This window comes from Paenibacillus agaridevorans, assembly GCF_018604145.1.
In the GTDB taxonomy this organism is placed as follows: Bacteria; Bacillota; Bacilli; order Paenibacillales; family Paenibacillaceae; genus Pristimantibacillus; species Pristimantibacillus agaridevorans.
The window spans coordinates 5578158-5635828 of sequence record NZ_CP075889.1; the positions used below are offsets into that span (position 1 = coordinate 5578158).

Genomic DNA, 57671 nt, shown 5'->3' on the forward strand with positions numbered 1-57671 from the left:
GTAATGCACGCCCCGGAACAGCTGCGTATCGACGCGCACCTGCAGCTTGCCGTTATCCTGAGAAGTGATCTCCAGATCCTCAGGGCGAATGACGATATCGACGGCTTCGCCGTCGTTCAAGCCCTGGTCGACGCATTCGAACGACCGACCCGCGAATTCCACCTCGAAGTCGCGCAGCATGCGGCCCTTCACAATGTTCGACTCCCCGATGAAGTCGGCCACGAACCGATTGATCGGCTCATCGTAAATGTCCGTCGGCGTGCCGGACTGCTGGATCGTGCCTTCATTCAAGACGAAGATCTCGTCCGACATCGCGAGCGCTTCCTCCTGATCATGCGTGACGAAAATAAACGTAATCCCCAGCCTGCGCTGCAGCTCGCGAAGCTCGTATTGCATTTCGGTACGAAGCTTCAGGTCGAGCGCCGACAGGGGTTCATCCAGCAGCAGAATTTGCGGCTCGTTTACGATTGCCCTTGCGATGGCGACGCGTTGGCGCTGACCGCCCGACATTTCGGTAATTTCGCGGTTCTCGTAACCTGTGAGGCCGACGAACTTCAGCGCCTCCTTCACCTTCGATGTGACGGCATCGCCTTTCATCCGCTTGACGCGAAGCCCGAACGCTACGTTCTCGAACACGTTAAGATGCGGGAACAGCGCGTAATCCTGGAACACCGTGTTCACCTGCCGTTCGTTGGCGGGAACGCGGTTAATGATCTTGCCATCAAACGTAATATTGCCGCTCGTAGGCTCCGTAAAACCCGCGATGAGGCGGAGAATTGTCGTTTTGCCGCAGCCCGACGGGCCCAGAAGCGTATAGAATTTGCCCCGCTCGATCTCGAAGCTGACTTCCTTGAGCACCGCGGGGTCGGATCCGCTATATTGTTTCGTTACTGAGTCGAACCGGATAATCGGCATGCTGGTCATGCGACACCCTCCTTTGGAATGATGGAATCGTACATGATTGAGAGATTGCCTATGTAATCAAAAATATAGAGCCAATGTGATTATACAGCTTCGCGGCAAAAGGGCAATAAAAATATGAGAAAACTCTTTATCGAAGCCTTTCGAGGATGAGCGACCGCGTTTAGGAGTAGGTTTTATCGCCAATAGGAATGATCTTCTTTAAGCTTCATCGCTTTAAAGAGCTCAAACTTTTTTATGTGGTAAAAACTCGACTTGGCTGGCTATAACCTATCCATAGGAAGCGCCATCGATAAACTTACTATTTCACGCCAAAGGTCTCGCTATCCCTTAGAGAAAATTAGTCTCGTCGAAAGTACGCCTGAAGGAAGAATCACTCCTGGATCCCGGACCAACGAATTACCGGGATACCCATGCCACCCGGGATTGCTAGAATATTATAACTTTAGACTAAGCGGAGGTGTCAACTATGCATAAAAAGATTAAAAAAATGAAGTGCCCCCCAAAAAAAAGCAAAAAAAGAGCGGTGCTATTAAGAGGGAAATGCGGCTGTCGGGGACCGGCAGGCCCCACCGGACCTACTGGCGCTACGGGCGCTACCGGGGCGACGGGACCACAAGGGGGTCGCGGCAAGAAAGGCAAAAAGGGTGATCCCGGCTCGACAGGAGCTACCGGTGCTGCCGGTCCAACTGGCCCGACGGGGGTGACGGGATCTGCCGGAGCGGACGGCGTGACGGGATCTACTGGTGCGGACGGCGCTACAGGACCAACGGGACCTACTGGCGCAGATGGCGCGACGGGGCCGACTGGATCCACGGGCGCAGACGGCGCTACAGGATCAACGGGACCTTCCGGTGCGGACGGAGCAACAGGGCCGACTGGATCCACGGGCGCAGACGGCGCTGCAGGACCAACGGGACCTACTGGCGCAGATGGCGCGACGGGGCCGACAGGATCTACTGGCGCGGATGTCGCGATAGGGCCGACTGGATCCACGGGCGCAGACGGCGCTACAGGACCAACGGGACCTACTGGCGTAGATGGCGCGACGGGGGCGACGGGACCCACTGGCGCAGACGGCGCGACAGGACCAACGGGACCTACCGGTGCGGACGGTGGGACTGGGGCGACGGGATCTACTGGCGCAGACGGCGCCACAGGACCAACGGGACCTACCGGTGCAGACGGCGCGACGGGGGCTACGGGAACCACTGGCGCAGATGGCGCTACAGGACCAACGGGACCTACTGGCGTAGATGGCGCGACGGGGGCGACGGGACCCACTGGCGCAGACGGCGCTACAGGACCAACGGGATCAACCGGTGCGGACGGCGCGACGGGGGCGACGGGAACCACTGGCGCAGATGGCGCGACGGGGACGAGTGGATCTACTGGCGCGGACGGCGCGACGGGGGCGACGGGAACCACTGGCGCAGATGGCGCGACGGGGGCGACGGGATCTACTGGCGCAGATGGCGCGACGGGGACGACTGGATCCACTGGTGCAGACGGCGCGACAGGACCAACAGGCCCTACCGGTGCGGACGGCGCGACGGGGACGACTGGAGCGGACGGTACGACAGGGCCGACTGGACCCACTGGCGCAGATGGCGCGACAGGGGCGACGGGACCTACTGGCGTGGATGGCGCGACGGGGACGACTGGATCCACTGGTGCAGACGGCGCGACAGGACCAACAGGCCCTACCGGTGCGGACGGCGAGACGGGGACGACTGGACCTACTGGCGCAGATGGCGCAACAGGACCAACGGGACCTACCGGTGCGGACGGCGCAACAGGACCAACGGGACCTACCGGTGCGGACGGCGCGACGGGGCCCGCGGGAGCCACGGGCGCAGATGGCGCGACAGGGCCTACGGGAGCCACGGGCGCAGATGGCGCGACGGGGACGACTGGACCCACTGGCGTGGACGGCGCGACGGGGCCCGCGGGAGCCACGGGCCCAGACGGCGCGACGGGGCCGACAGGACCGACGGGACTCACTGGCGTAGACGGTGCGACGGGGCCTACGGGACCCACTGGCGTGGACGGCGCGACGGGGCTCGCGGGAGCCACAGGCGCAGACGGCGCGACAGGGCCTACGGGACCCACTGGCGTGAACGGCACGACGGGGCCCGCGGGAGCCACGGGCGCAGACGGCGCGACGGGGCCTACGGGACCCACTGGCGCAGACGGCGCGACGGGGTCCGCGGGAGCTACTGGCGCAGATGGCCCGACTGGACCTACGGGAGCCACGGGCGCAGACGGCGCGACGGGGCCTACGGGAACCACTGGCGTGGACGGCGCGACGGGGCCTACGGGAGCCACGGGCGCAGATGGCCCGACTGGACCTACGGGAGCCACGGGCGCAGACGGCGCGACGGGGCTCGCGGGAGCCACGGGCGCAGACGGCGCGACAGGGCCGACAGGGCCGACGGGACCCACTGGCGTGAATGGCACGACGGGGCCCGCGGGAGCCACGGGCGCAGACGGCGCGACGGGGCCTACGGGGCCTACGGGAACCACTGGCGCAGACGGCGCGACGGGGTCCGCGGGAGCTACTGGCGCAGATGGACCGACTGGACCTACGGGAGTCACGGGAGCAGTCGGCGAGACGGGGCCTACGGGACCCACTGGCGCAGACGGCGCGACAGGGCCTACGGGAACCACTGGCGTGGACGGCGCGACGGGGCCCGCGGGAGCCACGGGCGCAGACGGCGCGACGGGGCCTACGGGACCCACTGGCGCAGACGGCGCGACGGGGCCTACGGGAGCCACGGGCGCAGATGGCCCGACTGGACCTACGGGAGCCACGGGCGCAGACGGCGCGACGGGACCTACGGGAGCCATGGGCCCAGACGGCGCGACGGGGCTCGCGGGAGCCACGGGCGCAGATGGCCCGACTGGACCTACGGGAGCCACGGGCGCAGACGGCGCGACGGGACCTACGGGAGCCATGGGCCCAGACGGCGCGACGGGGCCTACGGGAACCACTGGCGTAGACGGTGCGACGGGAGCTACTGGACCAACGGGTCCCACGGGACCGACTGGACCGCCCGACGGACCGACCGGGCCAACGGGAGCGGACGGCGCAACCGGACCGACTGGACCCACCGGCGCGGATGGTGCGACCGGACCGACTGGGCCAACAGGTTCGGACGGCGCAACCGGACCGACTGGACCCACGGGGGAGGTAGAGCCGAATCCATTCGATGTCTATGTTCAGACAGGCGCTGTTGGCGGCAACGGTACGCAAGCCGCCCCGTTCGGAACGATCCAGCAAGGATTGACCGCCGTTTCTCCAACGGGAACCGTCCATGTGCTTGGAGGCACTTACGTAGTTACCGCAACGATCACCATTAATAAGACAGGAGTAATTCTCCAAGGGTATCCAAACACGATCATTTCTCTGCAAAACAGCGTCATCGCGTTTCTCGTTACGGGCAATGCCGTAACAATAGACGGCATGACGATTACGAGCAACAATCCGTACGCGGTAGAGTTTATTCAACTCGCCGGAACGAATCACCGATTGACGAACAATGTGATTTTTGGTCCTCCCCAAGCAGGACCTTCAACCGGCTGGGTGGTCAATCGAGGTTTCCTCACGCAGGGCAACGTCACGAATTTGATTGTGCGGAACAACATATTTTATTCGCTTCGACAGCCCGCTTATTTGAATCCGAACTCGACCGGGCATATCGTTTCCAATGTTGTCTACAATACGCGCGGTTTCGTAGTAGATGCGGCCTTGTTCGTTTTTTCTGGAAACTCGTGGGGGCTACCAGAGAATGCGGTGGATATCGCGCTTCTGGTCGGAACGACAGCCGGCGCTCCTTACGATCCATTAACCGATCTATCTGCAAGCAACAGCGAAGCCTCGATAAGCGACCAGAGATAAGCAGAAACCAAAAAAAAGGGCTGTTTCCAATGAACAGCCCCTTTACTGCCTTTTCAAGCCCCTTAGTCGCTACAAACGATTATGGAATGTTTTGCTGCATTTCCGAGATTTCCGGTTCCACTTATCTAACACGCCGCGCTTAGACAGATGCCGTTTTCCCTTGTGACACGCGAGATTCGGGCACACTTCCGTTTTCCCCAACACGACGAAGGATCGTGAAAAACGAGAACGACAACGCCGCAAATGTTGCCGCGAAGATCGCCAGCACGCCGGCGTCGGTCCACATGCGACTGACGTAGCCGCTGGAAATGACATCGCGGAAACCCGCGACGGAATACGTCATCGGCAGCCAAGGAGCGACCGCCTGCAGCCAGCCCGGAATCAGCTCCACGGGATATGTGCCGGATGAAGTCGTGAGCTGCAAGATCAAAATGATGATCGCGATAAATCGGCCTGGATTGCCCATCGTCGCTACCAGAAATTGAATGATCATCATATACGTGATGCTCGTCACTATAGAGAATAGAATAAAGTCCGTTACGTTCTGCACTTCAAGCTTCAGCACGAACAGCAACACGGAATCGACGATTAGCGCCTGCGCCGCGCCGATGACCATCAGCGTCAGCGCCTTGCTCCAGAACCAGCTCCATCCGTTTTGCGGCTTGATGGCCGGCTCGCGAACGGAATACACGATCGTGATAAGCAGCGCGCCTACATACAGTCCAAGAGACAGGAAGTATGGAGCAAGTCCCGTTCCGTAGTTCGGCACGTCGGTCAGCCGTTCCACGTCGAGCTGGATCGGTTCGGCGAACATGCTCGCCTTTTCATCGGACAAGGATAAGTCCGATGTCTGGGAGGAAGCGTCGTTCAGCTTCGTCGACAGCTCCTGCGAGCCGTCTTCCAACTCCAGCAACCCAGATGCCATCTTTGATGCACCGTCCTGCAGCTGCTTCGTGCCGGAAGACAACTCCTGAACGGAGCTGTTTAGCTCAGTCAAACCAGCAGCCAGCTCGCCGGCTCCGCCTTCGAGAGCAGTAGCGCCCGTCGACAACCCTTTCGCCCCGTCCTCAGCCTCTGCCAACTTCTTATGCAGCGTGTCCGCGCCCGCAACGAGGCTATCCAGCCCTTGCTTTAACCCGCTTGCGCCCGCAGCCAGTTCCTTCTGTCCCGCAGCGGATTGCTCCGTTCCGGCCGCAAGCACCCGGCTGGCGGCGAGCAGCGCTTGGTAATTCTCATCCTTCATCAGCTCCGGATGAGCTTCCGCCCAGCCCGCCAGTCCATCAGCCAGCCCCGCCGCTCCGGCGCTCAGCTTATCCGCTCCGGCAGATGCGTCAGTTAGTCCTTTCGCAAGCTGTCCCGCGCCAGCGTGCGCTTCGTCCGCTCCTGCTGCAAGCTGTCCGCCGGCATCAGCAATCTGGCCGAGCCCGCCTGCCAACCCGCTCGCCCCGGCAGCCAGTTCCTTGCTGCCGTTAAGCAGCTTCCCACCGGCAGCATCAAGCTTTGCCGCCCCATCTTGCAGTTGCGTTGTACCTCCGGCCAGCTTGGACAGATTATCGGCGAGCAGCTCCGAACCCGATCTTGCATCGCTTGTGCCGTCGGCAAGTTTGCCTGCGCCTTCGCTTGCCGCCGCGATCCCGTCCGCCGCTTCCTCAAGCTGCTCGAACACGGTCCGCGTATACGCCTCCGTCACTTCCTTGTTAAGCGTGCTTTTCATAGTCTCGACCGCCGAATTGCCGATCTGGCCGGCCAAAAAATTCGTACTGTCGTTGCGCAAATAGATCAGCTTCGCGGGATCGGGATGCTCGGAGGTCAGCGTTGTCGTCCGTTCCGAGAAATCTTCCGGAATTTCGATTGCCATGTAATACACTTTGTCCTTCATCCCTTGAAGCGCTTCTTCCTTGCTCACGAACGCCCAGTCAAACTTGCCGTTCTCCTTTAGTTCTTCCGTGAAATCCTGCCCGATATGCATCTCTTCTCCTTCGAAAACGATACCTTTGTCGGAATTAACGACTGCAACCGGCAACTCCTCCAGTTTGCCGTACGGGTCCCAGAATGCACCGAGAAACATCGCCGTATACATAAGGGGAATTGTCAACACGCCCGCTACTGGTATTAATATCTTGGGATTTCGCGCGATGGCGCCAATTTCCGCTCCGAATTGTTTGAAGCCTGCCCATTTAAATTTCATCTTCTTTTCACTCCTCATTCATAATACGAAATGACCATTTTCGATATTCAGTCAATTTTACTCACAAAAAAAGGCAACTCACCTTAACGCCAGCGAGGACTGCCCCTATATGAACAAGCTGTATATGCAAAGCGTCTCAGTTGCGGGTTAACCCTTCCTCCAAATAGAATCGAAGCTGCTTTGCCACCTCATCCTTGCCAAGCGGATCGTGCGTCTTCTTCCAGTCCACTGCGAGCGCCATGTAGAGCTTGAGCATGACAAATGCGGTCATCTCCGGCTCGCATGGCCGGATATCGTCCTTCTCTACCGCCGTGCGCACTCGCTCGGCTATATATCCGACAACAGCCCGCTCGATCACGTTAAGCGCATCGACAGCCATCGGCGTACCGATCTCCCGCACCTCTTGCGATAGCTTGAGAGCAAGCTCGTGCTCCTCCCGGAAGTCCAGCAGACGCTCCAAGGCGTTATACAGATTGTCGAAGAACGGGAGCTGTTCGTCAATCGCCTCTTCCGCGACCGTCTTCATCTCCTCGATCATCCGGTTCATGATATGGCCGAATAATTCCTCCTTGTTCGAGAAGAACGTATAGATCGTTCCCTTGCCTACGTTCGCGATCTTCGCCACGCCATCCATCGTCGTCGCCTTATAGCCAAACAAGGAGAAGGATTTGGCCGCCGCATCAACGATCCATTGCTTCCGATCCATCACCGTCCCCCACCTCCGTTCGCAATTTGACGAAATGACCATAATTCATTTTTGGTCAATCGTTCAATGGATTCATATTAACACGGATGAATTGTTTTCGCAACAGCGGTATAATAATGGCAGGCCCCAGGCCGACATCACTCATTCTTCATGAGATATAAGGAGCGAATCCACGATGACATACCGGGAAATTACTTCGCAAGAACAATGGTCGGAGGCTCTCCAGCAATCGGACAACCGTCCGCTGGTCGTCTTCAAGCACAGCACGACATGCCCTGTTAGCGCCAATGCTCACGAGGAATTCAGCCAATATTTAAATGGAACGCCGCGCGAGGATATCGATTACGTACTCGTAAAAGTGATTGAGTCCCGTCCCGTATCGAACAAGATCGCCGAGGATACGGGCGTGAAACATGAATCGCCGCAAATCATCTATATCGACAAAGGCGCCAAAGTATGGACGGCCTCCCATTGGTCCGTGACCAGAGCGCATATTAGCGCCGTATTGGATTAAAAAGGCGAATCGGCTGTCGCCGCCTCTGGCGGCGCGGAGGATTTCATTCTGAGAAGTATAGATCCGGTATGGAGAGGTTTATACTTATCCGTATGTAAACAAGAAGCTTCCATACCATAGCTCTGTGGATGGAAGCTTCTTTAATATATACTTTTTTAAGATGCAGCTTTCTTCAAATGAGTTACCCATTGCCCATGCAGTTCCGACTCTGAGCATCCTAAAGCCTCGTTGAATTGCTCCGCATCGCGAACCAGACGATTTAATGCATCCATCCCATAACGATCCACAATGAATTGCACGATCAAATAGGTGAACTGAAAGCCCTTCATCTCCTCGAAGCGGAACGAATCCTCATTGAGTTCGCGAAACGTGGGCACAATCCCCCGGACAATGGTATCCTTGACGCTATCGATAATAAAATCTGGCGACATCTGCTTGGATTCGTAACCACCGACGCCTTGGCAGATCCACTTGGGAGCCGACGCGTTGATATCCTTTACAAGCCACATGGCGTATAAGTGGACCGTCGATTGAAGAATCGAATGGTAAGAATGCGCCGGTCCAGGATTGAGCGGCGAAACGATCTTAAGAGTGTTGCCTTCAAAGGTTCCCATGAACCAATCCGGCGCGCCCGGCTCGCCCGTGGCCTGATGGAAGGCCGGAAGATCGGGATAAATTTCGATCACGACCTTCTCCGACGGCCGATGCTTAAACTTCTTTACAAGTTCTTCCACGCTGCCCTTCAGCTTGCCGAACAAATCCCGATATACGTGCTCCATCTCCTCGGAGTTAGCCGCATTGCCGTTCGCGTCTACAATGTCCACCATATCTTGAATCGTCCTCACGGCGATGTCCCCCCATTCTTTTAATTCTTTCCTGAGCTTCTGCAGCCCGCGATACAGCCTGTTCTTAACCGAGCTTTCGCGCATGCCCGATATGACGGCGATCTCCGCCAACGTGCATCCGACAAAGAAACGTAAAGAGATCATATGCCGATCCCGCTCATCCAGCTTCTCCAGCGCAGAGCCGATATCGATACGGATATCGACATGCCTGGCGTAATCGAGTCCGATCGAATGACCGGCGCAGGTTTCCATGTCTACAGACTGCTCCTTGTTGCGGGACGAGCTGCGATATTCGTTTTTAATTACGTTCTGGGCGATCTTGAAAATCCACGTAAACAAACTCGAGTTCCCTTTGAACGTATGCCGCCTCTCCATCGCTCTCAGGAAGATGTATTGCAGCAAGTCGTCTACCTTCATGGGATGCACCTTCATCGCCAAGTATGCGAATTGCCGGCCGATATTGCCGATAGGCTTCTTCGAATGATTCGTTTGTGGCCTGTTCACCCGGATAAACAGGGCCGTTGTCTTGAGCTCTCGACATCGGAAGCTTCACCTCCTGACCTTACAACTCATTAGACACCGCCGCACGGCAAAAAGCCACAAGTCCAAAAAACTTTTTATGCGTCCCTTCCATTTAGAATGCCTTTTCGCCTACATAACGAGAACCAGATAAGCATGATGAACTACCTTCGATCAGGGCCAATCGATGCACCCCCTGCCCTATTACCGCCATTTGCCACATGCCAAAAGACTTTGCCGCCCGCGCTAGAACGATCCCCAAGGTTGCATCAAACTGCCCATTCTAAATAACGAATGGATATGGTTAGCTATTTATTGTCGGATAATATCGAAATAGGGGGATTAATCTCTATGAAACGAGTTCTACATTTATGGGTCGGCCTTATACTTCTAGCCGCCGCCGCTCTCCCGCAATCCGCTTATGCAAGCGCGGCAGCGACCACCGCCGCCTTCAACGATATCGGGAACCACTGGGCCAAAGATACGATTCAAGCCATGGTTTCGAGAGGCGTGCTGGACGGTTACCCTGACGGTTCTTTCCGGCCGGAGGAGCCCGTGCAGGTCGACCAATTCGTAAAAATGCTCATTCTGTCCTACTCGGAGCTCCATCAGAACGGGTCGCGCAGCTGGAAGACCAACTTCCTGAACACGCTGAGTCCGGAGAATCAGGCGATCATAAAACAGGACTATCGGTACTTCAGCTTCAAACCAAACACGGTCGGCTACTGGGCCAAGGATTTTATCGATATCGCAAGCGACCTGCATTTTCTGAACAAAAGCCGTTATACCGACTTCCAGGGTGATATGACCCGGGAGAACGTGGCCGAAGTTCTTTATTACACGCTTCAAGAAACGGAGTTTCTGGAGGACGGCTTGTTCGGGCAAAAGATGGCTCAATCCTACGGCGATATCACTAGCGCAACGGAGAGAGAGCAGCGCTTTATCGCGGAAGCATTGGTTAAGGGCATTATGGAGGGGTATCCTAATGGATTTTTTGGCGTCGGGAACAAGGTGACGCGCGCGCAAGCGCTGGTTATTCTGAACCGCTTGACGGATAAGGAGAGCCGCATTAAAATCGCCGTCTCGCCGGACAAGCTGGAGCGTCTCGTACCTACTCAGGCTGGCGGCGACAAAATCGTCATCTTCCCGGATAAACGGATGTGGGATATGTACGATGCGCTTGCCGCGATCGGTCAGTTGCGCGGAGCGAATTACGATCTGTTCGACACGACGCTGAGACTTTACAAGGATCAATCGGAGAAGGAGCAAGTGCAGAATCGTCCCTCCGGGTCGGCCGCTTTTCAGGAGGAAGCCGCGATCTGGCTTGATCCCGCCTACAATACATTCGGCATTACGATTCGGCTTAGAGACGGCTCTCTGGCCCGTAATCAGGAGGTTGTGGAGCAGTTCGCGAACGGATTGTTCGGCTATAACGCATATGCCTTCAAGGAGTTGTTCGCCTCCGTCTGCGACAAATTAAGCCGTGGCGAGGCCGTGACTAGCACGTACAGCCAGATTGGCGGAGACGCCGTCAACGTATTGGTCGATAACTCTGCAAAGACGGTTATTTTTACGGTCGCGGCCAAAAAGTGATTAAAACTCCTGAAACGCCTCCTCCCCCGCATACTGCGGAAGGGAAGAGGCGTTTTGTGTTTTCAGATGATGACTAGAGCACCGTCCTGGCTTTGTTGCAATTTAGCCTATAGGTCACGCCGTATTGCCTGCCATAATGAATAATGCGTCGAATCATCGTCTGGTCCTGCAGAATGGCGAAAGGACAATGATCCGGCGTCGTGTTCACCTCCAGAATCCACGGCCGAAGCTGACTGTCGATCGCGATGTCCAGCCCGATCTCGACCAGCCCCGGATAACGCCTCCGCAGCTGCCTGATCGTTTGAATGCCGATACGCTCCAAATGGGCGATCATCGCATCCTTCTGCCCCGAACCGACATGGGGCTGGAGCACCTGTTCAGCGGGCAGGATAGTTCCGCCTTGGCTCCCGTTTGTAACGATTTTGCCGGGATAGGAGACTCGCGCCACCGTTCCCGTCGCTTCGAAGCCCCCGCTTGGCGACTTCTGCACGACGACGCGCAGATCGAAGGCTCTGCCCTCGTATTTTAATAGATGGATGCCTCGCTGCACGAGATACGACTTGCCGGCAATATCCCTCTTTATGGCGAGATAGCAGGCATCGAAGCTGCCGAAGCTGCGCCGATTGCTGCCCAATTGGTAGGCATACCCGCCTCCCGCCTCCCGTTCGACTCTCATAACGCCTCTCCCAAGCGAGCCGCGAACCGGCTTTACATAGACCATGCCGTAAGCTTCCAGCATAGATCGCAGCGTGTATTGGCTGAACCGCCGGGTTTGCGGAATATAGAGGCGCAGGCCCTTGTCCCCTAGCAGCACATTCGTTTTCGCCCATTTGTCGGAGATGCGGTGTCTTCTCTTTTTGCCCGATTTCACACTAGTAAGGCCTCCTTTATCGTACTTAAGAGTTCAAAAGTGCGCTTTTCAGTATCGACTTCATGCGGTTGTCTCTGGGAATCTTTCTTTTATTAGTATACGCAGCAGTTGCGGACGTGCCTTAGGCCGCTGTCGTCATACCCGAACATTCCGCCGCGGGACACATATGCTTTAAGAGGATGACTCGCACTTTAAGGGGAGCCCTTAGTCCATCACGAGGAGTGTGCGCGGCATGTCCTTGCATCCAAGCGCGCTGACGGCGCATGTCCATCTTATTGCACGATTGCACCCATGGTATGGGAAGCTTCTGGAGGAAAAGCGCAGTTCGGAACGCGGTCACCTTGACTACGCCGATAACAGGGAGAAGACGCTTCTTTCGCTGAACGAGCTGCCCCTTCTGAACGCCGATCTATTGGCAAGGCATTATTATGCGGAACCGCCGCGATCCGAAGCCGGCTTATCTGTCTACCGCACCTCCGGCACTTCGAGCGGCATACGCAAGTCGATCTATTATTCACCCGAAGATGATCTTCATTATATAGCCGCGAAACAAACGAGCTTCGAAGCATGGTTGAACGCGAAAGAGAAGCCGATGACCGCTGACGGAGAATCGATAGAGACCGCTTCGCATTCAATAGTTCCTAAGTACGGTCCGATCCGGCGGGCCCTGGCCGATCTGGGCACAGGTCATGCGGCAAGCACGGCGCTGAGCATCTTCTCGAGTATGGGTATGGAGGGCGAGGCCATCTCCTTCTCTGCCCCCATAGAAGAACATGTAGCGAAGCTAAGAACCTATCGACCGGAGCTGCTGTATACGATGCCCTCCCTTCTGGAGAGCATAGCCGATGCCTGGCCGAAAGATGAACCGTTTCCCGTGCGGAAGATCATCCTTGTCGGCGAGATCGCCTCCCGGGAATGGCAGGCCAATATGGCGGCCCGATTATGCCTGACCCCTCCCGATCTGCTCGATACGTACGGCTCCATCGAGGTCGGAGCCATTGCCGCCTATTCGCATGAGCGAAACAGGTATGTTCTCTCGGAAGGCATGTGGGGCGAGGGGCTGACTGTACAGGAACTGGGAGAGAGCTTCGAGCCGTTGGCGGACAACGAGCGGGTGCTGGTCCTCACATCGCCGAGCAGGCTGATGTTCCCGGTCGTTCGATTCGTTACTTACGACGTCGTACGCGACTTCGAGGTCACCCTGATCGACGGCGTTCCGCGGGGCACCTTCACCGGCATATCGAAGCGCATCGGCTCCGAGCTGAAGCACGGGGAGAAGATCAGCCTGTACGACATCGAGGCGGCCGTCCACCTTGTATTAACGGACGCGGCCGTGCGCGTAGCCGTAAACGGCAATCGTCTCATGCTCCATATTCGAAGCGACCAATTGGCGGAACACCCGGAGAAGCTCCGGCATGTGCGGAACGAGGTCGAGCAACGCATACCGGATATCGGCATGATGATTCGCGGCGGCTTGCTGAAAGGCATCGACGTCATACCGGTCGACGCTTTCCGCCAGCTTCCGGGTCACGGTTCGGTGAAAGGAAAAAAGATCTACCCCTCATGAACCCGGAATTCGACTGTTTAGAAGAAAGCGGCGGTGAGATAGGCATGGAGGATGGTTGGTTGAACGGAATTGGCGGCACGCCTCTAGTCCGCTTATCCCGATTGTTTCCCGAGCTGCGGGGCATACGGGTATTCGCCAAGCTGGAGCTGATGAATCCGACGGGCAGCGCCAAGGATCGCCCTGCTCTTCGCATTCTGAAAAATGCTCTGCGGGAAGGGCTCATCGGTCCGAATACGGTTATTGTGGAATCCAGCTCCGGCAATATGGCGATCAGCATGGCGGCCATATGCAGGCGGCTCGGACTTCGTTTCGTCTGCGTCATTGACCCCCGCACCTCAAAAACGAACAGGACTATTATGCAAGCTTACGGAGCGGAGGTGTCCTACGTGGAAGAGCCCGATCCCGCCACGGGGGAGTATCTCCCCGCCCGCCTTGCCCGCGTGCAGGAGATGCTGGCCGCCCATCCCGACAGCTTCTGGCCTAATCAGTATGGGAACCCCAATAACTATTTGGCCCACAGCGAAGGCACGATGCCCGAGATCATTCGCGAGCTCGGCAAGGTCGATTATGTGATCGGCGGCGTCAGCACTTGCGGCACGATGCTGGGCTGCGCCGACTACATTCGCCGAAATGGGCTGGCCGCGAAGATCGTCGCCGTCGATGCCGCGGGCAGCGTCATTCTTGGCGGGGAGAAGGGACCGCGCCTCTTCCCCGGACTTGGCGCGGGCATCGTTCCCCCGTTTGCGGCGAACTCCTTTACGGACCTGGCCGTATACGTAACCGATAAGGAAATGGCTCTGGCATGCCGGCAGCTTGCCGCAACGGAGGCCATCCTTGCCGGCCCCTCCTCCGGAGCGGTGCTTGCTGCCCTGCGCTCGATATGGGATGAGTTGCCTGACGGCAGCACTTGTGCCGTTATTATGCACGATCGCGGAGAGCGTTACATGGATACGGTGTTTAACGACGAGTGGATGGCTGCCGCTTTTGGCGAGCCGGGTTGAGAGAAGAACGGAACGAACAGGGAGGAAGTTTTTGCGCCATGATTTATTACGGAGATGAGCAGCTCAGAGATATCGGCGAGCCGTGGCGGGAGCTGGTCGACCGGATTCAAGAGACGGTACGCATTATGGACAGAGGCGGCGGCGTTCAGCCGCTCAAGCCATACCTGCGCTACGGCAACCCGGATAATCGCATTATCGCGATGCCCGCCTATGTTGGCGGGACGGTCGCCGCGGCGGGTCTGAAATGGATCGCCAGCTTCCCCGGCAACATTAATGCCGGATTGCCTCGAGCGCATAGCGTCACCATACTAAACGAAGCTTCTACGGGAGAGCCGCGCGCAATCGTCAATTCCTCGCGAGTGAGCGCCGTCAGAACCGCGGCCGTCAGCGGACTGATGCTAAGAGAGTGGCTTCGTCATCGCTTGCTCGACAATCGCCGTGATGAAGCCGAAGAAGGGCTCCGCATCGGCATTATCGGACTGGGACCTATCGGGCGAATGCATCTGGCCATGATGTTAGCCTTATTTGGCGAGCATATCGATCAAGTTATGTTGTACGACGTTCGTGGCATTAGTCCTGAGGAAGTCATTCCGCACAGCTTTGGCAAACGCGCAGGCGCCGGACCAACGCTGACATTCGGAGATCCGACCGAACAATCGAAGCCTCTCCGCATCAGGCAGCTCCGTAAGGACATACCGATTCGGTTCGCCGGAAACTGGCAGGAGTTATATCGCTCTTGCAACGTCATTCTGACATGCACGGTTAGCCCCGTGCGTTATATCGACATCCCCCCGGCGCCCGGCAGTCTGCTGCTCGACATCTCGCTCAGGGATTACGGATTGGACGCTATACGCGGCATTCGTTCCATCGTGGTCGACGATTGGGCGGAGGTATGTCGTGAAAACACCGATATCGAGCTGCTTCACCGGGAGACCGGACTGACAGCAGAAGATGTCATATCCCTTGGAGATATTGTATGCCGGGACGCGATCTCCTCTCTCCGTTCGGAGGAACCCGTGCTGTTTTGCCCCATGGGCATGGCCGCTTTTGACGTGGCGATCGCCGACTGGTATGTCCGCAAGGGAGAAGAATTAGGGATAGGCGTCAAGCTTTAAGCGCCTCACCTTCACCGGCCTCTCCCCTCCTCGAACTTGACACCTCCAGGCTGCAACACTATATTAAATTTAATGCAATTTAATTGAAAATTTTATCGAAGTTGCCGTCTTGGAGGAGAAACGATGCATCCCATTGAACATATGAAGCTGGATAATCAGATCTGCTTCGCGATCTATGCGAGCTCCCGAGAAATTACAAAGCTGTATCGCCCGCTGCTGCAAAACCTTGGACTCACCTATACGCAATACGTGACGATGCTCGCGCTATGGGAAAAGGACAATGCCACCGTCAGCGAGCTCGGAACCAAGCTGTACCTGGACTCCGGCACGCTCACTCCGCTGCTAAAGAAGCTGGAGGCCGCGGGCCTCGTCAAGCGTACGCGCGACAAGAAAGACGAACGAAGCGTCCTCGTTACGTTGACACCGGATGGCGAAGCGCTTAGGGAGAAGGCCATCGATATTCCCGAACAGCTGGCCTGCAAGCTGGACGCAACGCCGGAGGAAGGCGCCATGCTGCTGGGGCAGATGCAGGAGCTGCTGGACCGCGTGAAACGTTATTCCGCTCAGCCAGGCGAGGGGTAGGAGCGCGGGTGCAGTACAGGTGCAGCGTACCTGATTCGCCTTTTACGATTCGGCGGACAAGCTCTCCGCCATCATTCGCAATCCTGGATTCCGCTGTGTTAATATGGAAGCTGGACACATGCATAAGAGGTTATAAGGAGGGTAATAAACGTCAATGAAAGCAATGAAACGGCATTATCGGCACCCGCTTCTGCTCGCGGTTCTTGCCGTATTCTTGATCGTGGCAGCCGGCTGCGGCGTCGATCAAGGCAAGCAGAACAACAGCCAAGGCTCCGGCGGCGGACAAGCTACGGCATCACCGTCCCCGTCGCCATCCCCTTCTCCTACGGAAGCCCCGGCAGAAGAAGAGGGGCCCGAGCTCCTCGGCCCGGAGAAACATCCCGAGGTCACGATTGAGCTCAGCAACGACAAGCTGATCAAGATCGAGCTTTATCCGGAGGTCGCTCCGAATTCGGTCAACAACTTTATCTCGCTCGTGCAGTCGGGATACTATGACGGCCTGATCTTCCATCGCGTCATTCCCGGCTTCATGATTCAGGGCGGCGATCCGGATGGCAACGGCATGGGCGGTCCCGGCTATTCCATCCCCGGCGAATTCAGCGAAAACGGCTTCGAGAACAAGCTGAAGCATACGCGCGGCGTTCTCTCCATGGCACGTACTAATGCGCCGGATTCCGCAGGCTCCCAATTCTTTATCATGGTCGAGGACGCTCCGTCGCTGGACAACCTGTATGCCTCGTTCGGCAAGGTGATCGAAGGCATCGAGGCGGCAGACGAGATCGTGGCGCAGGATCGGGACGACAACGACAAACCCCTAGAACCTATCTCCATGAAGAAAGTAACCGTCGATCTTAAAGGCATGACCTTTGATCCGCCTGTTAAGACGGAATAAGCGCAAGATCCCATTAAGCTCGGGTACAAAGAGGGCATCGCTGCTCAGCCGCTGGCTGTTGCGATGCCCTCTTTGCTTATGGTCGGAAATCTCTTGTAATCCACCAGCCGCTACAAAGCAGCAGCTTCTTCTTCCCGATAGACAAGCTGCCTCACGAACTCGAAGTCCGGCGTAATAATAAGATTGTCCAGATAAGCAGACGTCATGCTGCCCGGCATTCTGGCGCGGTTAAGCTTCTCGATAATTTCACCTGCGGAACCGATTCCGATCCCGTGGCCGAAAAACAGGTTATCGTCGAGCTTGATGGCGTTCTCGCCCTGCCACTCCGGCGTAGAACGGTCGTAATCGGGATTTTTGAAATACATCGTATCTCCGTGGTACGTCTCGTTCAAATTGTAAGTGGCGTTTAGCCTGAGATCGTGGTCCGTCTCCCAACTGATCAGATACAGGTTGCGGAAGTGCCGATTGAACGCGGCTTCGCCGATCGCATCCAGCACTGCCTTATACAGAATGATAATAATGGCGCCTGCGCACTCGAAGGCATATAGATGCCCATTTTCAAAAATATCGTTCACCGCGTCGGATGGCAGAACGTTGGGCCGCAGCAAGAAACCGCCCTGGGGCGTACGAATCCAATACTGCTCATTGCTGCGGGAATTGCTAAATGACGCGAAGCTTACCCCGCTTGCATACATCGCTTTGGCCGCTTCCACGATGTGAGACCTCATCTTAAGCTCGAAGATCAGAGAATCCAGACTTGGATAGCTGTACAACATCGGACTTGCCATCTTCCTCGTCAAAGTTTTCCTCTCCAGCATCGTCAGCAGCCGCGGCGGTATTGCGCCCGGGTTGCTTCCGTCCGTAATTACGATCACGTTATACCCCCCAAACCAGTAATATGGATTAGGTTATAGTACGTGAGCCCGCCCGGATTGGTGAACTTTTTGACTTATAGAACGGCAGATAGCTGCCCAACTTAAATAAATGATTAAACTGGATACGAAAGGACCAAAAAAGCCATCAACATCTCTCATGTCTGTGGTCTTCGCTCGCTCTTCTCTCAAATAAGAGGAAAAACGCCCTCTAATGTCCCGGTCTCCTCCCTCGCTTGCACTTTAGAGGGAAATCCTCCCTCTAATCCCGAACGAATCGTTGTCTTTGGGCATAATCGCCCCGATTAGAGGGAGCTTTTCCCTCTATGCCAAACCGATCGCCTGATTTGTTCAGATTAAGAGGAGCTTTTCCCTCTGTTTTCCGATTCGGTGTACGATTTCCGTGCGATATACGATTTTTCCGATGCGGTAGACGATTGTCCTCTCCTCGCGGCGTCCTTTCTATTGGACGCCATCGTTTCATCGGAACTTGTGGAGCGAGTATGGAGCTAATAGGAGCAAATGAGGAACAGTGCGTACAAGCTGTCGGCCATGCCGACAAACTCGCCCGATTTGGCTGCTTTTGACTACGGATCCATTGATCTACCTTACCGAAAATTTATTTTATTGGAACGGCAACGCCCTCGGAACGCAGCAATCCCGCCTCGATCAAGCCGTTGCGAATGCCATGCTCGTCCACATGCGACGTCACGAAATTCGCGTAAGGCAGCAATTCCGGATGGGAATTGCCCATCGCGACGCCGAAGCCGACATACTCCAGCATTTCCTTATCGTTAAGCCCGTCTCCGAATGCGACGGCATCGGCCGCCGTCAGTCCCAGCTTCTCCAGAAGAGCCGCTACGCCTTGCGCCTTGGAGCCGCCAGCCGGCAGTACATCCATCGCGGCGCGATGCCAGCGGATCAACGTAAAATCATCCTTCAACGCTTCATACAGATGTTCTTCGTGGCTCTCGCAATGCAGGAACACCTGGAAGATGTCGTCCGTATGCCAGAAGGCCGGGTTAAACGACGGCAAGTCCACCTTAAGCGATAGAACCGCTTCCTCAATAAACGGATGGTTCTCGCGATCGCTGCAGAAAGCCGTCTCTCCCTCGAATACCAGTCCATGATCATGCGCGGCGGCAAGCTCCACCAGGCGGCCCAGCTCCCGCTTGCCGATCTCTCGGCGATATAGAGGCTGCCCCTTGTAGACGACGTAACCTCCGTTTAGGGTGACAAAGGATTCGATGCCCAGCTTCTCCGCCAGCGGTTTGATGAAGTAAGGCGCGCGGCCCGTCGCGATAACCGGCTCCACGCCCTGTTCCTTAAGCTCGCGGATCGCCAGCACCGTATCCTCCGGTATTTCCTTTTGCTCGTTCACCAGCGTGCCGTCGATGTCAAAAAATACGATTTTGTAGCTCATGGTCCCATTCTCCTATCCGTTATCTCTATCGTTTTTATAGCTAACTCTAGTATAAGGAATGGGAGAAGGTTCGGCTACCCTTACCTACCAGCCAAAGTTTAACGTCTTGCCCGTCTCGGCATAACTCTTAAGGTTGCTGACCACGACGGCCCAATTGTCCTCGGAGCGCTCGAAGCTGGGATGGTTTTCGGTGAATTGATCATTGACCAGCGTGAGCTTCGTCGTCTCCCCTACCGCCTCCAGCGTATAGGTAATGCGCGAGGTCAACTCGGCATGGTTCTCGTAGTAGGACGGTCCCGGATGTTCGATAACGGACATCATCCGGCCTGGATCGATATCGATGATTTCGCCGTATACGTGAACGGTCTCCTCCCCGTCATTGCCTGGGCCAACATAAGCGAACTTGCTTCCCGGCGTCAGCTCGGACTGGAATAGGCAATCGAAGAAGATGGCGCGGGTTCCCTCCGGGCCGATCAGCGTATCCCAAACCTTTTCCGGCGTTGCTCCAATATAAGAGATAAATTTATGCTGCATGTACATACACTCTCCTTTTTTGATCATGGATTGTAACCTCTCCCTGCCAGTATAATAGAGACATCTCATCCCGTATTGTAAAAAAGCGTCAGCCGTGTAAAGGAGAGATTTCGCATGTCGTCTTCCCCGTCCCAGACCGCGAGCATGGGCATTTTGCAAGCGCCGGAAGCGTTCAACAAATTCCGTCTGCGCCGTTTCGCTCCATCCGAGGCTCTTGCGCCGTTCGTGATGCATCATTGGATCGTCGAATGGGATCTGCCGGAGGACGAAGTATTCCTCCAGGACAATATCCCGAATCCTTGCGTTAATCTAGTCGCAGAATTTGCAGGCAGCGCGGTCTACGGCGTCTCCAGCCGCAAATATACGAAACGGTTGTCCGGCAAAGAGCGCGCGTACGGCGTTAAGTTCCGGCCGGGCGGCTTCTACCCCTTCGCAGGCAAACCGCTCTCCGAATTGACCGATGGCTCCATGACCTTCGCCGAAGCATTTGGCATGGACAACGACAGTATGAATGCGAAATTGACGGAAGCACTCCGATCGGATCAGCCGGCGGAGACGCTTATTGCCCTCACGGAAACGATGTTAATGAGCTGCCTGCCCCATCCCGATGAGACGGTTGATCGGCTAGTCGACATCATTCGTTTCATTCAGAGCGACCGTACCGTCTCCAGCGTCGAGCAGTTGACCCGGACCTTCGATATCGGGGTGCGCACGCTGCAGAGACTGTTCAGCAAATATGTCGGAGTCAGCCCCAAGTGGGTCATCCAGCTCTACCGGCTGCAAAATGCCGCGGAGACGCTCGACGCCGGATACAAAGGGAGCTGGGCGTCGCTCGGCGCCGAGCTGGGCTTCTACGATCAGTCCCACTTCATCCGATCGTTCAAGGCGATGATCGGCAAAACGCCGGAGGAATACGCTGCCGGCCACTTACTGTAAAGGCCGTATACTAGAGCGTGCGTTCGCCTTCGGTATTGACCGCTCTCGCCTCATAAGGTATAATCGGGACAAATACGGATCGGACAAGCGGGAAGCACCCGCAAGACAGACGAACAGCGTCTGCCTTGCGGGTGCTTTTTTTGTTGTTTTTGATTACTGCCCGACTGCTCCGACCGATTCTCAGGAGGTATGATTATGCGTATGCGTATCCGTAATCGAAGAATGAGCATGGGCATGACGATTGGCATGGCTGGGTTGGCGTTTCTGTTGTCACTGAACCTCTCCATGACGGCGTTCGCGGCGCCGTTCGAATTTACGCCCACCGCGAAGAAGGCCTTCGACAAGATGGTCTCGGCTGCATCCTCTTCCGTCTCCGCCTCGCTTAAGAAGCAATACGCCGAGCTGCAGACGCTGCAGCGCCAGGATCTGGACTGGGACTCGAAAATCAATGCGCTGCATTACAGGAACGAAGAGAACGATGGAAAGCTCCGAAAAGCCATTCGCGAGATCGACTCAGCCAAGATCAAAGCGTTGGAAAACGCGGCCGCTTCGCTCAAGAAGCAGCATGAGCCGTTGTTCAAGCTGTATGAAACCCAGAAGACGCAGCTTAGCCTCGCCCGCTCGTTCAAGAACAAAAATCTGACCTCCGCCCTGAGCGTCCAGGTCGAGATGACGAAGGCGGCCGTTCAAGCCGCGAAGAAGATGCAAAGCGACAAAAATGCAGAGCTCAAGAAGGCGAAGTCCGACGCCAATGCCAAGATGAAGCAGCTTCGCCGGATGTTGGACGAGAACGACGCGACAGAGTCGAAGATCAAAGCGGCCAAGGCCGCTGCCAGCACCTACAAGAAGATGTTCACGACGGAGGGCAAGGTGCTTGGGGGCGCCGTTCGCGGCGGCGATACAAACGGGACTGCTGCCTCCTTCACGCGTATGATCGCCCATCAGCGGCAAATCCTCGTCCAGAAGTACCTCATCCATTCATATGAGGAACGAATTGCCGCCGCCATCGCGAAGACCGAGACGAAGATGCGGAGCCTGTAGTCCGATTTGTATGAGACAAGAGTACCGTCACAAAATGAGGTTGGCAGCTGCTCTTTCTTTAAACGCCAGCAAAAACACCCCATAGGCGATACTAACGCCTATAGCTCCAAAAAGCAGGCGAACGAGCTGCTGTAGGCGTTAAAAACGCCGATGGACCGGAAAATTACTCTGATCAGCGTCCATAGGCGGTACTAACGCCTATAGCTCCAAAAAGCAGGCGAACGAGCTACTGTAGGCGTTATTAACGCCGATGGACCGGAAAGTTACTCTGATTAGCGTCCATAGGCGATACTAACGCCTATGGCTCCAAAAAGCAGGCGAACGAGCTACTGTAGGCGTTAAAAACGCCGATGGATCGGAAAGTTACTCTGATTAGCGTCCATAGGCGATACTAACGCCTATAGCTCCAAAAAGCAGGCGAACGAGCTGCTGTAGGCGTTATTAACGCCGATGGACCGGAAAGTTACTCTGATTAGCTTCCATAGGCGGTACTAACGCCTATAGGTCCAAAAAGCAGGCGAACGAGCTGCTGTAGGCGTTAAAATCGCCGATGGAGCTTCAAACGGCAGCAAAAAACACCCCATAGTCGCTATTAACGTCTATGGGGTGTTTTGCTGACTTTCCCCTATCTTACTACGTATGCGTGCTGCCGAACTTTCTCGACGCCCAGGCGATGAGCTCCACTAGAATGCCCAGTACGAAACCGGCGGCCGACAAAAACATGAAAGTGATAAATCCGACAAGATCGCCCCAGCCTGATGTATCCTGGCTCTTCACCGCCATAAATACAATGCCCGAGACAAATCCGATCGTAGAAAGCAGCCAAATCCATTTCGCGCCGAACCACCCCGCGGCCGCGACGACAAGCGATACGACAACGGCAAGCAGGACCAGCATAAAAGCGTTGCCCAAGTTCCATTCCTGACCAATAATGCCGAATCTGACCGCCAGCAGCGCTGCTCCCAGCAGTGCTGCAGACACACCTGCGATTCTCCACCATGTTGCATGACCGCTTTCGGGAAGCCAACGCATGGACGCACTCTCCTTATCTTCTCGTTCTGTTGTCTCGGTAACAATTATTCGTACTTACACCATTAGACGATACCCGAATCGCAAAGGTTTCGTGTCGCGATCTTCCCCGCGCCTGATAAATTAATGGAAGAATAAGAATCATCCCTCTTTTCTGTATGCGCCTTCAAGTCTATAATGATAACAAAGAGAGGATGAGCCTTATGGAACAGAAGCGTATGTGTGTCCGATTCGAGAAGGCGGTCGAGCTGCTGAGCAAACGCTGGGTTGCGCTTATCGTGTACAGTCTGCTGCCTGGTCCCAAAAGATTCTCCGACATCGAGCAGCATCTCCCCAATCTGAGCGGCAAGGTGTTGTCAGACCGGCTGAGAGAGCTTGAGCTCGAAGGCCTGATTCGCCGCGACGTTTATCCCGAGATGCCCGTGCGAATCGAATATTCGTTGACGGAGAAGGGCCATGCCTTATCTCCCTTGTTCAGCAGTATTACAGATTGGGCGCATCAGTGGGTTCACTTGGAGGATGAGGAGATTCAGGAGCCTCAATAAACGGTTATAAATGTTTAGTCGGTTGCTTCATGTTTCGTCCTTGTGCTACACTGTTCTCATTCCAAAGGAACGGAGGGTTTCGTGTGATAGATTACATCCGAGTCAGGTCTTTGCGCGGCTAATTGCAAAGTATATACCGCTCTGCCCATACGGCGGAGGACTCAGGACAGGTCTGTCTACATGAAGCTTTACTTCAACTGCAGCAGCCGAGACGCGGGAGCATGACCCCCGTCGGATTGGCCGTCTATTGCCGCACGGCTTGCTTTGGTGCAATCGCTTAAGGATTGGACCATCATCAAGTTCCGCGAGCGGCGGCGATCCCATGCTGTAGCGACGCCTTCCTATCTCCTCAGGTCGTATACCGTCAACACGGGCAGGCATGCCTGTGTTTTTTTGTACAAATATTAGGAAAGTATATGATTTCCGGAGGATGATGAATAATGACAGAACCAAACGAAACGAAACAAAAAGCGATTATCGTCGGCGTCCAGCTGAAGAACGGCGCCGACTTCGAATATGCCATGACGGAGCTCCGCAACCTGGCCGATGCCTGTTATATCGAAGTGGTGGATGAGCTCAGCCAGAAGGCCGACCGCATCAATCCAACCCATTACATCGGCACGGGCAAGATCCAGGAGCTGCGCGCTCTGATGGAAGCCCGCGAGTGCGAGCTGGTCGTCTTTAACGACGAGCTGTCCCCTTCCCAGATCCGCAATCTGGAAGCCGAGCTCGCTTGCACGGTCATCGACCGCACGATTCTGATTCTGGACATTTTCGCCGAACGCGCTAAAACCCGTGAGGCGCAGCTCCAGGTCGAAGTCGCGCGGCTGCAGTATTCTCTCCCGCGCCTCGTGGGCCTTCGCGCTTCTCTTGGCCGCCAGGGCGGCGGCTCCGGCCTGAAAAACAGAGGCGCAGGGGAGACAAAGCTCGAGCTCGACCGCAGGCGCATCGAGGAGCGGATCACCGCGCTGCAAGCCGAGCTGGAGAAGCTCGTGGCGACGCGCCAAAATCAGCGAAAAAAACGGAAGAAAAACGAAATGCCTGTCGTCTGTTTGGTCGGATATACGAATACCGGCAAATCCAGCCTTATGAACGCTCTTCTGGAGGCGTACGACCCCGACACGACGAAGCAGGTATTCGCCAAGGATATGCTCTTCGCTACGCTGGAGACATCGGTACGCAGCATCGAGCTGCCGGACAACAAGTCGTTCCTGCTTACGGATACCGTCGGCTTCGTCAGCCAGTTGCCCCATCACCTCATCAAAGCGTTCCGTTCCACGCTGGAGGAGGTAACGGAAGCCGATCTGCTCGTGCACGTCGTAGACTACGCGCACGAGGATTACGAGCAGCTCGTAACCGTCACTAACGAGACGTTGGGTGAGCTGGGCGCTGACGGCATCCCGACTGTCTACGCCTACAACAAATGCGATCTGACGGAGCATCCTTATCCCATGAGGTCCGGCAATTCGGTCTATATGTCGGTGAAGGAAGGCCAAGGGATCCAGGAGCTGATCGAAGTCGTTCGCTCCCATATTTTCGCCAATTACGTCAAGAAGGATATTCTTATCCCCTTTAATCAGGGAAAGCTCGTGTCTTACTTCAACGAGCATGCCCATGTCATGTCGACCAGTTACGAAGCCGAGGGCACGCGTATGCTGATCGAATGCAGCACAGCCGACTATGAACGTTTTAAGAACGACTTTGTCGAGGTGGACGCCGAGAGCTAAGCAAGATACGAATACCAAAAATCCGGAGAGGGCTTTTGCCCTTCCGGATTTTTTCGTTAAATTGATATATTTTGAAATTGCAGCACAAACGTCGTTCCTTTGCCGGGTTCGCTATCGATATGTATCATCCCGCCCATCTTCTTAACGATATTAAAGGATACCATCGTGCCAAGCCCCGTTCCCTTATCCTTGGTAGAATAATATGGCGTACCTAACCGTTTAACCTGGTCGGCGCTCATGCCGATACCCGTATCCGCAATCCGAATTACCGCCGTGCCGGCCTGCTTGCTAAGCTCGAGAGAAAGATCCCCGCCATTTGGCATCGCCTCAATGGCATTTTTGCCGATGTTAAGCAGCACCTGTCTAAACTTGTGCCTGTCACCCATGACGGCTAGCTTGCTCTCCTCATAATAGGAAACATGTAATCTGATATTGTTGAAGTTAGCGTAATTAAGAAGCAGATTGAACGTATAACCCAGCTCCGCATTAAGGTCAATCTCCTCGATCACCTCCAGATCATTGCGGGCGAGCGACAAATAATCGGAAATAATGCCTTCCGCCCGGTCAAGCTCCGCAAAGCAGATGGCCTTGTATTGCTCCTTCTTCTCGGGAGAAAGCTCCTTCGTGCCAAGCAATTGAATAAAACCCCGAACCGAGGTGAGTGGGTTGCGTATTTCATGCGCCACGGACGCGGCAATTTCGCTGACAATCTTCATCCGCTCCGTATTGACGACCTCGTCTTGAATGCGGCTGTATCGCCTCATAAATTCGATGATCAAGACTCCCATTACCAGAATAAAACTTTGGAACACATAGGTGGCAATAGTCTCCATCGAGTTGTTAGTCAACAGATAAAGTTGACCCTTCGTAAACAAATAGGTGGTGAATGTCACTAATTTAATGAGCGCGCATGCAAGCACGGCGATAACCGCCTTCATGCGAAGAGACGCAGCGTCGTACCTCTTCATCGCCAGCCACGCGATACAATAGGTGGGCAGCAGCGAAATTATGTACATCAGAATATCGGATATTCCCAACACGTACCTCGTGGCGATAATGACCCCGTACAGAAGCAGGGATACAACGGGACCTCCGTACAAGGTGCCGATTACGAGCGGTACGGAACGAAAGTCGTAAGAGATTCCGTTCATCATGACTGGGAAACACATCGTCGCCAGGATGGCTATGCAGCAAAGCAGGAACAAATAGGCGCGGTATGCGTTGACCCTGTCTCTGATTCTGTGCAAATAAGGGTATAATACGAAAGGAGATGAAATAATAAAAACGTTAAATAAAAACTCCTTTAGAAAGAGCAGCACGACGAAGTCTCCTTCACGAATCTCCGAATCTATATCCTGCCCTTAATATAGCATATTTGTCCAATTTGTTTTGAGATAATTTATATTCCATATTTGCCCATATTCAATTCGACTCGCAACAAAAAAAGAAGAAATCAGCATGCATATTGTGCACAGACTGAATTTCTTCCCCTATCAGACGTTTCCATGAAGACTTGTCATGCAGTGACGCTGCTGCGGGCAAACGTCAGCTGGTTTTTCCCTTTGCTCTTGGAGACGTAGAGCGCTTCGTCGGCATCCCGCAGCAGGCTTAACGGATCGCGATCGTCCTGCGGCCACATCGCGAGTCCGATGCTGCAGCTTACCCCCATTATCTTGCCATCAATCTCATACGGCTGCCGCACGGCCTCCAACACACTCGTCGCTACCGCCTCCGCCTCTTGTTCGGCATTCGCTCGGGACACGGACAGGATGAGGACGAATTCGTCTCCGCCCATACGGAACAAGTAATCGCCGCTCCGCGCATTTTTCCAAAGCCTGGCGGCAACCTCCTTTAGAAGCTCATCCCCGGCCGCATGGCCATGCGTATCGTTAATGCTCTTAAAGCCGTCGAGATCCATATAAACGAATGATAGCGAGCTGCCCTGCTCCTCCGCTTGCCTGACGGCACGCTGAACGATGACATCCATCGCGGACCGGTTAAGCAATCCCGTCAGCTTATCGTGATGAGCCTTGTCCTCCATTCGAACAAGCTGAGTCTCCGTCTCCGTCAGATCCGCGATCAGCGATCGTAGAGAACCTGACAGCAACTCGATGTCCTTAATCCCCTTCGAATAAGGAATTTCGGCATTCTCTCCTCTGCGGAGCTTGTTCGCCGCTTCGGCTATAAGCGACAGCGGCTTCGATACTTTGCGAGCGAGCAGCCAGCCTATAAGCGCGCATGCCACGGCCAGCGCGAGACCAAGCAAGGTCATGAACGCAATAAGCTCCTGCACGGGAGCGAAAGCCAGGTCCGCCGGCTGACGAACGACAATCCTCCAGCCTAGCCCGGGGTAATTGCCGTAACCCGAACTTTGAGCGAAGCCGGTCAAATATTTTTTCCCGTCCGGCCAACGTCGCACATCCCATTTGTTGTCCGTACTCAATGTTTCCAGATCAGTCAAATGAAGCAATTGTCCGATCATATCCTCGGGACCCGACAATACCGTATTATCCTTCTCCCTTAAGACAAACACCTCAAGCTCCTGCTTTCGGTCTCTATGATATGGAGCAAGCAGCGATTTCTGCAGCTCCTGCGACCATTCCCAGCTTAGTTGCGCCGCGAGTATGCCCGCAAACATTCCTTTGTTGTCGTATAAAGGCGTGCTGATATCGACGACCTTGAGCGGATCGCCTGACGGACTCGTCAACTGCTCGGCTAGCAGCACAGCTTCATGCACATCACCGATAAACGGCTTTTGGAGCGCCTCGAGAAAAACGGGACGTTTCTCGAAATTCACTCCGATCATAAGGTCTTTGGTCGCCGCCCTCACGTTGCCTTGCGCATCGAGCAGAGCTACCCAAGAGAACGCCGGAATGTTGTCCTGTAATTCGTTCAGCAGGCGGCCGACCTCCTTCAGATCCTCCTGCTCCTTCAGCGTGTTCAGCGTACTCAACAGCATGATCTCGTTATAACGCGACCACATGTAACGGTCCAGCTTATCGGTCATACCGTATGCCAGGGCTGCGACCTGTCCCCCAATTTCCTTCTCTAACACGGTTTTTGTCCGCTGTCCATATAACGTGGATACTGATGCAATAACAAGTAAAATAATAAGTGCAAACGATAATGCAAAATAAGTTCTCAGTTTCAAAGCCTGTCCTTCCCAATCTTGCGAAAAGATTGTCCATATTTGTCGAACAAGCAGTATTATAGACGAATTAATCAATGAATGGAAGGTTATTGCTACATATACGCTGGAGTTACAGCATGTAAATGCTTGTCCTGTAATACTATGTAAGTACGTTCTAAGTTTCGGTTATCTGGATTTCGAATGGCTCCGAAACAATTCGAAACGATTGCTTTCGGTCTCCATTCAGCTTCACATCAAATGTTGCCGTGGCCACCAGCGTGTACGTTCCCGGCTGTTCGATCTGAATGATTCGTTTGCCCGACTCGTAGATCTCCTTATCGGGATTGTACGTTTCATTGGGCTTCGCTATGCCGTTAATACCAATAGAATCGGTAACAAGCATCTCAATCTGGGGTTGATCGCGCTCATCGTAAATTTGCACATGGATAAGCGGGGAGGCGTGATAAACAGCCGCCGATCGATTCGTCAAATTGATCACCCCTGTCGTAATTTCGATATCTTCATTGGTTTTCCACGTCCTTGCATCCACCGTTTCAACCGTGGCGGCAAAGTCCGATTCCTCGAACATTTTGTCTTCCGGCTTCGTGCATGCGGTTGCCGTTATTATAAGCATCAGAATAACCACACCACTGATCAAACTTCTTTTCCCTTTGTACGAACCCCTCATTGCATGACCACCCTTCGTTCTTCTTACTATATTAGACCTCATGCATGATCCAAAAGTTGCTAAACTTTCAGCATCCCGTTTATGTCGCCATTCGTTCGTTATCTACGATAAGCAATCGAGCCTGCTTGCCCACACGACAAAAAAAAAACGCCTCCGGAGAGGCGCTTGACGCTCACACATTCAACCGATACTCCGAAGGACTGAAGCCCACTTCCCTGCGGAACGTTTTGGAGAAATAGTTGGCGTCGTCGAAGCCCGTGGCCGCAGCGACCTCCTTTACGCTTCGGGACGTCGTCTTGAGCAGCAGCTTGGCATGATCCATGCGCTTGCGGCTGACGTACTTGAGCGGCGGGATACCGAAGTGGCGCTTAAAATATTTGCTGAAATAGTTGGGATGCAGATGCAGCACCTCCGCCAGTTCCTCCAGCGTCATCTCTTGATCGAGATGCTCGTCCACATATCGCTGAATGAGCGTCAGCCTTTCCATCTCATGGCTCTGGCTCTGACGGATGCGAACGGGCTGCGCCTCCATTAACAGTGACAGGATGTGAAGCAGAATCGCCTTCTCCTTAAGCCTGGCTGCGATGGACGAATCCTGGTGCGCGGACACAAGCTCACAGAACAGCTCTTCCACTACGGCTCGGTCCAGTCCCGCGAAGCTGCATGGCAGATCCAGCCAATGAAAGACATCCGTCTGCCCCGTTATAGCAGTGAAGTGGCACCAATATTTGCGGAAGGGGCGATCGCTGATCGCCGAAAACGATTGCTGCTTGTGCGCAGGCATCAACACGACTTGCCCCGGCTCCGGATACAGCTCCCGGTCTTCGATTTTGATCCAGCCTTCCCCGTCCAAAATAAAGTACAGTTTATTAAAAGCCGGACGATAATCCAGCTCGCGCCAGCCCGTCCAGCATTGCGTCAACTTCGCTTCAAGCACCTCAACCTGCATACCCAATACCATGTCGCGCGCGGCTCCGCCGATGACGCTTCCGTCCATGCGTACCTCCCCGTTCTGTCGCTTGAACAGGAACTTGTCCAAGCCTGGTTATCCGCTATTTTTTTACCCGCGATAGTTAGTTTCCTTCTCTGTCCATTCTATCACAACCTTGGTAAACTGATGCTGAACATTACGAGACAGGAGGTTTCTCGCATGAGTACTGGACAGCAATTAATCAAGGAACGAACGGAGCGGACCGAATGGTTCCTGAGCGACCGGTTCGGCATGTTTATCCACTGGGGGCTGTACGCCATCCCGGCTCGCGGCGAATGGGTCCGCAGCTTCGAGCAATTGACCGTGGAAGATTATCAGCCTTACTTCGAACAATTCGATCCCGTGGACTACGATCCCCGCGCATGGGCGAAGGCGGCCAAGCAGGCCGGGATGAAATATGCGGTGCTGACCGCCAAGCACCATGACGGCTTCTGTCTGTTCGACAGCAAGCTGACGGATTTCAAGGCGACGAACACGAAAGCCGGTCGCGATCTCGTGGCGGAATTCCTCGAAGCATTCCGTGCGGAAGGGCTTAAGGTGGGGCTCTACTACTCCCTCATCGACTGGCATCACGAGGATTATCCCGCTTATGGCGACCAGATCCATCCCATGAAAAATAACGAGCAATTCAAGCGCGATCTCGCAAACTTCCATCGCTACCTGGCCTACATGCACGGGCAGGTCCGCGAGTTGTTGACGAACTACGGCAAACTCGACATCATGTGGTTCGACTTCTCTTACGGCGAGATGAGCCAGGAAACGTGGAAAGCGACGGAGCTGATCGGGATGATGCGCTCCCTGCAGCCGCATATTATTATCGACAACCGGCTGGAAGGAAGCGGAGAGCACGGCGGCAGCATCTATTCCGACGAGCCTACGGTGTACGCGGGCGACTTCGCATCGCCGGAGCAGATCATCCCGCCGCGCGGCATCACCGGCGCGGACGGCAACCCCGTCCCTTGGGAGGCCTGCATCACGCTGAACAACAACTGGGGGTATGCCGCCGCCGACCGTCAGTACAAAAGTCCGGCCACCGTCATCCGCAAGCTCGTGGAATGCGTGAGCAAAAACGGCAATCTGCTCCTCAACGTCGGACCCGACGCCAGAGGCGTCATTCCGAGGGAGTCGCTCGATATTCTCGCCGAGGTCGGCGACTGGATCGCGCGCAACGGCGACAGCATCTACGGCTGCGGCGCGTCGGAGCTGCCGAAGCCCGATTGGGGACGGTACACGAGCAACGGCGGCAAACTGTACGCCCATGTATTCGAAGAGAGCATCGGTCCCATCGTCCTTGCCGGCTTGGCCAGCCGAGTCAAGTCGGCGCGCCTGCTCGCGGACGGCTCCGAGCTCATCGTAAACACACCCTGGAGCGCCAAGGAATTCAAGGAGGACGCATTCGTAAACTTCGCCCGTCCCGAGCATTACACCTATCCGTTGCCGGACAAACGCGACACCGTTATCGAGTTGACGCTGAACGACTAGAGTAGTCTCAACGAAGGCACGGGTACTAAAGACCCAGTAAAAATCTGTCTTGCGATTTTCAATGCCTGATAAAATCCCAACAAAAGAGGGGCTTCCTTCGGCTTTTAAGCCGGAGAAAGCCCCTTTTCCCATTCCTTCCAAAAAACCGCAGCCTTCTTCGGCTGCGGATTTTTTGTTTGTTTATCGGTTATTTGATATAAACGCTGCCGAAAGGGAGCACTTCGCGAAGCAGCCGCTTGAACCAGCCTTCGTCGCTGAGCCGGCTCTCCAGTCCGCTGTCCCGCGAACCCGTCTGAATAAGCACCGGCCCCTTCCCTCTGAGCTCCCACTGCACGTTCATATGCTGGCTCGCGAGGGAATTGCCGTAGACGGACAGTTGGATGGAGGCGTTGTCGGGATAAGCGACAAGCGCTCCCTTATCCACGAACAACGGCGTCTCCTGATCCAGCTGAATGACCGCCAGATCGCCTACCGACAGTACGCCCAGCGTACCCGGACCGCTGAACTGGATGCGGATCAGTTCCCGCGTAATCCATGCCGTCTTGAGTCGCATCACCTTGCTCTTGAAGGTCATATCGTCGGAGAGAAACATAATATGGCGGAAGTCGAACAACAGGCTGCCTCCCTCCGGCACCTCAATGGGCACAAGCGAATAGCCTGCCGGAAGCCCCATGACGAACGAGGCCGGCCCCTGAAGCCTGGAACGGATCCACTTCTTCTTGCGGAAGGCGCCCCCGATGTTCATGAACTTGTCCTCGCGATTTCTGGGAGCTCCGCTGAACGCGATAATCGATCGCGGATGCAGCACCTGAAGAGCTTCTTCTTGATCAAGCTCGACGCGCACATGCCCTAGCGGAGAAGGCGCCGCGATGTTCATGGCAGCGTCACTCCGCGGCTGTCGTCATGCGCTCTGCCGCCGCGCCCTTGGCGGCGCCATGTCAAGAAGCGCCATACCCGTACGGACAACGCATAGACGGCAATGAGCGCCACAAGAGCTCCTGCGGCGATTGCCGCTTTGCGGTACAGCGACTGACGGTTCTGCTCCAGCTCTTCCATCTGGCCCACCAGCCTTGCATTCTCCCGTGCCAGCTCCTCATTGCGTGCCTGCATCTGCTCGTTCTGCTCCCGAATAGCTTCGTTGCTGGACTCCAGCTCCTGCTGGCGTTGGAGCAACTGCTCGGCTTGGCGGCGCGAATCCTCCAGCTGTCCTTCCACGGCCTTGATGCTGGCGTCGTAAGCCTCCTGTAGCTCGTCCAGCTTGTCGGGCGCCTGGTAAATATCCTTGATCCGGTCGAACATGCCGGCACTCGCCGTCTCTATCGGCACGGCAACATATAATAGAGATAGAATCATAACGGTATACAATAGTTTCGCTACTTTCATCGCATTCACCCGCCTTCTGCGATTTATCCACGAAAGATGCGGGTTCCGCGCTTCCGCGTCGCCTTGCATCCTTCGCCTACATCCATACTAATTGTCTCTTATTCTAGCATAAATTAGTCGGGACATGTCGAAATACGCAGAAGTTGCCATAGCGTTCCAACTTAGAGGATTTGCGATCGTTTAGCGGTAATTTGATATTACATGCAACGAACTAACAACATACTAGCAACACTACTAACATGGGAGCATACTAGCAACACACTAGCAACTAGCAACATAGCAACACACTAGCAACTAGCAACACACTAGCAATAAGCGGAAAATCGCCACTTAATTTCAATAGAACTAAGCTTTTTGAACCATTAGAGGGAAATTCACCCTGTAATTAAAGCCTTTTCGAAATATTGGCGAAAAAGCTGCGTCATTAGTAGGAGTTTTTCCCTTTAAGTGGAGCAAACGACCGGAATTGTTGAGATTAGAGGGAGCTTTTCCCATTAAAGTGGAGGCAGCGGACGGACTTGGCAAGTGTGAAGCTGACAGCCCATTCGAACCAGGCAACCTTGGAGAGAAAGCTTTCCCTTAATGCGAGCCGACGGCCGAACCGGGCAAGTTTGGAGGGAGCTTCGGCGTTCTACCACAGTTGCCGATTAAGGCTGCGCCGGCGTGACCGCCTCGCGAATAAGCGTATCCAGCTCCGCGGCATAACGTTCGCCCTGCTCCGCGCTCCAGCCAAGCTCCTGCTCCATGGCCCGAATAACGGGCTCCTTCCATGCGCGGACCGTGTCCATGCGGAAGAAAAGATCCCCCGTGCGGCGGACGAAGAAGTCGGCCGGCGTAACCGCCATTTCGTGAAGCATCGAATACCGCAGCATCGCGGCCAAATCCGACGGCAACCCGTAGACACCGGCCAAGCGGCCGGATTGTTCGGCGTCGTCAAAGATTCTGCTAACGTTCGAGCCGTAGCGCCTTGCCAGGAAGTCCGCATCGAGTCTGCTGAAACCCGCCCTCTCTCCATCCGCAACAGCCGAACGGACATAAGCTTCGAATCGCGCAGAGCCGCCCACGTCACCGCCCGATATCGGCAAGTCGCGCGTCATACTGCTGCCGTACGACCCGCCGTTGCCGTTGCTCTTCATGAGCGAGACAACCTTGTCGACAACGTTCTCCGCCATCTTGCGATAACCCGTCAGCTTGCCGCCCGCGATCGACAGCAAGCCGGATTCCGATACGAACAGCTCATCCCGGCGGGATACCTCCGACGGGGACTTTCCTTCTTGTTGGATAAGCGGCCGAAGTCCCGCCCAGCTCGATTCCACATCCACGGACGTCAGCCGAAGCCGAGGGAACATACCGTTCGCTGCTGCCAGCAGATAGTCGCGGTCAGCGGCCGTCATGGCCGGATGGGCCGTATCGCCCGCATAGTTCGTATCCGTCGTGCCGAAGTACGTCTTGCCGTCACGCGGAATCGCAAACACCATGCGGCCGTCCGGCGTATCGAAGTATACCGCCTGCCGCAGCGGAAATCTGCCTCCGTCGAATACCAGATGCACGCCTTTGGTCAAGCGAAGCGTCTTGCCCCGCTTGGAGCCGTCCAGCTCGCGCACGTCGTCGACCCATGGTCCCGCCGCATTGATGACGTAAGTAGCCGATAACCTATGCGTTGTACCGCCGATGATATCGTGCACTTCCGCCCCGCATACGGTCCCTTTCCCGTCATACAGCAGCTTCTCTGCGCGGGCATAGTTGACCGCCATGGCTCCGGAATCGATCGCCTTTTTGAGCACCTCGATCGTCAGTCTCGCATCGTCCGTCCGATATTCGACATAATAGCCGCCGCCCTTTATGCCGTCCTCCTTCAGCAGAGGCTCCTTCGCCAGCGTCTCGGCCTTGCCAAGCATCTTCCTGCGCTCGCTCCGTTTGACGCCCGCCAGGAAGTCATACACTCTCAGGCCGATCGACGTGGTGAACTTGCCGAATGTTCCGCCCTTGTAAAACGGCAGCAGCATCCACTCCGGAGTCGTCACATGCGGTCCGTTCTCGTATACGATGGCGCGTTCCTTGCCCACCTCGGCGACGACGCCGATCTCGAGTTGCTTCAAGTACCGCAGACCCCCGTGCACCAGCTTCGTCGAACGGCTCGACGTGCCCGCCGCGAAGTCCTGCATTTCCACCAGACCGACTCTCATCCCCCGAGACGCCGCGTCCAGGGCGATACCGGCCCCCGTAATGCCTCCCCCGATGATCAATACATCCAACTGACTGGCCGCCATCGCGCGTAGACTGCCGCTACGACTGCTCGCTCCGAAGGCCGTCTCGCTGAACTGCCCGACTCCTCCTCCGAATTCGCCTGCTTCGTTCCCTGTTCCTACCCGTTCTTGTTCCATATCCGATTCCTCCGTTCGCTCTCCTGTAGACACGTTATGTTTATCATTACCCATTTTCCAGTATTATGCTCATCCGCACGCTCTCCAAATTGAAACCTGAAACACGATAGAAATCGAAAAAAACCGCCCAGACCATCCTCCTCCCTCGCGGAAGGCTGATGGCCTAAACGGTTTCTCCGAATCTCCGACCTTTATTAACTTAACCCCACTATAGCATGTGCCAAAGCCGATCGCAAGCCTAGACTGTTCAGTTGCTAAATGCCATCGCCGCCGCGACCGCCCGCTTCCAGCCGCCATATAGCTCTTGTCTGCGGGCATCGTCCATGGCAGGTTCGAATAGACGATCCACCTGGCGCAGCGCCTCGATCTCGGTCTTATCCTTCCAGAAACCTACGGCGAGACCGGCCAAATAAGCCGCTCCAAGAGCCGTGGATTCCAGCGATAGCGGTCGCTCGACCGGCACGCCGAGCAGATCGCTCTGGAACTGCATCAGAAGACCATTCGACACTGCGCCTCCATCCACCGCCAGCGATTCCAGATGGACGCCGGCTTCCTCCTCCATCACCTTGAGCACATCCTTCGTCTGATACGCCAGCGATTCCAGCACTGCGCGCACGAAGTGCGCCTTGGTCGTGCCCCGCGTCAGACCGAATACGGAGCCTCGTACATCGCTGTTCCAATACGGCGTGCCAAGACCCACGAAAGCGGGCACGACATAAACGCCGTCCGTTCCTCCCGCTTCGGCCGCCAGCGCCTCCGTCTCGGAAGCCGATTCGATCAACTCCAGCCCATCGCGCAGCCACTGAATGGCAGCACCGGCCACGAATACGCTGCCCTCCAGCGCGTATTCCAGCTTTCCGTCCAGCTCCCAGGCGATCGTAGTGAGCAGTCCCTTCTGCGACATGATCGCTTGCTCGCCGGTATTCATGAGCATAAAGCAGCCCGTGCCGTACGTATTTTTCGTCGCTCCCTTGCGGAAGGCGTTCTGTCCGAACAGCGCGGCTTGCTGATCTCCGGCGGCGCCGGAGATCGGAAGGGCAAGCCCCAGCAGCGATTCCTCCGCGTATCCGTAAATTTCGGAGCTGGACTTCACTTCCGGCAGCATCGCGCGAGGGATGCGTAGCAAGCTCAACAGCTCATCATCCCACCCGCGATCATGAATGTTGAACAACAGCGTGCGCGACGCATTCGATACATCCGTCACATGCACCTTCCCGCCTGTCAACTTCCAGATGAGCCACGTCTCGACCGTGCCGAATAGCAGCTCCCCGCGCTCGGAGCGTTCCCGGGCGCCGTCCACATGCTCCAGCAGCCAAGCGATTTTGGTCCCGGAGAAATAAGCGTCGATCAACAGCCCCGTGCGAGCATGAATATTGTCCCCGTGACCATCGGCCTTAAGTCTGTTGCAAATATCGGCCGACTGGCGAGACTGCCAGACAATCGCTGCATGAATGGGCTCTCCTGTCGCTTTGTCCCAGACGATCGTCGTCTCTCTCTGATTCGTAATGCCGATGCCCGCAATCTGCTCCGGCCGCGCGCCCGTTTCCTTCAACACGCCGCGCATGACACGTTTCGTTGATTCCCAGATATCCAATGCATCCGCTTCCACGGCGCCAGGCGATGGGTAATCAAGTTTAAGCTCCTCTCGCGCGATGCCAGCGATCCGCCCCATGCGGTCTACAAGCAGCGCTCTCGTGCTGGTCGTCCCCTGATCCAGCGATAACATATAGGTTTCCACAACGCTTCCTCCTCATACCAGATGGTTCAACAACTATCGATCAATCCATAATCCGATAATGATTACAAAACATAAACCGAATCCATACTGCGCCTGCGGTCCTATTCCCTCCAAAGCTCGCTCCGCGACGTCGTTATCGCAGCGGCCCCCGCCGCCAGCGCCTGCCGCACATGCTCCTTGGTGCGGATCAGTCCGCCCGCGATGACGGGGATGCCGGTCCGCTCCTTCACCTCCGCGATAATCTCGGGCATGAGTCCCGGCAGCACCTCGACGTAATCGGGCTGCGTCTTCTCCAGCAGCTTGCAGCTCTTCTCCAGCGCATCCGAATCCAGCAGGAACAGCCTCTGTACGGCGATAAGCCCTGCTTGCTTCGTCCGGGCGATTACGCCCGCGCGCGTCGAGATAAGCCCTGCCGGGCGAATCGTCTGGCATAGATACTCCGCCGCGTATTCGTCGTTCTTAAGGCCGTCGATGAGATCGGCGTGCAGAAGCACTTTTTTGCCGCCGGCTCTGGCCAGATCGACAAGCCCTTGAACATGTCCCAGATGCCCGCCCAGCAGCACCATGTACGTATAGGGCGACGCGATAATCGCCTCTACTTCCTTCGCCTTGCGAGCCGCCGGAAGCAAGCTCTGCTCCTTCGTCAACAGCGGCATACCCGCCACCTCCCGATCAGTCATCCTACACACTAAGGTAATACGAAGTGCGGTCCAAGCGCAAATAGCAAATTTACTCCAGCTGTTCTCCGCATGGTGAAATAGGGACTGTCATATGCTACAATACGGTGATCTCAAACGCATTCAGGACTAGGAGGGTGAAGCTTCGCCCATGTTAATGATCGGTATCGCAGGAGGCACCGGCTCCGGCAAAACAACCGTCGCGCGTTCCGTCATCGACCGGATCGGCGCAGACAAAGTCACATTCATCTCGCAGGACAATTATTATAAAAATTTCCCAGAGCTTATCTTCGAAGAACGCGAGCGCCTCAATTACGATCACCCGCTGGCCTTCGACAACGAATTGCTTATTCGCGATCTCAAGCTTCTGCGCGAAGGACGCCGGGCCGTCGCGCCGGTCTACGACTTCTCCCGTCACGCCCGCTCCGAGACCGAAACGCTGGAGCTCAAGCCGAATCGGATCGTTGTGCTGGAAGGGCTGCTCGTGCTGGCCGACCAACATGTGCGGGATCTGCTCGATATCAAAGTGTTCGTCGATACCGACCCGGACGTCCGCATTTTACGCAGGGTGCTGCGGGATATCCAGGAACGCGGCCGCAGCATACAGTCCATTTACGACCAATATCTGGAGACGGTAAAACCGATGCATGAAGCCTTTATCGAGCCGTCCAAAAAATACGCCGACCTCATCATCCCCGAAGGCGGGCATAATCAGGTTGGCATCCAGCTTCTCTCCGCGCTTATGGAGAACGTGCTCAACGAAGCTTAAATGAACGACCTTGCAGACAAGGCCGCGGGTCATGCGACTCGCCCGCCGCTTTCGTACGTTTTTTCGGGACGCTGCCGGCATCATGAATTGACAGGATGATATTAGTACCGTATAGTACCATTATGACACCTACAAAACGAACGAACTCCAATCGCGACGTCGCTCTGGAAGCCGCGTCGCATCTCTTCCTCACGCGGGGCGTAACGGTCACCAGCATGGATGACATCGTCGCCTACAGCCATGTCTCCAAGACGAATATTTATTATTATTTCAAGAGCAAGGAGGAGCTTCTGCTCACGATCGTGGACGGTTTAACGTCACACTACGAGCGAAGGCTGGCCGCTATTCTGTCGGAAGAGGGGGCGTCCGTCTACGACAAGCTTGAGAGGGTCATCTGCGCCTTATCCTTGGAGAACGAAAATAACAACTATCTCGGCGGATGTCCCTTCCTGACGCTGTACGTCCAGACGGCTGGCGAATACCCCGCGGCTAAAGAGAAATTCCGGCGTTTTTTCTTCATGCAGCTGGAAAGTCTGGAAGCCCTGCTGACGGACGGAATAAGTCGGGGCGAATTGCGCAAGGATCTGCCTGCGCAAGCAACCGCCGCGATGATCGTCTCGACGATCGAAGGTGGGTTGTTTGTCGCCCAGAGCACCGGCATGAACGGAATGCTGAAGGATGTATTGCCTGCTTTAGCGCTTTTGCTAAAGTAATTTTTTTAATCAAATTAGTACCTATTAGTACTATAAATTCAAATCGATGGGACGGATGACACATGAACGTATTTTTGACCGGCGGAACGGGATTTATCGGCAAACCTCTCCTGAAGAGACTGGCTGCGGAGGGCCATCGCGTCTATGCGCTTGTGCGCTCCCTATCGAAGTTCGAGACTGTGCTGGAAGAGCTGCGGATGACGGATAGAGATCAGACCGTCTTGCCAATGGTCGGCGACTTAACCTTGCCGAAGCTGGGCCTCTCCACGGAGAACATCGGGCAATTGCTGGCTTGCGACACGTTCATTCATGCAGGCGGTCCGATGAATATCGGGCTGGATCTGGCCGAGGCCGAGATCGTGTTCCGCGGCGCGGCCCGGGAAGCGGCCGGACTTGCGGAGAGCCTTGTCAGGGAAGGCAAGCTGCGCCACTTCGTTCACGTCGTCGGATTCATGAGTCCATACGACGAGAGCAACGCGCTGACGGATCTGTCCGGCGCCGTCAGCCACGCACCGCCTTACGAGATCATGAAGTTCCAGGCCGATTCCTACATTCGTAAGGCTCTGCGACCGCTTGAAATAACCTTGTCCACCGTCAATCCCAGCGTCGTCGTCGGCCATTCGGTCACAGGCGAGATTGAGCAGACGGGCGGACTCGGCATTCTCGTCGATGCCGTTCGCAAAGGAGCGATGCCCCTGTCTCCTGGAGGGACGGATCATTGGCTGCCCATGGTCCATGTCGATCATACGGCGGCGTTCATCGCAAGTCTCGTCGCAAAGAGACCTGCCGTCAGCGATACCTTTTACTTGTTGGATGATAAGAGAGATAGCCTTTCCATGCCGGAGCTGACGGGGCTTATCGCCCGGGAGCTTAGGGTGAAACCTCCGCTCGCCGCGGCTCCTCCCGTCTTGATAAAGCGGCTGTTGTCATGGGGCGGGAACCGACTGCTCGGCATCCCCTCCGAGTCGATGAACTTCATCGTGCGGAAAGAATTTTCGACGACATCCAAGGAACGCGTGCTGCGAGGTCTTGCCGTCAACCAAGAGGCGCTCCGCCGCGTCGTCGCCGATCTCGACTATCGGCTTAGCCATCCGGGCCGCAAGCTTTCCGGTGATGCGACGCTTCATGTCCACGAGGGGATGACGCTGCTGGCCTTGCAGGATGGGATTCATCCGGCTGCGGGCATTACGGCTGAGGTTATTTCGGGAGAGGGGAACCTCCCTTCCGCTAATCAGCCTTCGCGGCTACCGACGACCGGTCAACCCATGCCGCTCGTATTCGTTCACGGCATCTACAGCTCGGCGGAGCAACTGCTGCCGCTTGCCAGAGCCGTCAAGCATGACGGGCCTAAGCAGATCATTGAGCTTCCCGGCCTTGGGCGCGCGCCTTACCATCGTCATCCTTCGGTCATGGAAGGGTATGTCGAAGGTCTTGCGCGCCTGCTGCGAAGCTTCGACGAACCTGTCGTGCTGATCGGCCATTCCTTTGGCGGTTTGATTGCGGCGAAAGCGACGGAGAGCGTGCCCGGCGCCGTTCGCAAGCTGCTTCTGCTCCAGCCTGCGCTTCATCCCGTACGCAAGGCCGCGTATCGTTTCCCGAAGCTGAGCGCCCGCTTGTTCAGGCGCGGCTCGTTTCGCCTGATCTCCAAACAGCTCAAAAAATCCGGCACCTTCGCCATGAGCGAGAATGTGCCGGAGGACTATGTTCGTTACGTCCGGGAGGAGCTGGCTTCTCCCAGAGTGTTGTCGACGACGGCGGAAATTGCCAGGCAACTGACGCGCGCGGACGTTTACTTGCCGATGCTGTCGGCTTCATTACGGAACAAAGCGGCCATTCTGTGGGGTGAAGCGGATGCCGTATGGCGGATACCGCACGCCTTGCAGGGATGCCGTGTGGATACGTTGCCTTTCGGTCATCAATTTCCCATCTCCCGTCCGTTAGAGACGGCGGCTTGGATCGAAGACCAATTGGCGGATCGGGGAAATTCCATCAACCCCGTGCTTCTCTCCGATACTCCGTGAAGTAGAAAGCACCAGTCGTATGCGCCGAATCGATAATGCGGTTTATCACTTTGCATACATGCTGCATAGAGTCGATGTCCTTGAGTGTAGAGGCCATTTGATGCAACGTATTGAGACTCCCGAGCGCATGCTCCTTGCCAACGACCCCGTTCTTTAAATTGGCAACAACCCGATCGATTTCTATGTGGATGAACCAGGCCGTCCTCTTTCTAAGCGATTTATTGTCCAAATAGCGCCCCTCCGTCATCTTGATTAATAATCTCTATGACTAGTATAGCGAGCTTGATCGCAGAGGGGTGTCGAAGCGCGTAGTCGAAACGCAATTCTTTCTGACAAGATTCTAACTACAATTCCGACAAAATACGATGGTATACTTTGGAATTTAAATCTAGCAATTGGATTATATTTCAATTCGGTGAACCTGGGAAGTTACACCGGATTGCTGCAGGTAAGGAACGTTAGACCGATCGATGTCAGCTATATCAGCGTGCGCAGCGTCTCCATCCTTGCGTACGTGCTTCATGGCATTCCGGCGCTGCTGGAACTATTCCTGATTGGAAGCCGCTGATGCAGGATCGCAACATTGTATGAACTTAATACCGTGTGTGGCTTGAACACCAGGTATGAGCTGAACACGCTGTATGGTCTGAACACTGTATGTGACCTTAATGCTGTGTGTGACCCGAACACCGGGTATGACCTGAACTCCGGGTACCCTCACCATTAATTGTGCATTTTTACTCAATTTCTCTGATCATTACCGCCCCCGGGTCGCAATTTGTACGAATATACACGAATCCTCGATCTACATCGTTTCTTTGAAGTCATTAAGACCGAAATTTATGTATTTTCTCCTAGGCCCCCTAATTAAACTGGAGTCCTCCCACCCAATAATTTAATATTGAGATAAGGGAGTGATTCGGTGTGGGGAAAAGAATGAACAGGGACGCACAGATTAAAGTAGTTAAAGAAGCGATGGCTGGTGTTAAGGTCGGGGTTTTAGCGCGTATGTACGACCTACATCCTGAAACGATACGAAACTGGATACGGGATCTTCGGGATACCATACCCGTCGAGGAGATTCCCGTTGCCGATGAACATTTGCAAGAATTACAGAGATTGCAGGATGTTGAACAGCAGTTTGAGAAAGCCGTCAAAATGATTGGCGAAAAAGAGCTCGAAATCGAAATGCTGCGTGAGTTGCTAAAAAAGAGAGACCCCGCTTATCTGAAAAAATTGAAGTAGCAGAGCCATTTATTAAGCGGGGAGTGCCAGTGGCCACAGTTCTGCGTATTCTGGGCATTTCAGAATCTACTTATTACGACCGAAAGAGAAGAGTAACCACTCCATCTACGAGCCCCGCGGCAGGCCGACCAGGCCGTCCTGTACCTGGTTACTCCTATACGTTTGACGGCGAGTCTGTAAGCGACGAGCAAATCAAGGAATGGCTCCTCGAACTCATTGAGGGCGAAGAGACTGTCTATGGCTACAAGCTTTTAGCACAATGCATCCGTGATCAGCACAACGTGAGACTGGACAAGAAGAAGTCATACCGCCTGTGTACCGAGCTAGGTATCCTTCAAAAGCCGCGCCAGCGTGTACATACGCATCCACGGAGGCTACCCAAAAACCGCGTCGTGACGGGCGTTAACCAGCTGTGGCAAATGGATATTAAGTATGGTTACGTTACAAAGCTAAACCGTTTCTTTTTCATTCTCAGCATCATCGATGTGTTTGATCGTGTCGTCGTCAAACAATACCGAGGACCCGTGTGCGAGTCCAAGCATGCCGTTCAGACCCTTTGTTATGCCTTACAGGATCGTGTAAGACTAGGAGAGGCCATGCCTGTTATTCGTACCGACAATGGTCCGCAATTCGTCAGCCAGCTATTCGGGGACATGTGTGAGTGCCTCGAGGTTGAGCATGAGCGAATTCCACCTCGCACACCAGATATGAATGCCTACATCGAGTCATTCCATAGCATTCTGGAGCGCAATTTGTTGAGGCAAAGAGAATTTACGACCTTTCATGAAGCTTATGAAGCACTCGATACTTACATGGACTTCTATAATAACCGCAGGATGCATGGTAGCTTAAAGAGGATGCCTCCTGCCGTTTTTTCAGAGTGGGTGCAGACGTTAGAGGATACTTCTGCATTCCATAAAGCAATGTAAAGACATGAAAAAGAGAGAGACTCTACGAAAACAGCATTTTTGGTGGACAAGACTCCGGAATTAGGGGGCCTAGCCGTTTTTGCACAAATTTATGAAATTATCATTCATACTGGGCTATATTTGTGTATTTTCGTACAATTGTTATCACTAATCGCGTTATCGTACCGATAGTTTTGACCAAAAAGCCTTTTTCGTTGCAGCCAAAAAACGCCCCGGCTGCCGTTAGGCAACGCAAGGCGTGAGGAGCAGGGCGTGCACAAGCACGAGGTGCAAGGCGCTAGACTCGAGCTGCGAGGTATGAAGCGCAAAACGCTAGACGCTAGGTATTAGACTCTCGAGTCACCAAGCACGAGGCGCTAGACGCTAAGTCCCAGGCACAAATCCGTTCAGCAACAAATTAATCCAGCAAAGCGGCCTGCCGCTTATAATGGTCCTCGATAACCATGCATACCATCGCCTCGATAACCGGTACAACACGAGGGCAAATGCTGGGATCATGTCTGCCGATCGTCGTGATCGGCTTCTCGTTTCCTTCCACATCCACCGTCATCTGGGGCTTGGAGATGGAAGAGGTGGGCTTGACGACAACGCGGAACACGATGTCCGCACCCGTACTGATGCCGCCGATGATGCCGCCGGCATGGTTCGTTTTGAAGCCGTCCGCGCCCATCTCGTCGTTATGCTGGCTGCCCCGCATAGTGGCCGCCTGGAATCCCGTCCCGAACTCGATGCCTTTGATGGCGCCGATCGACAGCATCGCCTTAGCGAGCTCCGCGTCCAGCTTGTCGAATACCGGCTCTCCAAGTCCTGCCGCCACGCCGCTGATTCTGCATTCGACGATGCCTCCGCAGCTGTCGCCCTCCAGAGCCAATTCTTCGATGTGTTTAATCATGCGCTCTGCCGCCACGGGATCGCATGCCCGCACCGCATTCCGCTCGATCGCATCGGGATCGAACGTTTCGCAGCGGATGCCGCCGATCTCCTTCGTATAGGCGAGAACGGATACGTTCCGCTTCTCCAGCAGCTTGCGCGCCACGGCGCCTGCCGCCACGCGGGCTGCCGTCTCCCTGCCCGAAGCCCTTCCGCTGCCCCGGTAATCCCGAATGCCGTACTTCTGATCGTACGTGTAATCCGCATGCCCCGGTCTGTACAACGACTTAATGTCATCGTATGCCGATGGCTTCATATCCGTATTGTTCAGGATGATGCATAGCGGCGTGCCCGTCGTACGCCCTTCGAATATGCCCGATACGATCCGAATTTTGTCATATTCCTTCCGAGGCGTCGTTACGGAGGATTGGCCGGGCCTTCTGCGGTCCATCTGCACCTGAATATAGGCCTCGTCCAGCTCGACCCCAGGCGTGACGCCGTCTACGATGACCCCCACCTCCAGTCCGTGCGATTCACCAAATGTCGTCATCTTCAATCGTTCCCCGAATGTGCTGCCCGCCATAACGCAAGCCTCCCTCTTTTTTTCATCGTCCGAGTGTTCTCTTCTTCATTTTAGAGGTATACTTGGAATAAATGAAATTACAATATTTGAATCCTGTCATAGAGAGGGTTGATGTCAATGGTGTCTCATACGGAGTGGTATCGCATCTTTCTGTATGCCGCCGAAGCCTCGAATTTAACCAAAGCCGCCCAGCAGCTTCATATGACGCAGCCTTCCGTCAGCTACGCGATCAAGCAATTGGAAGAAACGCTAGGCGTTGCCCTGTTTAATCGATTGCCTAAAGGCGTACAGTTGACCGAGGAGGGCAAGGTGCTGTATCGGCATGTTCGACTGGCCTTCGAGGAGCTGGGAGCCGCCGAGCGGCATATGAACAATCTCCGTCAATTGCATGAAGGGATCGTGCGCATTGGCGCGAACGGAGCCATTATTCGGGATAGCGTGCTCCCGGCGCTGGATGCGTTCCAAGACCGTTATCCGGATATTCACATCCAGCTTATCCAGGATCAATCCAGCAGTATTGTCGATCGGCTAAAGAAAGGAGAGCTGGATCTCGGCTTCGTTCATCTTCCGGTCTCGGACGACGAGATCGAGATCGTCGCATCGCGCATCTCCCCATACTGCGTCGTGGCAGGAACGGCCTTCGAGGAATATGCGGACCGGCCTTTATCGGCGGAACAACTTACTAAGCTTCCTCTATTGTTGCTTTCCTCCGGAAGCTCAACGCGCAAATACGTTGAACGCTGGTTCCAATCACAAGGCATGGAGGCCAAAGCCGATTTCGAATTAAGCAGCTTGGACATGCTGGCCGAGTTCGCGGAACGGGGATATGGCGTAACGTTCCTGCCACGGGCCTTCATCGCCTCCGGCATCTCCCGGAGATCGCTCCTGGAGCTTCGCACGGAGGTGCCGCTGCCGGATCGGCAGATTGGCATTGCCGCCAGAAAGCAGGCCCCCCTCTCCATCGCGGCGGAGTCTTTCCGGGACCTGCTGCAAGCACAGCAGTAGCGTCTTCCGTAGCGTTCCAGTGAGACTAGAGTTCCGCTGAGACAGCTCTGCCCGGCATGGACGCAGGCAGTAGCGTCTTCCGCAGAAGACTAGCGCTTCTTGCGTTCCTGGGAGACAACTCGGCCAGGCATGGAGGCTGGCAGTAGCGTCTTCCGCAGCAGCCAGCGCTTCTCGCGTTCCTGGGAGACAACTCGGCCCGGCATGGAGGTTGGCAGTAGCGTCTTCCGCAGCAGCCCAGTGAGCCTCGCATTCCTGGCAGACAACACAGCCTGGCATGGAGGCCGGCTTTTCGAAGTTTACAAAAATCCCATCGAGCGGGATTTGTCAGCGACCATCCAGTCGCCGCTGCGGCTCTTGGCGTAATCCGACTTCATCTCCTCGACCAGCCGTTCCAGATCCGCTTCCCCTTCGTACTGGCGTTGCAGGGCTGCGGATACGTAGAGCTCGCCAAGCTGCGCGAAAGTAAAACCCTCCGTGCGGCGGGCGATATCGGCGATCTGGTCCTCGGCGGCGAATCTGCCCAGGCCTTTGCGCGTCAGATAGGCAAGACGCAGTCGTTCGTCCGGCAGCTTCACCTCGTATGCCCGGTCGAAGCGACCTGCCCGGTTCATAAGAGCGGGATCAATCTTCTCCGGGTAGTTGGTGGTTCCAATCAGGAAGACGCCTTCCTTGGAAGCGGCGCCGTCCAGCGTGTTCAGGAAATACGATCGGCAGGACTCCGGCATGGAGTCCAGATCCTCGATGACGAGCACCATCGGAGCCATGCGGGCCGCGGCCGCGAACACTTCGGCGATGGACTCGCTGTTCGTATACTCCGTAATTTGCCAATACGCGACAGGCGCGTCGACGGTAGCCGAGATCGAACGGACGAGCGTCGTTTTGCCGTTGCCGGGTTTGCCGTAGAGCAAAATGCCCCTTTTATACGGAATGCCATACTCTTGGAAGAACAGTCCCTCATTACTGAAAAACTCGTCCACCGAACGGTAAATTTGCGTCTTGAGCGACTCCTCCATAAATACGTCGTCGCGCGTCACCTCGCCCTTGGGGTTCATCCGCTCCTGCTCCAACCCGTCGCGCGTATCGCTAAACAAGATCAGCTTCCTGCACTCCAGCTGGCGCTTGCGCATATCGGCGAGGAACGCTCCAAGCCCCTCATCATGCTCCGCGAAAATAATATCCTCGTTGCCAAGCCCGTACTGCGTCTCTCTCGGAATGCGAGCGAAGGCCACACGGAACTTGTCATAAACGAAAAGGTTGTTGCGAGCGGACGGACGAATCTCGTAGCCCGACAGCCGCCGGTCCGGCTCCGACTCGAACTGGAATTGGCTCGTCTCTACCAGATCGTACAAACTGGCAACATGCCGAAGCCCTTCGTAGCCGCTGCGGATGTCCTCGCAGAGCGCATCCCAGACGTCGTTGTTCTCATCCTGGTAATAGAGCTTGGGTTCTGCATCCCAACGTTCCGTCAGATTGACCATGATCCGCTCCATCATGGCCACATAGTTGAAGTAGTTATGCCTCCCGCCGATAGCCGCGCCTCTATCTTTGGCATCCGCGGACCGCACGATGAATGGCGTTTCGGGTTTCTGTTCGTTTTTGAATACGATGTTCATCTTGTTCATTGTTCATCACCTTTTTGTTAAATGCCTTTAATCGTCGCCATGGGGCGGCATTTCGCGACAACGGATGCCAGACCCGCTCCGACTACGCTGTCCACGATTTCATCAACGTCCTTGTACGCTTGCGGGGATTCGTCCAGAATAGCCTCCAGCCCGCGATGGTTCACCACGATCTCGTCCTCTTCGCCGATGCGCATGGAACGTGCGAATTCGTCGACCGTGACCAGCTGCTTCGTCGCGTTGCGCGACCGTATTCTGCCTGCTCCATGGCAGATAGAATGGTAGTTGGCCTCGCCGCCAGGGGCACCGACCATCAGATAGGAGGCCGTCCCCATGGAACCCGGGATAAGGGCGGGATGGCCCGTCTCCAAATACGGCGCGGGGTTGCCGGGATGGCCTGCGGGCAGCGACTTGGTCGCTCCTTTGCGGTGGACGAAGTAGGCGGACTCCCCTTCCCCCTCCTCGCAGGCGTAGTTATGCATCAGATCGTATAACGTGCGAAGCTCGGCAGCCTTGCCCAGCGTTTCCTTAAATGCCTCGCGAACCGCGAAAGCCATGAGATGGCGATTTACAATGGCGAAGTTAAGCGCGGAATACATCAGGTTTACGTACGCGTACCCGGCCCCGCTCTCCAGCGGCGCGAACTGCAGCTTCGGGTCTGCCGTTCCGAGTCCCGCGCGGCTCATCGTCTTCGCGACCTCGGAGCCGCAATACTGGTTGACGGAGCCGCCCCATGCCCGGGAGCCGGAGTGGATCATGACGACGACCATGCCGTCCTCAAGCCCCCAGCGGTTTGCAATATCGCGGTTGTCTTCATGGATGCGAAGAGATTGAATCTCCACAAAATGGTTGCCGCCGCCCAGCGTTCCCAGCTGTCTATGGGCGCGATGCCACACATGCTCCGGCAGCCGATCGAGCTCGGCTTCGTCGAAGCGGAAGCCGCTGCTCTCGACATGTGTAAGCGAAGTCGCTTTCTTGGGCGTGTAGGCATCCGGCACGTATTTGCCCGGGAGACCGTGCAGCCCTTTGCGCAGCACATGCTCCAGCCGGATATCGGAGAAGAAGCCCCTCGCGTGGTTCTCCACCGGGATGAGCCGTTCGATCGCTTTTACCAGCTTGCGCCTCAGCCGAACGTCGCGAAGCTCTTCCTCGCGAATGTTCGTCAGGTGGACGCGCATGCCGCAGCCGATGTCGCTGCCCACGATGGAAGGCGAGACGAATCCGTTCTCCATCCCCCATACCGCCGTCGTCCCGATGCAGGTCCCGACGCCGACATGGGCGTCCGGCGTGTAGCTCATGAAGCGGATATTCGGGATTTGCAAATTGTTGTTCGCCATCTCGAGGACCTTGTGCCCCATTCCGTGGAACAGCGGGTCGCTGGCGTAGACATGCAGATCCCCGGCGGGCAGATCCACTCGTCTGTAATAAGTTTGTTGTGTGCTCATATGTTGGTACTCCTTTATTTTTCATTGGTTTCTTGACGTGTAATTGATCGGCGGCGCCGACCTGCTTTGCACCAGGGGCGCGGTATCCGGCTTTTAGATTCGGCTAGGCCGACTTACAAACACAAATTAAAGGAATAATTGCGCTAGTGGCACGGTATCCGGCTTTTAGGTCGGCGACTAAACAAAGGGAAAAACTCCCTCTATTTCGATCCTCTCGGGTCTCTGCATCAAATTAAAGGGAAATGTTCCCTCAATATTGCGTAATTACGAGTCCTCCGGCCGATTTCACGATAATTAGAGGGAGATTTTCCAGCTATTGTCCCAAATCCATGGTTTCGCGCGAGAGTAGAAGGAGCTTTTCCCTCTATTCGTGCTTACGACATCCAAATGTACGTCAACGGGATGGTATGCAGCGTCTATCGCATTCTCCCCCTAGTTCTGGTGCTAGTGCCGGCGCTGGTATTGGTACTGATGCTAGTGCTAGTGCTAGTGCTGGTGCTGGTGCCGGCGCTGGTACTGATGCTAGTGCTGGTTCTAGTTTTCTGGTACTGGTTCTGGTGCTGTGCTGGTGCTGGTGCTGGTGCCGGTTCTGGTGCTAGTGTTGGTGTTGGTGCTAGTGTTGGTGCTAGTGTTGGTGTTGGTGCTAGTGTTGGTGCTAGTGTTGGTGTTGGTGCTAGTGTTGGTGTTGGTGCTAGTGTTGGTGTTGGTGCTAGTGTTGGTGCTAGTGTTGGTGCTAGTGTTGGTGCTAGTGTTGGTGCTAGTGTTGGTGCTAGTGTTGGTGCTAGTGTTGGTGCTAGTGTTGGTGCTAGTGTTGGTGCTAGTGTTGGTGCTAGTGTTGGTGCTAGTGTTGGTGCTAGTGTTGGTGCTAGTGTTGGTGCTAGTGTTGGTGCTAGTGTTGGTGCTAGTGTTGGTGCTAGTGTTGGTGCTAGTGTTGGTGCTAGTGTTGGTGCTAGTGTTGGTGCTAGTGTTGGTGCTAGTGTTGGTGCTAGTGTTGGTGCTAGTGTTGGTACTGGTGCTGGTGTTGGTTCTAGTCCCAGCACCTATGCATGCGCGCATGCCCGCCTTGTTTTCTTCATACGTTACTGTCATGGGGCTGAATCCCGTTAGAGTTCTGCGGGAGTTCTGGCGCAGTGATTTCACACTCATTCCCACCCTGCGAGTCCGGCAGGCTCCCCCAAGAAAAAAACCGCAAGCCCGAGGGCTCACGGTTGAACTGTGCAACAAGACAAACGCTTCACCGCTCCGCTCTGCAAGGGAGGCAACTGTCGCGAATTCTTTCTCAGATCAGGCCCGTAGAGGCCGAAGGACAATAAGCGTATGATATTGTACCGCAGCTTGCTTGCGTTTTGTCGTCGTATCGATCACGGCCATCGGCCTCCCTTCTCCATATAGTAAATCCATCTTACCCCTGCCGAGGTTCAAGTTCAAAGGAATAAACGGTTTAGTACCGAACTTTACCTCCACGCCTCGGCCAGCGTATCGCGAAAAACCTCATCCAACCGTTCCATCCGTATCGGGTCAGCAGACGAATCGGCGGCTCGGGCCATCTCCTCCAGCATGATGAGCCTCGAATCCAAATAGTCATGAAGGACATCGATACGAGGTTCGCGGTCCAGTTCTTCGCCGCACATCTTACGAGCGAGAAGCTCCTGAATAACGGCATGTAGCTCGCTTCCCTCCGGCACGAGCTCCTCCACCAGCCGATGGAATTCCAGAGGCGGCATCTCTCCGAATTTGTCAATCCACTCGCAGGCCAGCACCGGCCGCAGCACGTAAAAATATTTTTTGATGCGAACGACGGCGCCTTGCAAATATTCGCGGAAGTTGCCTCTTGCCATATTCAAGTAATGGAACATGCACGACTTGGGTGAAAAGGCTTTGGACGCCAGACGCCGTATCCGCTCTGCCGAGCTATAATATTCGCCATACTTGATAGGCGACTGCAGCCACTCCAGCAGCGGAGGATTGGACTTTCGCAGCAATCCGAGCGCCTTGCGCAGATCCCATCCGCTAATGTCCAGCATGTCGTTGATTGGCCGCTCGATCACATCGCGATGTTCGAAGACGGATAAATACCATTCCACCGGCCTTATATAGATAAATCGGACATCGTAATCGCTATCCTTGGACGGAAATCCCCACGCCCGGCTCCCCGATTCGCAGGCATAGAGAATGCGGACGTTCTCCTCAAGCTCCAATCGTTTCAGCTCTTCTTGAATGACTTCCTTTTTGATCTTGGTCATGTTTGCCGCCCCTCCCTTGCCCTTGCCTTTGCCCTTTCCAGTTACTCCGGTTACTCGGCTTCCTCCATTTTCTTCTAAAACCGACTAGATGAACATGGCGGAAATATGGCGACATCTCATTCGGCAGCCCATTCCAACAACAAAAAACCTGCAAATCTCTTGATCTGCAGGCTGAGTACTCAAGCGCTGTTTGGAAATGCTTTATTTGTGATGCCCGCGAGGTTTTTTACCGCTCCAACGCTCGTCTACTTTCTCGTTAACGGACTGGTATCTCGTGTCGACGCTTAGCCGGTATTGATTAGTCGTATTTTCCAGTGAACAATGCATAAGGAACATTCCGAAAATTAATACGTCTCCGGCTTTATATTCTGTTGTCGCCCATTTGCCCCCGAATTTTTCTGTGACGACAAGAGGATCGTCTGTATAGTGTCCAAACCCGATATTGTCCCTGTCCGAGTCCTTGGAGCCGTAGGAACGTTTAAGCTCTTCGAAATTGTGAGAGTCAAGGCAAATCGCGAGCCCTCCCATGGCATAGTTGATATCGCCGAGCGGAGACCAGACGGTGAACAAGTTGTGTGTCCCTCTTCCCATATATACGATATCGTAATGGGCACCGGTATAATCGCCTTTCCCGACCGCGCGCAACCATTTATAGTGGTAGGTCATCGATTGATCACCAAGCAGCTCATCGAAGAATCGCATTACATGATCGCCGTTAAGTACGCTAAGCAGCTCCGGAAGATCCTCGTTTGTCCCGCCGAAAAATATCGTTTTGCTACCGTCCGCCATTACCCCGTCTTCCAGCAATGTATCCCGTTCCAGTTTGCCCATCCGGTCCATTTTCTCCAGAATGCGTTGACGTGCTTTCATAACTTGTTCCCGGTCATGGAAACCTCTAAGCAAGAGGTAACCGTCTTCTTGCATTCTGTTTCTTAGGGCATCGATATCGTGAAGCAAATCGTTCGAGCTTCTCAGTTCAGTAAGATGCGGGCCCCCTAATTCAAGCTCTCTGCTGCCGACTTTGACCATCATAACGTAACACTCTCCCTTGTTATTTATGACCAAAGTATAATTATTCCGCATACGCGAAGCCATGGAGAAACGTATTCAATACATGTAAAATAGTACATAATTATATCGGAATATAATAATCATAAGCAGTATTTATGTATAATTGACCAAACCGGAGGATCGAAGCGTTATGCCTAAAATCATGAACATTCCATACGTATTAGCCCCAAGCGATAGTCGACTACTTTGCCGTTTCCATTCCATCTGGAAGGTGCAAGCGAACGAATCGTATCAAGTCGCGAAACAAAATGGTTTTTCCGAACCCGGTCTATTCGTAACAATAGAAGGTGCTGGCAGTCTAACGTTAAATGGCGAAAAAAAGCTATTGCATGCTGGTACTTTTTTTATCGTTGACGCGGATATGCCATGCTCTTATTGCTGCATAGACGGCAATTGGAAATTTTATTTCATAGACTTTGTCGGAATGGATATGATTAAGGAGCTTGAGCTTGCTATTGGACATGTGACGACAAGCACCAAAGTTGCAGATAGTGTTAAACTCTGCGAGAACATAATCGAAGCTCTCATCGTTAAGCCTGTAGGTTATGTATATTCAGTCAACATTCTCCTTCAAGAATTGCTCCTTCTGTTCGCCCGAGAAAAATCTATCACAAACACGACTCGCGATCCCGAACTCGATACCGTTCTTTATCAGATGCACCAGAACATCGATAAGCCGTTCCGTGTCCAGGATTACATTGCGGAAAGCGGCTTAACCAGAACGACTTTTTTTTCGCGATTCCGCGGAATGACGGGACAATCTCCGGCTCAGTATATGCTCGACCTTAAGCTAGCCTCGGCAAAAGCATCATTGGAGACAACGAATCTGTCCTCCAAGGAAATTGCCTTGGCGCTAAACTTTTATGATGAATTCCACTTCTCGAAGATGTTCAAGCAACGTTATGGCTTTTCTCCCCGTACATACCGGAAAATGAGGATAGAATCGGATAGCAGCAGGCATTAATTTGATTTAGAAACAACGTGCCGACTAACGACAAATGGAGCGTCCTGATCGACAGGACACTCCACTTTCTCCACCTTCAATTAGCGATTAATTACCTAATTCGTGATTTGCTGATCATCGTCATCGCAGGACCGTTCGTCTCATTGCTATAGTGATAGCCGATCTCCTTCAACAGCAGGAGCCAGCCGGAAGTAAGAGAAGTCCGCCGGTACAGGCGCAGCTCCGGCGCTGCGCTGCGCGTGTAGTCCTACCCGCATCGGACCACTGACCGCATACGTCAGCGCCGAGCTGCCAATCTGGGTCCAGGTCGCCCCGTCAACGCTATAGTAGCCTGTGAAGTTGGCTCCTTGCTTGACCAGCTTTAGATGAACCGGAGCCGAGCCGAGCGTATCCGGAGCCGTCAGCGTCACCGCATTCAACTCGCCATTCTCTCGCACGATCCGGAATACAGCGCCGCCATGCGCCGAGTTATAGACCCGCTCCACCTTGACATAATGGTTGTCATCCACATAAGCCAGCAATCCCGCGCTCTGGTAATTGGCAAGCGGACCGTAAGCAATCTCCGTTGTCAACGCGAAATCCTCGTAAGGCGAAGTCTTGCCTAACAGATTCGTCTGCGTATTGCTTGTTTTCCAAATATCGGATTGCGTGACCGCCGTTATCCGCAGCTTGCCAGGGACGGCTGACAGGCTCCAGTAGTCCGGCTCCTCGCGTACCCATTGCCAGTCGGGATGCATCGTCGCCCCCTCGAACGAATCCGTGCGATCCGCCAGATTGACCAGCGTCACATCGTCGAACGCCGCGCTGCCTTCCATCGATCCGACACCGAACTGCCCTCCTCGGAACTCCCGGTCCCATGCGCGAAGAATGGCTTTATCATCGAGACGGACCTCGATTTCTCCCGTTCGACCGTCACGGTATAACGATACGGCGTGGAAATGGTTGTCGTTCAGCCAATCCGTCGAATCTGATCCTGCCAGCGGCGTTGCGACTCCTTCCTTCACTTTGTAAAGCCTGACCTCCGCAGCAGCGTTGTCCAAGCGGGCAAAATAATAGTTGTCCGCATCCAGATAATCAAACAGTACGACTGCGCTCGCGTTCGGTTGCGTTGCAACGTCATCCCCGAGCTTCGCCTTGAGCGTCAGCCGGTACCGCTGTGCCGACTCATCCGTCCTCAGGGCATATTCGCCGGGACGTCCTCCGCTCTGCGCGGCGTAGCCCGTCGCTGTCAGCGTATAGGCGTTGCCGCCCGCGCCCCCTCCGGGAGCGACCGTCCAGCGGCCGGCGGTCAGCGGCACCCAGTCGGACGCTTCGCCGCTGTCCGCGAACCGGCTCGGCCACGCGGTGAAGCCCGGCGCAAGCATCAGACGAATGCTCCAGTCGGCGGCATCATAGGCGGCATCGCCAGCAGCGCCGCTGCTGGTGACAAACGCGATTTTATCGCCTTTGGCCACGTTGATCGTCTCGACGATACTGTAGCCTGCCGTATCGCCCGGAGCCACCTCCTGCCAGCCGCTCGATGGCCATACGGACGCTCCGTTCCTTGTCACCTTCACGCGGAAGCCGTCTCCGCCCGTATAGGCCGAGTGGCTGGACATCGCCGCATCGATCGTCAACGTTCCCGCCGCAGGCGCCTCCCACTGTCGCACAGCATCCGCAGTTTGTCCCGGCTGCGTATAATCTTTTGCAACGACCGGATCGCCGCCGTTCCCGCTCCAGTTGTCCGGCAATAGCTGCGTTACGTTAAAGTAGTCAAAGTCGGCCGCCGCCGTCAGCGATGCATTTGTATTCATCGCGTGAAGTCCGATTCGCGGCGCCTTTAGCGGAATGTGCAGATTTCCGCCGATCTTTGCCCACGTCGTGCCGTCGCCACTGTAATACGCGCTGATAACATCTCCCTTCTTTCGCAAACGGAAGTAGACATCGCCCGTACCGAACGTGTCTGCGACATACAGTCCCCCGTCGCGGAATTCCGTCAGCGGATTCGTACGGTACTCACGGACGAGCCGAATTATTTTTCCGCCGTTCGCGCTGTTGAATGCCCGGTCCAGCTTGATGTAGTTGTCGTCATCCACATACAGAATCAAGCCGGCAGCCTGATAATTGGACGTATTGGCGAACGAAACCTTCGTCTCCGCCACATAATCGGGATAAAGCGGCTGTTGCAGCAAAATATTTTTTTGATTATTGCTGCCGCCCCATGTATCGCCAGACTCCGTCACGATCCGCAGCTTGCCCGGCGCAGCGTTGAGCGACCAACTCGCCGTCGGCGTCCCGGCCCACGCCCACTGGTCGTCTAGCGAAGTCGCAGAGAACGAATCACTGCCGCCCGTGCCGGCGCCGTTGCCGCTTTGCGACCAAACGAGTGGCGTCGCTCCGCTGCCTGAGTCCTTCATGTAAGACCAGCCGCCCGCCCCTTGCCGATCGGTGAATTCGCGCTCCGCGGTCGTCTCCACAGTCGCTGCACGCACCGCGTACACATAGTCGCCTTGGCGCATATAGCTGACCGTCATGCCGTTGACCTTAACTGCGGAGGCGTTCGGCGCATAAATCGCGATCGCCGTCGTCGGGCTGCTGTCGAGCACAAGACTGCCGCCGTCGATCTCCAGCGCCGTGCCGGAGTCCGTCCAGCGCAGGGCCAAATCGCCCACGGGCTCCTCCGATTGGATTAGCGGTTGGCCATCCTGCTTCAGCGTGGCACCTCCGGCGATGGCCGCTCCCGCCAGCTCACCCCCCGCCGTCTCCTCAACGTATGCCATTTTGCCGTCATAACTATAGTCGCCGTATTGCCGCTCCTGATTCGCCCCCGGCTCATGCGACAAATAATAATAGGCTGTGTTCCCGCCTGCGCCGGCATCCAGCTCGATGCGCAACGCACTTGCCTTCGTCGGAGCGACGGACGGCGTCATGGCCAGCCGTGTCACTTGCACGTCTCTCGATTCCCCCGTATCGGTTGGCATCAGCACCGTATCGAACGAGACGTCGCCAGTCGACGTTTTACTATATTTGCCAAACTTCGCATTATAGGTATCCGTACGATCATAATAGCCGTCGCGCAGTTCAGCCACCGTTAACGTGCCGGGATCAGCCGGTACCAGTTGGATATTCGGCTCGCCGATATATTGCGTTTGGATCGCTTTGGTCGTCGGATTAATAACCGGGTTGGCTCCGGGGAGGAAATGCCAGTTCTGCTCAATTGCGTTGGCTCCGCCATCGCCGCCCGTCACATAATCGGAGACGATCCAGTAGTTTGGACGCAAGAACAGAACGCTGCGCGTATGTGCAAAGCCCGGCGTCGAATAGGTCGTTCCTTCGGCGTAGTCGAAGTAACCATTGGTTGAAAAACGGTCAATCGTATCCTTATTGACGCCCGATATATTATGATATTTGGACTGCAGCAATCCATTGATTCGAACCGTGTTATGCGACTCCGTGTTGTTGAATTGCCAGGCAGATACCGGATTGCTGCTGAGATAGGAATTGACGCCCGTGTCCGTCAGCAGCACCTTGCCGTAGGCGTACGCAATGACCGCATTCTGATCGGCGTGACCATGTGGCCCGGCGCTGTTGGTGAACAACAGATAACGGTCGTCAGGCTGCCACCCGGAGCGCAGCATGACCGACTTGTTGTCCGGATAATAGGCGCTTGTATGCTCTGGCTCCGTGCCTTCCCGTATCGGATCTCCGACGCTGCCCGCATAGATCAGCTCGGGATCCCCAAGGTCGTTGCCGATCATCTTAAGCGTCGCGGAGAAATTGGAATAATGGCCGTCTCCATAGACAGGATCGTAACCATTCGGCAGCGTCATATCCATCAGATAACGCGCCAGCTTCAGAATACCCGTGCGGAACGACGGGGAGATCTGCGCACCGTTTAGATCGGATATCCGTTTGATGTCGTAGAAGGAAGCAAGCGACACCCAGGAGTAGTTGTATGAGGGCTCGGCATAACCGCCGTCCAGCGTCATCAGCGTGGACAGCAGTCCCTCCAGCCGTCTCTCGGCCACGCTGCGCCAGCCCGAAGCGTCCGCGAACTCGGGCAAGTAAGCGGCTGTTGCGTACAGCCCCTTCGACTCGTTGACTGCCCAGTTGAAACCTGTAAAACCTGCTGGATCGTAAGCCAGCCAATCCGCCGTCTGCCACAAATTTTTTAGAATGGCCGCAAGCGCCTCCGCGTCAAGCGAAGGGGAAGCCCACAGTATATCCAGCAGCCTCGGCCAGACGATACCTCGGAAAGAAACGTCCAGGCTGCGCGTATAGTTATGAGGCTGCAGCGTACCGAAGTCCGAGCCGATGTAGTCAAGCATCAGCCGGATCGTATGGCCGGCGAACGACTCATTGGGCGTGCCGTCCGCCACCGAATTCGAATATGCGGCTGCTAGCGGTCCGATAAACTGGA

The 57671-nt window shown here is 55.2% G+C and carries 46 protein-coding genes (2 of these 46 cut by a window edge); 21 read left to right on the top strand and 25 right to left on the bottom strand.

The features are described 5' to 3' along the window. A protein-coding gene (locus KJW29_RS22500; protein WP_214626283.1) for an ABC transporter ATP-binding protein crosses the window boundary here: on the bottom strand, positions 1-924 show its 5' portion. 300 nt of this gene lie to the left of the window's left edge; 924 of the gene's 1224 nt are visible here — the first part of the coding sequence; it begins with the start codon at positions 922-924; the stop codon falls past the left edge of the window. A gap of 466 nt (positions 925-1390) precedes the next feature. Here KJW29_RS22500 and KJW29_RS36230 point away from each other — a divergent pair, with 466 nt between their 5' ends. Then, complete coding sequence (locus tag KJW29_RS36230; RefSeq protein WP_281426279.1) at positions 1391-4822, top strand: collagen-like protein; 3432 nt, start codon at positions 1391-1393, stop codon at positions 4820-4822. A 139-nt stretch (positions 4823-4961) separates the two neighbouring features. On the opposite strand, the gene KJW29_RS22515 is transcribed toward KJW29_RS36230, so the two are convergent. Both KJW29_RS22515 and KJW29_RS22520 read right to left on the bottom strand, forming a co-directional pair. Beyond that, complete coding sequence (locus KJW29_RS22515) at positions 4962-7010, bottom strand: YhgE/Pip domain-containing protein (RefSeq protein ID WP_214626284.1); 2049 nt, start codon at positions 7008-7010, stop codon at positions 4962-4964. Between the two features lie 136 nt (positions 7011-7146). After that, the gene (locus tag KJW29_RS22520; protein WP_214631270.1) at positions 7147-7716 is read right to left on the bottom strand and encodes a TetR/AcrR family transcriptional regulator; all 570 of its coding nucleotides are present in this window, start codon (positions 7714-7716) and stop codon (positions 7147-7149) included. A 175-nt stretch (positions 7717-7891) separates the two neighbouring features. Between KJW29_RS22520 and ytxJ the strand changes: the two genes are divergently transcribed. Then, entirely contained in the window at positions 7892-8230 is a 339-nt protein-coding gene (ytxJ, locus tag KJW29_RS22525; RefSeq protein ID WP_214626285.1) for a bacillithiol system redox-active protein YtxJ, read from the top strand. 155 nt (positions 8231-8385) lie between these two features. Here the strand turns inward: ytxJ and KJW29_RS22530 are convergent, their stop codons facing one another. Next, entirely contained in the window at positions 8386-9492 is a 1107-nt protein-coding gene (locus KJW29_RS22530) for an RNA polymerase sigma factor (protein WP_246608337.1), read from the bottom strand. Positions 9493-9945: 453 nt separating this feature from the next. On the opposite strand from KJW29_RS22530, the gene KJW29_RS22535 reads away from it, so the two are divergent. Continuing rightward, complete coding sequence (locus KJW29_RS22535) at positions 9946-11187, top strand: S-layer homology domain-containing protein (protein ID WP_214626286.1); 1242 nt, start codon at positions 9946-9948, stop codon at positions 11185-11187. 73 nt (positions 11188-11260) lie between these two features. Here the strand turns inward: KJW29_RS22535 and KJW29_RS22540 are convergent, their stop codons facing one another. Next, positions 11261-12058: a YheC/YheD family protein gene (locus tag KJW29_RS22540; RefSeq protein ID WP_214626287.1), complete on the bottom strand. Its 798-nt coding sequence runs from the start codon at positions 12056-12058 to the stop codon at positions 11261-11263. Positions 12059-12290: 232 nt separating this feature from the next. Between KJW29_RS22540 and KJW29_RS22545 the strand changes: the two genes are divergently transcribed. The 5 genes from KJW29_RS22545 (at position 12291) to KJW29_RS22565 (ending at position 17215) form a co-directional block, all read left to right on the top strand. Further along, positions 12291-13625 (top strand): phenylacetate--CoA ligase family protein, encoded by a 1335-nt coding sequence (locus KJW29_RS22545; RefSeq protein ID WP_214626288.1) that lies wholly within the window; start codon positions 12291-12293, stop codon positions 13623-13625. A gap of 59 nt (positions 13626-13684) precedes the next feature. Then, on the top strand, positions 13685-14626 hold the full coding sequence (gene sbnA, locus KJW29_RS22550) for a 2,3-diaminopropionate biosynthesis protein SbnA (RefSeq protein ID WP_343222628.1): 942 nt from the start codon (positions 13685-13687) through the stop codon (positions 14624-14626). A 38-nt stretch (positions 14627-14664) separates the two neighbouring features. Then, positions 14665-15741, top strand: coding sequence for a 2,3-diaminopropionate biosynthesis protein SbnB (locus tag KJW29_RS22555; protein ID WP_214626290.1), 1077 nt, complete (start codon positions 14665-14667; stop codon positions 15739-15741). Positions 15742-15864: 123 nt separating this feature from the next. Then, positions 15865-16323: a MarR family winged helix-turn-helix transcriptional regulator gene (locus KJW29_RS22560; protein WP_214626291.1), complete on the top strand. Its 459-nt coding sequence runs from the start codon at positions 15865-15867 to the stop codon at positions 16321-16323. Positions 16324-16477: 154 nt separating this feature from the next. Then, positions 16478-17215, top strand: a complete 738-nt coding sequence (locus KJW29_RS22565; protein ID WP_246608338.1) for a peptidylprolyl isomerase — start codon at positions 16478-16480, stop codon at positions 17213-17215. Positions 17216-17325: 110 nt separating this feature from the next. On the opposite strand, the gene KJW29_RS22570 is transcribed toward KJW29_RS22565, so the two are convergent. The 3 genes from KJW29_RS22570 to KJW29_RS22580 form a co-directional block, all read right to left on the bottom strand. Further along, positions 17326-18090, bottom strand: a complete 765-nt coding sequence (locus tag KJW29_RS22570) for a protein-glutamine gamma-glutamyltransferase (protein ID WP_246608339.1) — start codon at positions 18088-18090, stop codon at positions 17326-17328. A 616-nt stretch (positions 18091-18706) separates the two neighbouring features. Then, a complete protein-coding gene (locus KJW29_RS22575) occupies positions 18707-19510 on the bottom strand; it encodes a Cof-type HAD-IIB family hydrolase (protein WP_214626292.1) in 804 nt (267 codons plus the stop codon). 84 nt (positions 19511-19594) lie between these two features. Continuing rightward, on the bottom strand, positions 19595-20044 hold the full coding sequence (locus KJW29_RS22580) for an SRPBCC family protein (RefSeq protein ID WP_087567322.1): 450 nt from the start codon (positions 20042-20044) through the stop codon (positions 19595-19597). Between the two features lie 114 nt (positions 20045-20158). Here KJW29_RS22580 and KJW29_RS22585 point away from each other — a divergent pair, with 114 nt between their 5' ends. Both KJW29_RS22585 and KJW29_RS22590 read left to right on the top strand, forming a co-directional pair. Next, positions 20159-20980 carry a helix-turn-helix domain-containing protein gene (locus tag KJW29_RS22585; RefSeq protein WP_214626293.1) on the top strand — a complete coding sequence of 274 codons (822 nt, stop codon included), beginning with the start codon at positions 20159-20161 and terminating at the stop codon, positions 20978-20980. Between the two features lie 195 nt (positions 20981-21175). Then, positions 21176-22021 carry a hypothetical protein gene (locus tag KJW29_RS22590; protein WP_214626294.1) on the top strand — a complete coding sequence of 282 codons (846 nt, stop codon included), beginning with the start codon at positions 21176-21178 and terminating at the stop codon, positions 22019-22021. A 633-nt stretch (positions 22022-22654) separates the two neighbouring features. Here the strand turns inward: KJW29_RS22590 and KJW29_RS22595 are convergent. Continuing rightward, positions 22655-23053, bottom strand: coding sequence for a hypothetical protein (locus tag KJW29_RS22595; protein ID WP_108994054.1), 399 nt, complete (start codon positions 23051-23053; stop codon positions 22655-22657). Positions 23054-23253: 200 nt separating this feature from the next. Here KJW29_RS22595 and KJW29_RS22600 point away from each other — a divergent pair, with 200 nt between their 5' ends. Continuing rightward, positions 23254-23595, top strand: a complete 342-nt coding sequence (locus KJW29_RS22600) for a winged helix-turn-helix transcriptional regulator (RefSeq protein WP_187102231.1) — start codon at positions 23254-23256, stop codon at positions 23593-23595. Positions 23596-24035: 440 nt separating this feature from the next. Then, positions 24036-25322: a GTPase HflX gene (hflX, locus tag KJW29_RS22605; protein WP_214626295.1), complete on the top strand. Its 1287-nt coding sequence runs from the start codon at positions 24036-24038 to the stop codon at positions 25320-25322. A gap of 56 nt (positions 25323-25378) precedes the next feature. Here hflX and KJW29_RS22610 read toward each other — a convergent pair whose 3' ends face one another. The 4 genes from KJW29_RS22610 to KJW29_RS22625 form a co-directional block, all read right to left on the bottom strand. Beyond that, complete coding sequence (locus tag KJW29_RS22610; RefSeq protein ID WP_214626296.1) at positions 25379-26641, bottom strand: ATP-binding protein; 1263 nt, start codon at positions 26639-26641, stop codon at positions 25379-25381. A 197-nt stretch (positions 26642-26838) separates the two neighbouring features. Continuing rightward, on the bottom strand, positions 26839-28473 hold the full coding sequence (locus tag KJW29_RS22615) for a sensor domain-containing diguanylate cyclase (RefSeq protein ID WP_214626297.1): 1635 nt from the start codon (positions 28471-28473) through the stop codon (positions 26839-26841). Between the two features lie 154 nt (positions 28474-28627). Further along, a complete protein-coding gene (locus tag KJW29_RS22620; protein ID WP_214626298.1) occupies positions 28628-29140 on the bottom strand; it encodes a hypothetical protein in 513 nt (170 codons plus the stop codon). Positions 29141-29312: 172 nt separating this feature from the next. After that, entirely contained in the window at positions 29313-30137 is an 825-nt protein-coding gene (locus tag KJW29_RS22625) for a helix-turn-helix transcriptional regulator (protein ID WP_214626299.1), read from the bottom strand. A gap of 153 nt (positions 30138-30290) precedes the next feature. Here KJW29_RS22625 and KJW29_RS22630 point away from each other — a divergent pair, with 153 nt between their 5' ends. Then, positions 30291-31613 (top strand): alpha-L-fucosidase, encoded by a 1323-nt coding sequence (locus KJW29_RS22630; protein WP_214626300.1) that lies wholly within the window; start codon positions 30291-30293, stop codon positions 31611-31613. Positions 31614-31800: 187 nt separating this feature from the next. Here KJW29_RS22630 and KJW29_RS22635 read toward each other — a convergent pair whose 3' ends face one another. From KJW29_RS22635 to KJW29_RS22655, 5 genes are all read right to left on the bottom strand, one after another. Beyond that, positions 31801-32490 carry an AIM24 family protein gene (locus KJW29_RS22635; RefSeq protein ID WP_214626301.1) on the bottom strand — a complete coding sequence of 230 codons (690 nt, stop codon included), beginning with the start codon at positions 32488-32490 and terminating at the stop codon, positions 31801-31803. Beyond that, complete coding sequence (locus KJW29_RS22640) at positions 32487-32996, bottom strand: DUF3450 domain-containing protein (RefSeq protein WP_214626302.1); 510 nt, start codon at positions 32994-32996, stop codon at positions 32487-32489. The genes KJW29_RS22635 and KJW29_RS22640 overlap by 4 nt, the downstream gene beginning before the upstream one ends. A gap of 647 nt (positions 32997-33643) precedes the next feature. Then, complete coding sequence (locus KJW29_RS22645) at positions 33644-35266, bottom strand: glycerol-3-phosphate dehydrogenase/oxidase (RefSeq protein ID WP_214631272.1); 1623 nt, start codon at positions 35264-35266, stop codon at positions 33644-33646. 361 nt (positions 35267-35627) lie between these two features. After that, positions 35628-37118, bottom strand: a complete 1491-nt coding sequence (glpK, locus tag KJW29_RS22650; RefSeq protein ID WP_214626303.1) for a glycerol kinase GlpK — start codon at positions 37116-37118, stop codon at positions 35628-35630. A 101-nt stretch (positions 37119-37219) separates the two neighbouring features. Further along, on the bottom strand, positions 37220-37774 hold the full coding sequence (locus KJW29_RS22655) for a glycerol-3-phosphate responsive antiterminator (protein ID WP_087567337.1): 555 nt from the start codon (positions 37772-37774) through the stop codon (positions 37220-37222). 172 nt (positions 37775-37946) lie between these two features. Here KJW29_RS22655 and udk point away from each other — a divergent pair, with 172 nt between their 5' ends. From udk to KJW29_RS22670, 3 genes are all read left to right on the top strand, one after another. Beyond that, the gene (udk, locus tag KJW29_RS22660; protein ID WP_214626304.1) at positions 37947-38564 is read left to right on the top strand and encodes a uridine kinase; all 618 of its coding nucleotides are present in this window, start codon (positions 37947-37949) and stop codon (positions 38562-38564) included. A 95-nt stretch (positions 38565-38659) separates the two neighbouring features. Next, positions 38660-39277 (top strand): TetR/AcrR family transcriptional regulator, encoded by a 618-nt coding sequence (locus KJW29_RS22665; protein WP_246608340.1) that lies wholly within the window; start codon positions 38660-38662, stop codon positions 39275-39277. Positions 39278-39339: 62 nt separating this feature from the next. Continuing rightward, positions 39340-41298, top strand: coding sequence for an alpha/beta fold hydrolase (locus KJW29_RS22670; protein WP_214626305.1), 1959 nt, complete (start codon positions 39340-39342; stop codon positions 41296-41298). On the opposite strand, the gene KJW29_RS22675 is transcribed toward KJW29_RS22670, so the two are convergent. Beyond that, positions 41267-41527: a hypothetical protein gene (locus KJW29_RS22675; protein ID WP_214626306.1), complete on the bottom strand. Its 261-nt coding sequence runs from the start codon at positions 41525-41527 to the stop codon at positions 41267-41269. The two genes, KJW29_RS22670 and KJW29_RS22675, sit on opposite strands and share 32 nt — an antisense overlap. Before the next feature lie 210 nt (positions 41528-41737). On the opposite strand from KJW29_RS22675, the gene KJW29_RS36535 reads away from it, so the two are divergent. From KJW29_RS36535 to KJW29_RS22685, 3 genes are all read left to right on the top strand, one after another. Next, positions 41738-41866 (top strand): hypothetical protein, encoded by a 129-nt coding sequence (locus KJW29_RS36535; protein ID WP_281426280.1) that lies wholly within the window; start codon positions 41738-41740, stop codon positions 41864-41866. Positions 41867-42222: 356 nt separating this feature from the next. Then, on the top strand, positions 42223-42543 hold the full coding sequence (locus KJW29_RS22680; protein WP_214626307.1) for a helix-turn-helix domain-containing protein: 321 nt from the start codon (positions 42223-42225) through the stop codon (positions 42541-42543). 23 nt (positions 42544-42566) lie between these two features. Next, positions 42567-43472: an IS3 family transposase gene (locus KJW29_RS22685; RefSeq protein WP_281426281.1), complete on the top strand. Its 906-nt coding sequence runs from the start codon at positions 42567-42569 to the stop codon at positions 43470-43472. Positions 43473-43869: 397 nt separating this feature from the next. On the opposite strand, the gene aroC is transcribed toward KJW29_RS22685, so the two are convergent. Then, positions 43870-44925 (bottom strand): chorismate synthase, encoded by a 1056-nt coding sequence (gene aroC, locus KJW29_RS22690; RefSeq protein WP_214626309.1) that lies wholly within the window; start codon positions 44923-44925, stop codon positions 43870-43872. Positions 44926-45042: 117 nt separating this feature from the next. Here aroC and KJW29_RS22695 point away from each other — a divergent pair, with 117 nt between their 5' ends. Next, entirely contained in the window at positions 45043-45930 is an 888-nt protein-coding gene (locus tag KJW29_RS22695; protein ID WP_214626310.1) for a LysR family transcriptional regulator, read from the top strand. Positions 45931-46226: 296 nt separating this feature from the next. Here KJW29_RS22695 and KJW29_RS22700 read toward each other — a convergent pair whose 3' ends face one another. The 4 genes from KJW29_RS22700 to KJW29_RS22715 all read right to left on the bottom strand — a co-directional run bounded on the left by KJW29_RS22700 (position 46227) and on the right by KJW29_RS22715 (position 52269). Next, positions 46227-47543, bottom strand: coding sequence for an AAA family ATPase (locus tag KJW29_RS22700; RefSeq protein WP_214631274.1), 1317 nt, complete (start codon positions 47541-47543; stop codon positions 46227-46229). Between the two features lie 26 nt (positions 47544-47569). Continuing rightward, entirely contained in the window at positions 47570-48994 is a 1425-nt protein-coding gene (locus KJW29_RS22705) for an RtcB family protein (RefSeq protein ID WP_214626311.1), read from the bottom strand. Between the two features lie 1454 nt (positions 48995-50448). Beyond that, the gene (locus KJW29_RS22710) at positions 50449-51237 is read right to left on the bottom strand and encodes a nucleotidyltransferase domain-containing protein (RefSeq protein WP_214626312.1); all 789 of its coding nucleotides are present in this window, start codon (positions 51235-51237) and stop codon (positions 50449-50451) included. Positions 51238-51438: 201 nt separating this feature from the next. Continuing rightward, the gene (locus KJW29_RS22715; RefSeq protein ID WP_214626313.1) at positions 51439-52269 is read right to left on the bottom strand and encodes a phytanoyl-CoA dioxygenase family protein; all 831 of its coding nucleotides are present in this window, start codon (positions 52267-52269) and stop codon (positions 51439-51441) included. Positions 52270-52438: 169 nt separating this feature from the next. Between KJW29_RS22715 and KJW29_RS22720 the strand changes: the two genes are divergently transcribed. After that, positions 52439-53272, top strand: coding sequence for a helix-turn-helix domain-containing protein (locus tag KJW29_RS22720; RefSeq protein ID WP_214626314.1), 834 nt, complete (start codon positions 52439-52441; stop codon positions 53270-53272). Between the two features lie 146 nt (positions 53273-53418). Here KJW29_RS22720 and KJW29_RS22725 read toward each other — a convergent pair whose 3' ends face one another. Beyond that, positions 53419-57671 carry the 3' portion of a beta-xylosidase family glycoside hydrolase gene (locus tag KJW29_RS22725; RefSeq protein ID WP_214626315.1) on the bottom strand. The gene runs 988 nt beyond the window's last position, so only the last 4253 of its 5241 coding nucleotides appear in the window; its start codon lies off the right edge, out of view; its stop codon occupies positions 53419-53421.

What these genes read in the sequence shown, in the direction of transcription:
- KJW29_RS36230 (WP_281426279.1), top strand. Translation starts at nt 1,391, where the DNA reads ATGCATAAAAAGATTAAAAAAATGAAGTGCCCCCCAAAAAAAAGCAAA.
- KJW29_RS22515 (WP_214626284.1), bottom strand. Translation starts at nt 7,010, where the DNA reads ATGAAATTTAAATGGGCAGGCTTCAAACAATTCGGAGCGGAAATTGGC.
- KJW29_RS22520 (WP_214631270.1), bottom strand. Translation starts at nt 7,716, where the DNA reads ATGGATCGGAAGCAATGGATCGTTGATGCGGCGGCCAAATCCTTCTCC.
- ytxJ (WP_214626285.1), top strand. Translation starts at nt 7,892, where the DNA reads ATGACATACCGGGAAATTACTTCGCAAGAACAATGGTCGGAGGCTCTC.
- KJW29_RS22530 (WP_246608337.1), bottom strand. Translation starts at nt 9,492, where the DNA reads ATGAAGGTAGACGACTTGCTGCAATACATCTTCCTGAGAGCGATGGAG.
- KJW29_RS22535 (WP_214626286.1), top strand. Translation starts at nt 9,946, where the DNA reads ATGAAACGAGTTCTACATTTATGGGTCGGCCTTATACTTCTAGCCGCC.
- KJW29_RS22545 (WP_214626288.1), top strand. Translation starts at nt 12,291, where the DNA reads ATGTCCTTGCATCCAAGCGCGCTGACGGCGCATGTCCATCTTATTGCA.
- KJW29_RS22555 (WP_214626290.1), top strand. Translation starts at nt 14,665, where the DNA reads ATGATTTATTACGGAGATGAGCAGCTCAGAGATATCGGCGAGCCGTGG.
- KJW29_RS22560 (WP_214626291.1), top strand. Translation starts at nt 15,865, where the DNA reads ATGCATCCCATTGAACATATGAAGCTGGATAATCAGATCTGCTTCGCG.
- KJW29_RS22565 (WP_246608338.1), top strand. Translation starts at nt 16,478, where the DNA reads ATGAAAGCAATGAAACGGCATTATCGGCACCCGCTTCTGCTCGCGGTT.
- KJW29_RS22575 (WP_214626292.1), bottom strand. Translation starts at nt 19,510, where the DNA reads ATGAGCTACAAAATCGTATTTTTTGACATCGACGGCACGCTGGTGAAC.
- KJW29_RS22580 (WP_087567322.1), bottom strand. Translation starts at nt 20,044, where the DNA reads ATGCAGCATAAATTTATCTCTTATATTGGAGCAACGCCGGAAAAGGTT.
- KJW29_RS22585 (WP_214626293.1), top strand. Translation starts at nt 20,159, where the DNA reads ATGTCGTCTTCCCCGTCCCAGACCGCGAGCATGGGCATTTTGCAAGCG.
- KJW29_RS22590 (WP_214626294.1), top strand. Translation starts at nt 21,176, where the DNA reads ATGCGTATGCGTATCCGTAATCGAAGAATGAGCATGGGCATGACGATT.
- KJW29_RS22595 (WP_108994054.1), bottom strand. Translation starts at nt 23,053, where the DNA reads ATGCGTTGGCTTCCCGAAAGCGGTCATGCAACATGGTGGAGAATCGCA.
- KJW29_RS22600 (WP_187102231.1), top strand. Translation starts at nt 23,254, where the DNA reads ATGGAACAGAAGCGTATGTGTGTCCGATTCGAGAAGGCGGTCGAGCTG.
- hflX (WP_214626295.1), top strand. Translation starts at nt 24,036, where the DNA reads ATGACAGAACCAAACGAAACGAAACAAAAAGCGATTATCGTCGGCGTC.
- KJW29_RS22620 (WP_214626298.1), bottom strand. Translation starts at nt 29,140, where the DNA reads ATGAGGGGTTCGTACAAAGGGAAAAGAAGTTTGATCAGTGGTGTGGTT.
- KJW29_RS22625 (WP_214626299.1), bottom strand. Translation starts at nt 30,137, where the DNA reads ATGGACGGAAGCGTCATCGGCGGAGCCGCGCGCGACATGGTATTGGGT.
- KJW29_RS22630 (WP_214626300.1), top strand. Translation starts at nt 30,291, where the DNA reads ATGAGTACTGGACAGCAATTAATCAAGGAACGAACGGAGCGGACCGAA.
- KJW29_RS22635 (WP_214626301.1), bottom strand. Translation starts at nt 32,490, where the DNA reads ATGAACATCGCGGCGCCTTCTCCGCTAGGGCATGTGCGCGTCGAGCTT.
- KJW29_RS22640 (WP_214626302.1), bottom strand. Translation starts at nt 32,996, where the DNA reads ATGAAAGTAGCGAAACTATTGTATACCGTTATGATTCTATCTCTATTA.
- KJW29_RS22645 (WP_214631272.1), bottom strand. Translation starts at nt 35,266, where the DNA reads ATGGCGGCCAGTCAGTTGGATGTATTGATCATCGGGGGAGGCATTACG.
- KJW29_RS22655 (WP_087567337.1), bottom strand. Translation starts at nt 37,774, where the DNA reads ATGCCGCTGTTGACGAAGGAGCAGAGCTTGCTTCCGGCGGCTCGCAAG.
- udk (WP_214626304.1), top strand. Translation starts at nt 37,947, where the DNA reads ATGTTAATGATCGGTATCGCAGGAGGCACCGGCTCCGGCAAAACAACC.
- KJW29_RS22665 (WP_246608340.1), top strand. Translation starts at nt 38,660, where the DNA reads ATGATATTAGTACCGTATAGTACCATTATGACACCTACAAAACGAACG.
- KJW29_RS22670 (WP_214626305.1), top strand. Translation starts at nt 39,340, where the DNA reads ATGAACGTATTTTTGACCGGCGGAACGGGATTTATCGGCAAACCTCTC.
- aroC (WP_214626309.1), bottom strand. Translation starts at nt 44,925, where the DNA reads ATGGCGGGCAGCACATTCGGGGAACGATTGAAGATGACGACATTTGGT.
- KJW29_RS22695 (WP_214626310.1), top strand. Translation starts at nt 45,043, where the DNA reads ATGGTGTCTCATACGGAGTGGTATCGCATCTTTCTGTATGCCGCCGAA.
- KJW29_RS22700 (WP_214631274.1), bottom strand. Translation starts at nt 47,543, where the DNA reads ATGAACATCGTATTCAAAAACGAACAGAAACCCGAAACGCCATTCATC.
- KJW29_RS22705 (WP_214626311.1), bottom strand. Translation starts at nt 48,994, where the DNA reads ATGAGCACACAACAAACTTATTACAGACGAGTGGATCTGCCCGCCGGG.
- KJW29_RS22710 (WP_214626312.1), bottom strand. Translation starts at nt 51,237, where the DNA reads ATGACCAAGATCAAAAAGGAAGTCATTCAAGAAGAGCTGAAACGATTG.
- KJW29_RS22715 (WP_214626313.1), bottom strand. Translation starts at nt 52,269, where the DNA reads ATGATGGTCAAAGTCGGCAGCAGAGAGCTTGAATTAGGGGGCCCGCAT.
- KJW29_RS22720 (WP_214626314.1), top strand. Translation starts at nt 52,439, where the DNA reads ATGCCTAAAATCATGAACATTCCATACGTATTAGCCCCAAGCGATAGT.